Below are 55,469 nucleotides of genomic sequence, written 5' to 3' on the forward strand. Positions count from 1 at the left end.
ATGCCTGCCTGTCACGCAGGAGGTCGCGGGTTCGAGTCCCGTCCGGACCGCCACTAATATAGACTTATTATACACAGGATTTCGTGAAATCGTGTGTTTTTTATATGCTTGAAAAGTGCATTTCGATTTATATGTCATGTTATACTCCCTCTCTTTTCAACTTGAATTCTTTCTCAACTACTATTTCCTTTTTCAATTTCCAACTTTTTTTGCTATCATTGTTATAGTTAGTATAGAAACTGGTGAAAAGTGATGGATGAATTTTCTTTTATTAAATCAATTAAACAGCAATTTTATAGACAATCGACCTTAGTTAAAGGAATAGGTGATGATGCAGCAGTCTTTCGACAACCTTTTTCCGATATTGTCACTTCGGTTGATACATTTGTAGAGAATATACACTTTCGAAAAGATACAATGAAACCATTTCATGTTGGCTACCGAGCATTAACTGCTAATATAAGTGATATTGCTGCTATGGGGGCAACGCCAGCCTTTTATTTAGTATCAATTGTCATTCCAACAACATGGTGTGATGCAGAAATTGATGACGTTTTTAGAGGAATGCATACCCTAGCGTCTAACTACAAAATGGATCTTATTGGAGGAGACACTGTTTCAGGAAGTGAGTTAACAATCTCCATTACAGTTATTGGTTACGCGAGGAAGGGTTCTATTTGTTATCGGCACAATGCTAGGGATGGAGACATTGTGTTTGCTACTGGTACATTGGGTGACTCACAAGCAGGCTATTATATATTAACAAATCCTGGCGATTATATGGATGCTGATTATTATATTAGGAGCCATCAGATGCCTGAGCCTCAAGTGAATTTTGCTTCCTATTTCCATCATTTTAGCAGAGTTGCTATCAATGATATTAGTGATGGAATTGGTAATGAAGCTGCTGAAATTTGCGCTGAATCAAACGTTAGCATGATTTTGGAGGATGAACAAATTCCAATATCGGATAACTATCATCAATTCTTACCGGAATTGCAATATAAATGGAAGTATTTTGGTGGGGAAGATTTTCAACTGTTAGGCACGATTTCTGCGAACGATTGGCCAAAATTAAAAAAAGTAGCAGATTCTATACATATAAGACTGACAAGGATTGGCAGAGTCTTCACAGAAGACAACCAACATAATGTATATCTAAAAAAGAACGGCAGAAAATACCTTTTACCTAAGAAAGGATATACACATTTAAAGTAGTGGGTGACAACATGGATTCTTATAAAATGACAACAACAACTGAAGAGGAAACGATGCATCTAGCTCAAAAATTGGCGATTTTATTAAAACCAGGGGATGTGGTAACCCTTGAAGGGGATCTAGGTGCTGGTAAAACAACATTTACGAAGGGGATAGCTACTGGACTTGGTGTGAAACGCAACGTAACTAGTCCTACATTTACAATCATAAAAGAATATGAAGGTGAACTACCTTTATACCATATGGATGTATACCGTTTAGAGAATTCCGATGAAGATATAGGGTTTGATGAGTATTTTAATGGGGAAGGGATTTCGATTGTAGAATGGCCTCAGTTCATAATGGATTTTTTGCCAGAAGAAAGGCTCGATATCCATATTTCCTATGTTAATGATCAATCTCGACAAATTCAGCTGCAAGCTAGGGGTTCACACTTTGAATGGGTACTAGATGAATTACAAAGTAATTAAAATCAAGACGAGGAGCTATATAGATGAACATACTTGCCATCGATACATCGAATCAAGTATTGGGTGTTGCAATTCAACAACAAGGACATATTACTGGAGAGATAGTTACCAATGTGTCTAAAAATCATTCTGTCCGATTGATGCCAGCCATAGAAAAACTAATGAAGGAAGTATCTTTAAAACCGGAAGCCCTCGATCAAATCATTGTTGCAAAGGGACCTGGGTCTTATACAGGTGTTCGTATTGGACTGTCAACCGCTAAGTCAATGGCATGGGCGTTGAATATACCTATCATTGGTATATCTAGTTTAGAGGTCCTTGCATATCAAGGACGATTTTTTAATGGTCTTATTTGTCCTTTTTTTGATGCAAGGCGTGGATTGGTTTATTCTAGTTGTTTTAAGTGGGAAGATAATAACATGGTTATGATAGAGCCAGAGGCAAATATGTTAATGGATGAATTTCTCGACAAATTGAAATCATATCAGCATCCTGTTCTTTTCTTAAGTCCAGATATTTCTGTGCATCAAGAACGTATACAAGAAAAATTAGGTAACCTTGCAGTTATTCCCGATGCAACTTTTCAGCTCCCAAGAGCGTCTCATTTAATAATGGCGGCTAAAGAGAGAAGCGTAGATGAAACGCATACGTTAACACCAAATTACCTAAGACTTGCAGAAGCAGAGGCAAAGTGGTTAGAACATCAAAAAAGGGTCAATAACGAATGATTGAGCCAGTTATAAGAAGAATGGAGATAATGGATATCGATGCTGTAATCGAAGTAGAACGGACTTCATTTTCTACTTCTTGGACAAAGGATATCTTTTATCAAGAAATATCGGATAATCCTTATGCTCATTACTTTGTCATGGAGTTGGATAAGAAAATTATTGGCTATATTGGTACATGGATTGTGTTAGACGATGCTCAGATTACGAATTTAGCTATCCAACCTATTTATCGAGGTAAGAGTCTTGGTGAAAAGCTATTCCACTATACGATGCAATATGCCATAATAAGAGGGGTCAGCCGATTGTCATTGGAAGTACGAGAATCAAACACGATTGCACAGAATTTATATCAAAAGTTTGGCCTTGTCCCTGGCGGGCTACGAAAGAATTATTATACAGATAATCAAGAAGACGCAATTGTTATGTGGGTGAATCTATCATGAAAAAAGATACAATTATATTAGGAATAGAAACGAGTTGTGATGAAACAGCAGTAGCCGTTGTGAGAAATGGAAGAGAAATTCTCGCAAATGTCGTTTCATCTCAAATTGAAAGTCATAAACGGTTTGGCGGAGTCGTACCTGAGATAGCATCTCGCCATCATGTAGAGCAAATCACGTACGTATTAGAAGAAGCCTTCAATCAAAGTAATACAACCTGGGAAAAGATTGATGGAATAGCTGTAACGGAAGGACCGGGTCTTGTAGGTGCATTATTAGTTGGTGTAAATGCTGCAAAAGCATTAGCATTTGCAAAGCAAAAACCACTGGTCGGTGTACATCATATAGCAGGGCATATATATGCAAATCGCTTAGAGAAGGAATTTGAGTTTCCATTGCTAGCTTTAATTGTTTCCGGTGGCCATACGGAATTAGTTCTAATGCAGGAACATGGAGAATATGAATTAATTGGTGAAACGAGAGATGATGCAGCTGGAGAGGCTTATGATAAAGTTGCCCGCATGTTGAACCTGCCATATCCCGGTGGTCCACAAATCGATCGTTTAGCTGAATTGGGTCAAGAGACAATTACCTTTCCTCGCGCTTGGCTAGAGCAAGATAGCTATGACTTTAGCTTTAGTGGATTAAAGTCATCGGTGATTAATACCATTCACAATGCCAAGCAAAGAGGAGAGGAATTGAAAAAAGAAGATATCGCAGCAAGCTTTCAAGCGAGCGTTATTGATGTTCTAACGACGAAAACAGTACGTGCTGCAAAAGATTTTAATGTAAAACAGGTAATTGTAGCTGGCGGTGTGGCAGCTAATAAAGGGTTAAGGAATGCATTAGAAACAAGCTTTGCAGAATTAAATATTCCTTTACTTATTCCGCCATTCAAATTATGTACAGATAATGCGGCCATGATTGCTGCTGCAGGAACGATTGCGTTTGAACAAGGAAAACGCTCAGAGCTATCTTTAAATGCCCGAGCGTCGTTACCATTGAAATAATCGCAATAATCCACAGTTATTCACAGGTATGTGTATAAGTTTAATAAAAGCTGAAGTGGAAGGATCTTTATTGTGTATGGAAAATGTGCATAACTCAAAGAGTGTTTGTGGATATTGTGTATAACTTTGTGAAAAAGCGTGAATACACATAAAAATATATTTTCTAATGTGGATAAATTGTTGATATAGTAATTTAGAAATTTGGTGAAATGGAAATGTCTAAAAAGCAATCCTTTTATATACAGAACGATTTAATTATGCTATTTATTATGTTTGTTTGTGTGAGTTTGCTATCCATTTATAATGCGCAGCAGTTAGATCAATATGGCTCGAACTTTGTGCTTCAACAGATTTTATGGTTTACCATTGGGGTAGGAATTGTGGCCGCTATTCAATACTTAGATATTGATCAAATACAGCGGGCAAGTGTCCTTATTTACGGATTTGGTGTATTTGTCCTCGCCGTACTATTGATTAGTCCCGAGGCAATAGCCAAGCCTGTAAATGGAGCGAAAAGCTGGTTCCAGCTTTTTGGAGTATCCTTGCAACCTGCTGAATTTACAAAGATAACAACTATTATTTATATGGCAGCAGTTATCCACAGACATAAGCAAAAGTTTGAAAAGCCAACAGTGAAGTCAGATATTCTCATGTTATTAAAAATTCTCGCAGTAGTTGCTGTTCCCGTATTATTAATTATGCAGCAGCCTGACTTCGGTACAGCAATGGTCTATCTATTTATAACGGGTATGATTATTATTTTATCCGGAATTGATTGGAAAATTATTACGACCTTAATAGTCAGCATTACAGCGTTTATAGGTGCTGTATTGGGATTTATTGTTCAATTCCCTGAATTAGCTAAAACCGTTGTTGGGGAAGATCAAGCCTATCAAATTGATCGGATTATGACTTGGTTTGATCCTACACAATCAACAAGTGATGCCAATTGGCACTTTAATCAAGCTTATATGGCTTTGGGATCTGGACAACTATTTGGCAAGGGGATTGGGACACCACAAGTTAATTTCCCAGAAGCGCAAACCGATTTTATCTTTTCGATTATAGGCGAAAGTTTTGGATTTGTAGGGAGTGCCTTTGTAATTTTCCTATACTTTATGCTTTTGTATAAGTTAGTAATGATTGGTCTATCCATTTACAAACATTCTCCCTTTGCGGCGTATATTTGCTTTGGATACCTTAGTTTAATGCTTATTCATGTCTTTCAAAATATCGGCATGGCTCTAGGGATTATGCCTGTTACGGGTATTCCGTTGCTGTTGATAAGTTATGGGGGAAGTTCTGTGTTATCCACAATGCTAGGGTTTGGCGTCATATATCGGATAGCTGTGGAAAACTCCATTCAAAATGATTATTTATTCAAATAATTTCTGTGGATAACCAATAAATAAGCCACATGACATTCGATGATGTCATGTGGCTATTTTTTATTCTTCTTGTAATGCTGCCCATTCTTCCATTAAATCTTCCATATGCTGTTTTTGTTTAGTTGCTTCCTTTGTTAATTCTAGTGATTTTTGATGATCTTGATAAACAGTAGGATCTGTCATTTTTTCCTCAAGCTTTTGAATTTCTGCTTCTAATCGTTCGATATTGCTTTCTAACTCGGTAATCCGCCGTTCTTTTTTTCTCTGTTCACGCTGTAATTGTTTTTCCTGTTGATAATTTCTCTTTTTTTCTTTGGTAGTGGATGGAGCTGAAGGCTGTTCACCTTGCTTTAATCGCTTTAGCTCAGCTTCCTCCTCTTTTTTTTCTAAATAATAATCATAATCACCCAAATAAATGGTCGTATTAGCTCGCTGCATTTCTACTACTTGATCGGCAATCTTATTGATAAAATAACGATCGTGCGAAACAAATAGGATGGTGCCTGGAAAGTTCATTAAAGCAGCTTCAAGTACTTCCTTACTATCGATATCCAAATGGTTGGTCGGTTCATCTAAAATTAATAAATTCGCTTTCTGCATCATTAATTTTGATAAGGCTAATCGTGCTTTTTCGCCACCACTTAACGTATTGACGGCTTTTAAGACATCATCACCAGAAAATAAAAAGTTACCTAGAACCGTTCGAATATCTTTTTCATTAATCGTCGGATAATCATCCCATAATTCCATTAATACTGTTTTTGATGAGTTCAGATCAGCCTGTTCTTGATCATAATAGCCAATTTGAACATTTGTTCCAAGTTGAATACTTCCATTTGTAGCCTGCAGCTTTCCCAGTAAAATTTTTAAGAACGTCGTTTTCCCGACTCCATTTGGTCCAACTAAAGCAATGCTTTCTCCTCGGTTAATATGCAGATTAAGGTGCTGGAATAGGTTTTCATGGGTATCTTCATAATGAAAGGACAGATCATTTACTTTCAATACATCATTTCCACTTCGTTTCTGAATACCAAAAGAAAAAGCAGCTGATGCTTCATCACCAAGCGGTTGATCGAGCTTGTCCATCTTTTCTAATTGTTTTCTTCTGCTTTGGGCTCGTTTGGTTGTCGATGCACGAGCAATATTCTTCTGAATGAAGTCTTCCATTTTCTTAATTTCCGACTGCTGTTTTTCGTATTCTTTCCATTCTTTTTCATAATTGGCAGCTTTTTGCTCAAGGAATTTACTATACGTTCCATGATATTTTTTCGTATTATGCCGTGCTATTTCATAAACGACTGATACGGTTTTATCGAGAAAATAGCGATCATGTGACACAATGACTACTGCTCCTGGATAATTTAACAGATAATTTTCTAACCAGTTTAATGTACCAATATCCAAGTGGTTTGTTGGTTCATCTAAAATGAGTAATTGCGGTTTCTTTAGTAAAAGTTTTCCTAATGATAGTCGTGTCTTTTGACCGCCACTTAATGTTTGGATTGGTGTTTGGTAATCAAAGTCTTGAAAATCAAGTCCGGTTAGTACTGATTTTATTTCGGCTTCATAGGTGTAGCCGCCATTTTGTTGAAAGGCATGTTGTAGTTTATCGTAATTCGTAAGTAATTTTTGGTAATCCGCTTCGGAATGTTCATGGGCTTTTTCCATTTGCTTTTCGAGTAAACGAAGCTCTTCTTCTTGATTACGTAGATGAACAAAAACTTCCAGCATTTCCTCCCAAATGGTTTTAGTTGACTCCAGTACGGTATGCTGTGATAAATAACCAAGGGTTAAATCTTTTGGTTTAAACAATTCACCTTCATCATAAGTAAGTTCACCAGCCATTATTTTTAATAACGTTGATTTACCTGAACCATTTCTGCCAACAATTGCTATACGATCATTTTCTTTTACTTCTAATTTAATATTGGATAGAATTTCATCAGCACCAAACGCCTTTGAAAGTCCATTTATTTGCATTAGTATCATACGTTTCACCTCATCTATACTAGTGTATCTTAATTGCGGGAAGCCAAGCAATATAATTGTGAAATCGGTCACGACTTATTTCCATTTTTCTGCTAAAATAGAGGTGGAGCTCAATAACTGTCACAATTTCTACAAGAACTATTTGCTGCGATGTAACATGTAAGCGGTCAATAAAAGGGTGTCTACCATTAAGCGATGCATCTGGTAGAACAATGGGGATTATTATCGTAAGAAAGAAGGAATAGCAATGGATCATAATAAAATACCTCAAGCAACTGCGAAGCGGCTACCATTGTATTATCGATTTATTAATAACTTAAATCATCAAGGAAAAAAGCGAGTATCTTCAAAAGAATTGAGCGATGCTGTCAAAGTTGATTCAGCTACAATTCGAAGAGATTTTTCCTATTTTGGAGCACTAGGTAAAAAAGGATATGGCTATAATGTTGAATATTTACTTGGTTTTTTTCGTAAAACCCTAGATCAGGACGAAACAACAGATGTTGCTTTAATAGGGGTAGGTAATTTGGGTACAGCATTTTTACATTATAATTTCATGAAAAATAATAATATCCTTATTAAAATGGCATTTGATAGTGATCCGGAAAAAGTAGGTACGACGATCGGCGATGTTCCTGTTTATCATATTGCAGATTTAGAAAAAAAATTAGATGGTGTGAATGTTGCTATCTTGACGATACCTGCGAGTGAAGCGGACGGGATTACTGATAGACTTGTTGCAGAGGGAATTACTGGGATTCTCAATTTTACGCCTGCTCGAATTACTGTTCCCGAGTATATTCGTGTACATCATATTGATCTTGCTGTTGAATTACAAGCGTTGGTATATTTTTTAAAGCATTATCCGCTAGAAGAGACGAAGCAGCTGGATTAAAAAAGAAGCCGAATAGGGTTTCTTTTTTCAGTAAGTGGGGTATAGCATACAATAGAAGGTCTAGATAACTTGAACTGGCTAACTATGATGTACATAGATCGAAGCATCTCTTATGTTAAGGCATACTTACTTGATGGCATCGATAAAAGTTATAATGGAGGAATCACAGTGGTAAGAAAACGCAGTATTATTTTTTTACTTCTCATCGGTATGTTGATGATTACATTGGCTGTGGGTGGAAATGAAGAAATAAAAGGGCAAAAGGTCAATGCGCAGGAGGCAATGAGCTGGAATGAAATGGAAGATGGAAATCGGGAACAACTAAATATAATGAGTTATGATGTAACAGAATATATAAATACAATTGATAGCGAATCACCGGCATATGACACAACAAAAGATTTAATGGAACAGATGGAAGTTATTCATTTGGGTGATGATCCATCATCTGACCAAAAGAATAAAAAGAAGGAATAGCAGGCTAACTGCTATTCCTTCTTTTTGTGTTTTAAGCGAAAATGAAGAGATATTAAGCGAATGCTGACACCAATCTCGAGTGTAGCAAAAACAGCTAACACCATTGTTGTTACATTCCAAATCGTTTCATCTACACTTAAGATTGCAATATAGGTAAAAAATACTCCCATGATAAAATAAATGATTGCCATGGTTTTTGGTGAAATCTTCATTTGTAAAGCCCCCGTTAAATATCAAGCCCACCATAAGGCGGATCGGGGGAGATCCCCCGAAATTATAATGTTAAAATGGTTTGTAATTCCTTCAGTTGCCTTTCTAATTCAGCTGGATCAATATTATATTGCGCGATAACGACAATTGAATTCATGGCCATGTGCACGAAAATAGGGACGAGTATCCGTTTTGTTTTTACATATAAATAAGCGAAAACGAGCCCCATGGAACCATAAACCAATATATGCTGCGGTTCACCGTGGATAATCGCGAATATGAAAGCTGATAGTAATGCAGCAATCAGAAAGTTTGTCCGTGTATATAGTCTGCCAAATATAATCTTTCTGAAAATAATTTCTTCTAGTATTGGAGCAGCAAACATTGGAACAATCATGAATAATGGGGTAGCCCTGGTTATATCCATAATCATTTCCGTATTTTCCGAATTCTGTTGAATACCAAGAAATTCCGTCTGGATCATACCTGCAATTGCCTGGGCAAAGAAAGCCATAAAGACACCAAGTATGGACCAGAGTATAATCTCACTTGTCGGTGAAGCTTCTCGTTCATTCACACCCTGTTTCATATCTGGTCGCATTAACCACAGGACAACAAGGACACCTAGAATGAAACTAAGCACCATGGAATAAACAGTAGCTTCAGCTTCGTTAATAGGAAAGGCACTATACAGTAGTGGGGCAAATATTACTCCAAGAAACTGCATAATGATATACGTGATAATGACCCACCAGTATCGTTTTGGCAAAATACAACGACTCCTTTTTCTTAAGTTGAGAAAGTATACTATAGTTTATGTTTGAACTTACAAATCTATTAGCGATAAGATGGATATATACATTATTTATTTTATCATAAATAAGCTCTTGCTTATAATAGAATGATTTGTTGGAACAAATGAGAAGAAATTTGAAAAAATATGATTTTGATACTTGCATTTTTAACCGGAATTATTTATCATATTAATTGGAATTAGCACTCAATGATGTAGAGTGCTAATAACTAAAAATGATATAGAATTAAGGAGGCTTTCTTCATGATTAAACCACTAGGAGATCGCGTTGTTATCGAGCTTGTCGAGCAAGAAGAAAAAACTGCAAGCGGTATCGTACTTCCAGACTCTGCAAAAGAAAAACCACAAGAAGGAAATATTGTTGCAGTCGGTTCTGGCCGCGTAACGGAAAATGGAGAAAAAGTTGCCCTAGAAGTTTCTGAAGGTGACCGTATTATCTTTTCAAAGTTTGCAGGAACAGAAGTTAAATACGAAGGCAAAGAGTACTTAATTCTTCGTGAAAATGACATCTTAGCGGTTATTAGCTAATCTTAGATATACAGATACTTAACTTAAGAATTTAAGGAGGGCTTTATTCATGGCTAAAGAAATTAAATTCAGTGAAGACGCACGTCGCGCAATGCTTCGTGGTGTAGATACATTAGCAGATGCGGTAAAAGTTACATTAGGACCAAAAGGTCGTAACGTTGTATTAGATAAAAAATTCGGTTCCCCATTAATTACAAATGATGGTGTTACCATTGCAAAAGAAATTGAATTAGAAGATCACTTCGAAAATATGGGGGCACAGCTTGTATCTGAAGTTGCATCAAAAACAAATGATGTCGCAGGTGATGGTACAACAACTGCAACGGTACTCGCACAATCAATGATTCGCGAAGGACTTAAAAACGTAGCTTCTGGTGCTAACCCAGTAGGCGTACGTCGTGGGATTGAAAAAGCTGTTGAAGTAGCTGTTAATGAATTAAAATCAATCTCTAACCCAATTGAAAGCAAAGAATCCATTGCTCAAGTTGCTGCGGTATCCTCTGGAGATAAAGAAGTAGGTAACTTGATTTCTGAAGCGATGGAACGCGTTGGTAACGATGGTGTTATCACAATCGAAGAGTCTAAAGGCTTTAATACAGAGCTTGAAGTAGTAGAAGGTATGCAATTCGATCGCGGTTATGCTTCTCCATACATGGTTACAGATCAAGATAAAATGGAAGCTACACTTGAAGATCCTTATATCTTAATTACAGATAAAAAGATTGGTAATATCCAAGAAGTATTACCTGTACTAGAGCAAGTGGTACAACAAAGCAAACCACTTCTAATGATTGCTGAGGATGTTGAAGGCGAAGCACTTGCTACATTAGTAGTAAACAAACTTCGCGGAACATTCAATGCAGTAGCTGTTAAAGCACCTGGCTTCGGTGACCGTCGTAAAGCAATGCTAGAAGACATCGCTACACTAACTGGTGCAGAGGTTATCACAGAAGATCTTGGGCTAGATCTTAAGAGTGCTACCATCGATCAATTAGGTCGTGCTTCTAAAGTTGTTGTAACGAAAGAAAACACAACTATTGTGGAGGGCGCTGGAAACCCAGAAGCTATCTCTGCTCGTGTTTCTCAAATCCGTGCACAAGCAGAAGAAACTACTTCTGATTTCGATAAAGAAAAATTACAAGAACGCCTTGCTAAACTAGCAGGTGGTGTAGCAGTTATCAAAGTCGGTGCTGCAACAGAAACAGAACTAAAAGAACGTAAACTACGTATTGAGGATGCATTGAACTCTACACGTGCAGCAGTACAAGAAGGTATTGTAGCCGGTGGTGGTACAGCATTTGTCAATGTTTACAACAAAGTAAGTGAATTATCACTTGAAGGTGACGAAGCTACTGGTGCAAATATTGTCCGTCGTGCAATGGAAGAACCAGTTCGTCAAATCGCTCACAATGCTGGTCTAGAAGGGTCTATCATTGTAGAACGTCTAAAAGGCGAAAAAGTAGGCGTTGGCTTCAACGCTGCAACTGGCGATTGGGTAGATATGGTTGACGCAGGTATCGTTGACCCAACTAAAGTTACTCGTTCCGCACTACAAAACGCTGCCTCTGTAGCGGCTATGTTCCTAACTACTGAAGCAGTAGTTGCTGACAAGCCTGAAGAAGATGGCGGCGCTGCAGGTGGCGGCGGAATGCCAGACATGGGCGGCATGGGTGGCATGGGCGGCATGATGTAAATCATCGCCCAGAACCCTTGATTTAACGGGGTTTTAGAACGTAGATTTGCGGTAATTTCGTAAAAACCTCACAAAAACCTCACAATATTTTTTAAAACTATATTTTTTCGAGGATGTTTCCGTAAAGATTTGATATTTTTTCGGAAGCATCCTTTTTCATTTTATCTGTAACATGCGTATAAATTCTCATAGTTGTATCAATGTCCTCATGACCAACCTTTTTCATTACAGTTGCAATATCTACACCAGCTTCTGCTAGCATACTTATATGCGTATGCCTAAAAATGTGAGGAGTAGCATGTTTTTTAATTGATGTTTTACTAATAAGCCTGTCCATACGAATTAATATAGTTTTTGTTACAAAAGGATAACCATTGGGGCGAGAAAAAACAAAATCTTTGTCGTGAAAATCTTCAATAAGAGTTCGGAATTGCATTTTGTGTTTATCGTTGTTCACAACAACTTCTTTTAATATTTTCATAACCGGTTCCTCTACAGTTATTTGTCTAATGGATCCATCTGTTTTAGGAGGTGTTAATTCGTAGTCTTTCATGTTGTTTTTTTCATTGTATATAGTTTTGTTAATATCAATCGTGTTTTGTTCGAAATCTAAATCCGATTTTTGGAGAGCGCACAATTCACCCGAACGCATGCCTGAAAATGCAAGAGTGTAGAAACGTTCTTTATCGTATTTTAGTCCATGCTTTTCTACAGCCTCGAAAAACTCATTTAACTCATGATGCTCCAAGTACTTTTCTTCGATATTATTTTCTCGGATTTCTTCGATTGTTTTTCTCTTTTTCGGTATAACCACATCGGTAGCAGGGTTTTCAGTTATTAAGTGATTTCTTTTCGCATACTTAAATACCATGTTAGCGGTGGTATTAATATTTTGTACAGTTGTACGGGCTCTATTTGGCGTTATATTGTTAATCACTTCTTGATAAGTAGCGTGATTAATATTACTGATCGGCATTTTAGCTATATGTTTATTTAAAACAGAAACTTCTTGCCTTCTAATTCGCAATGTATTTTTCTTTTTTCCTGTTAATTCGTAGACCTCTAACCACTTATCCGCAACTTCATCAAAGGTCATTTTACGAGTATATTTTTTATTAACATGAGTGTCCTCGAGCGAACGTATTTCAGTTAGTACTTTATTTTTAGCCTCCTTTTGTGTTTTTCCACGTCTGGTAATCTGATTCCGTTTTCCTGTCGCCGGATGCCGTGGTCCATCGGCCACACACTCCCATCTAGTTTGACCTGATTTGAGAGTAATTTTTTCACATTTCATCATTTACCCCTCCTACTTTTGTTTATTAATTCCTTAGGCATATCAACATAGTCAATTACATTACCAGTTAATTCCCCATTTTCATCCTTCCATATATTCTTTAATACAGGTATATTCAGTATTTCCTCGGCTTTCTTTTGTCTACGTTTAGCTTCCAATGGTGTAATGTTCATGATAAACCCCCTGAAAATATAATTTATTTCGATACATTTCAAATCTATGGCATGCAAATTCATATTCGACATTAAAAGTATTTGCAATTACTATCGGCGATGCATTATCAATTTGCTGGAGCATAAAGGTAGGAACAGATAAGTGATAACTAAAATTATTCGCTTGCCATTCCTGTAATTGCAGAAATAAGATAGGAATAAATTCCTGCCGTCCTTCGTGCCAAAAGAAATGACATAACTCATGAGCGAATTCTTGCCATTGTTCCTGCATGGTTTCTTTTAGCTCTAATGACATTACGTATCTTCCCTTATAACAATCAAGTTCGCTTGAATAATTCCAATATTGCACTTTTATACCCAATTGCTTTGATATGTTTTCTATATTAAGCTGTCGAGGACTTTGAATATCTAAATATTTGAGTAGCTTATAAACAAATTCCTCTGCCCTGGTGTAAGTTAACATATGATCCCCCTTAAAACAGACAATCAAACAGAATATATGTTCTATTTATGGTTATAAGAGAAGGTGCACAAAACTTGTACACCTTATAATAATGTTATTATTGCAATTGATCAGATGGAATTTTCCATATTGCTTTTCCTGATTTGAATGGATTAGAAAAGTGTAGCTCATAAGAGTCTGACTTTGGAACATCGAAAGGAATTTCTCCTCTAAGTGTTCCGCCTGGTTCTATTGATCCATCAAATTGTGCTTTTACGCCTTCAGTTAAAATTGTAGTAGTATATGCATAACCATCAGCATCTTTTAACTCTACATTCATAATAGAGGACATTGTTTGTTCTTCTTCGGTATTGTTTTCTGCTGTTAAATTAACTACTACAAATTGTTCTTCTTGTGGTTCGTCAAAATCTCCACCTGGTTCGATCCTAGCTTCATTTAATGTGATTTTCATACCGTCAAATTCAACAGCATCACCAATAGCTAGTTCTTGTGTTTTAGGCTTTTCTTTCTCTTTTTCTTCTGCGGAATCATCTTTAGCGCTTTCTGTGTCTGTATCCGCGTCTGCCTCTTTAATTTCAGATTCACCACATGCAGCTAACATGAAAATTAGCATCATTGTAAAGGAAAAAAATAAAACCTTTTTCATATTAATTAACCCCTTTGCTTGCCTAAGCAGCTATTTTCTTTTCTTTGTCTTTCTTGAAAACGCCCATTAATCCAGCTATTCCGATCATAATTGCTGAAATCAAGTAGAACATAGAGATACTTATTAAACCACCGACAGCGGAAATCAATAATAATATACCTCCGACCTTAGCCTTTGATTTAACTACAACTGATCCAACAATAGCTAATGCAGAAAATAAGAAGCCTGCCCAGCCTAGACCAATTACATCGCTTGTGCCAGATTCACTAAACGCAGCATCTACTCCCCCAATGAATAGGGCTATAATAGACCCAATAAAACCGAAAATACCGCCGATTAGACCCAGTACAAATTCACTAGTACGCATGCATACGACCCCCTTTAAGAATTTAATTTATATGTAATCCATACAAATGCATGCTAAATAACATGCATTTGCACAGTGATTACCCTAGTCGTCAAATTCCTTAAATGCTTCCCAAACCTTTTTTAATCGCAGTAAATCCTCTTCGGAGGACTCTGGTAGTTTTTTATACCATCTTTTAAGTTCTTCACTATGACGAAATGCCTCGAATGCTTCGTCTTCAGTCATGTGTGGTTGGTCCGATCTACCTAACAGGTAGTCAGTTGTCACTTCGAAAAAGTCAGCTATCTTGTTCAATGTTTCATAATCTGGATTCCTGAAACCTCTTTCGTAATTGGAAATACTTTGATTTGGGATATTTAATTTTTTAGCTAATTGTAATTGTGATAGATTCTCTCTTTCTCTTAGATGTCGCATCCTTTTACCTAGCATGATTAGTCCTCCTAATATACTAATTGTATAATATTATTCGTTTCGAATAAATAATTTCTTCAAAAAGTATAAAATAGTATTGACTTCTTCGATTCGTTTATGTATTCTTGTTATAGAACTTCTTCGAAACGTGTAAATGTGGGGGTGATCAAATGAGTATTAATAAGAGAGTTCGTCAGATTCGAAAGTCAAAAGGAATTACAGGAACCTTTGTTGCAAAAAAGCTGGGAATTGCCGTTCAAACATACAACGGTTACGAACTAGGTCGTAGAAGTATAAAAGCTTCTACTTTGGAGGAAATAGCTAAGATTCTAAATGAACCAATAGAAAAATTTTTTGAAGATGATTTACACGAAACGGAGAAAATAGAACAAATTATCTAGAAAGTAATCAAATTAATTTCATCATCTTCACATCCAAGTATCAACATCTAAATGAGTGGAGCATGCCATGATCTATCAATTGTGATAGGGAGCAGCGCCAATAGTTAACGCCATGACGTTAGGTGCTGATACTTGGATGTGAAAATTCAAAGGTGATGATAACAAGGAGGTAATCATAATTAATCAATTAACAAAAATGTTTGAAGGTCAACAATTAAGGATCATCGAGCAAAATAACGAACCTTGGTTTGTAGCAAAAGATGTATGCGACATTTTAGAAATTAAAAACCCTACTGATGCATTAAAAAGACTAGACGAAGATGAACGGTCTAGATTCAATCTAGGTCGTCAAGGATACGCAAATGCAGTCAATGAGTTCGGGCTTTATACCTTGGTTTTGGGTAGTCGCAAAGAAGAAGCAAAACAATTTAAAAGATGGATTACACATGAAGTCATTCCTTCTATTAGAAAAACAGGTTCATACGGAATCGATACAACACAACTAAGCCCTGAATTACAAATGATGAATCAAATGTTTAAAGCAGTTGCTCAAAACGAACTTGAAACAAAAGAAGCAAAAAGACTAGCTACTGAAGCAACCCAATCAGTTAATAACATTTCAAACATCGTATCGATGGACAATGTCGGTTGGAGAGGTAAAACAGATGCTGTTCTTAAAAAGATATCCAGAAAGTGGTCTGGTGTTGAACCTTATAGAAGTGTTAGGAATCTGAGTTACGAGCGATTTGAAAAACGTGCAGGTTGTAAATTAGAGATTCGTCTTAACAATAGAAAGGAACGTGCTTCAGGACGAGGAATGACCAAATCCTACGTTAACAAGATTAATAAGTTGGATGTAATTGCAGAGGATAAACGACTTGTTGAGATTTACATCCAAGTAGTTAAAGAAATGGCTATCCAATTCAAAGTTGATATAAACGATTTCAAGGAGGTTATTTAAATGCCAGTCACAACATTCTCAGATGAAGAAGTTCAATCATTCGTAAGCGAAATCAAAAAACAGTTAGTACCTGTTTTGTTACAAGAGTTAGAACAAAAACAATTACCTCCTTTGCTCACTAGAAAACAATTCATGGAAATCGTAGATATTGGGCCTACTAAGTGCAATGAGTTGTTTAATAGAGAGGATTTCCCAGTCAATAGAGAGTTAGGTCACCCGAGGGTAGTGACGAAGTTATTCTTTGACTGGGTTAATGAAACTACTAATGCGGATGAGGTGGGACTTAAATATCCTTACAAGGTCATTTAGATAACACCGAGTGGGGATCGGTAATTACATTATAAAACATCAACCAATAGAATACTGTTCACCCTTGGAACATGTTCCACCATGGAACCGGGGGAGGTGAAACAAATGGAATTAGGAACTACATTACGCAGAATGAGAAGGAATGCTGGGTATAGTCAAGAGTTTTTCTCTGAAAAGATGCATATGTCCCGTAGCAATATTTCGAAGCTTGAAAGCAACAAATTAGATATACGGGGCAGGGACTTAATCAGATGGGCACAAGAAACAAATTCGCAAGATATTTTAATTGCTCTTGTATGCAATGTAGATGTAGCAAGCGCAGGTCAAATGATAGCCGATACATTGCAATCTGTAGGGACTATCTTGTTAGGAGGTCTTATATGAAAAAGGCAAATGATAATTATGCCGTTTTATTAGGAGCAATACTATTATTTTTCATCATTATTAATCACATTTAGGAGGGGTTATATGAAACTCGAAAATCATTTTTTACAAGCTGATATATCAAAAGCAAGTGAAGAATTTTACCGTTCTTTGGGATTGCTATCATCCATTATGAATCATGTGAATGAAGGAAATCTTTCAAAAGCGAAACACCTTTCTACGGATTTAACAATGTCACTTCACAAAATGGAGAAAATGAGCAGCGATAAGTACAACGCAGATCAGTTTCATTCAGTTATACAAGATTTAGTTAACAGTGGTGCAAGCTTTCAAATAGTAAGGGATAAACTCTATGGATGAAAAAGCACATGTAATTAAAATCTGGATCGCTTTTGTTGGAATGATTATATTTCTTGAATATGCACTAATTACAAGTTAGGAGGGATAAGGTGGAACATCCTTTAATCGCAAGAATTATGGATACTGGTTATCCAGTAATGAACCATTTAAGGAATGAAAACACTGTAGATGCTCTAGGGAATGATGTTTTCCCCGAAGATGAAATTTTAGTTCTAGAAGGTCAATTTTTCTTAGTTGATTCATTGAGTGAAGAATCGAAAGAAGTGTTGGAATTGTTGGGAGCAACTTATGAAGAAGCACAATAAAAAGAACCCATTGCAGTGGGTTCAAATAATTGATCGGTGAAATCAATTAAACTATGCCTTTATTATACTTCCCTAATGATGTAGGGGCAAGGGAGGAATTAAACAATGGCTAAAAGCACAATAGAAATGAGCCATCATGAATGGCTGCGAGAACGTACAAAGGGGATTGGTGGAAGTGATGCTTCCATTATCCTTGGATTAAACAAATACCTTACACCCTTTGAATTATGGCTAGAGAAAACAGGTCAATCAACTGTAGAAGATACAGCAGGGGAAGCTGCCTATTTTGGTAACTTACTAGAGGATATGGTGGCAAAGGAATTTGAGGTTCGGTCAGGCAAAAGAGTACGTAAAAACAACTTCATGTTACAGCATCCAGAACATCCTTTTATTATGGCTAACATCGACAGGAAGGTTGTTGGAGAAAATGCACTTCTAGAGTGTAAAACTGCCAGCATGTTTCTAGCTAAAGATTGGGATAGTGAGGAAATTCCAGAAGCCTACCTGGTACAAGTACAGCATTATCTAGGTGTAACTGGTTACGGAAAGGCATATATCGCTGTATTAATTGGCGGTCAAAAGTTTATCTGGAAAGAAATCGAACGTGATGAAGAATTGATTCAAATGATAATCGATGCTGAGGTTCATTTCTGGAATCACCATGTACTAGGGAATAATCCGCCAGCTTTAGATGGTTCGAGTGCTGCTGAGAAGTTTCTGAAAGAACGTTATGCCAAAACAGAAGAAGGAAAAACCATTGATCTTGGCTTTGATTATAAAGAAAAACTGGACAACCTATTGGAATTAAAAGCCAATATCAATCAATTACAAGAACTGCAAAAACAAACGGAAAATCAGATCAAAAAAGAGCTTGAAGATGCAGAAACAGGATTCGTTCAAAATTACCAAGTAGATTGGAAACCTGTGAAGCAAAACAGGGTCGATAGCAAGCTTTTAAAAAGTAAATACCCTGATATATATAACTCGGTATTAAAGACCACCACAAGTCGCAGATTTAATGTAAAGGAGATCGGATAATATGCCTAAATTCGTTGTAAGAGAAGTGAAAGAAATAATCAAGGAGTTTGAAATCACAGCTAACAACGCTGAACACGCAATTAAAATTTTTAATCGTCCTAGTTCTGAAGATAAGAATTATGAAGGTGACTTCGGTTCAATCGAAACTCATATTACTGCTAAAAGAAAGGTGTATGAATAATGGCTACAAATGACTCAGTTAAGAATCAGATCGCTAATAAAAATCAAGGGAGTAATCAGGTCAATCCTAATAATTTAGGACTGAAACAATTACTAAGTACACCAACAATGAGAAAGAAATTTGATGAAGTGCTTGATAAGAAAGCACCACAATTCATGTCATCATTATTAAACCTATATTCAAATGACTCTTATCTTCAAAAAGCTGAACCGATGTCAGTTGTAACAAGCGCATTGGTAGCAGCTACATTAGATTTACCTATCGATAAAAACTTAGGTTATGCCTGGATTGTTCCATACGGTGGAAAAGCGCAATTTCAGCTAGGTTATAAAGGTTATATACAGTTGGCTCTTAGAACGGGACAATATCGGAATATTAATGTGATCGAGGTTTATGAAGGGGAGCTAAAGTCTTTTAACCGTTTAACAGAAGAAATGGAGCTTGATTTTGAACAGAAACAATCGGACAAGGTAATTGGCTACACAGGATATTTTGAATTAATCAATGGATTTAGGAAGACGGTTTATTGGTCTAAAGAAGAAATAGAAAAACATAAGAAAAGGTTTAGCAAGTCAGATTTTGGCTGGAAGAAAGATTGGGATGCCATGGCAAAGAAAACGGTTATTAGGAACATGTTGAATAAATGGGGTATCCTCTCTATTGATATGCAGAAAGGCATTGTAGAGGACAATAAAGATCCTATCGAAAAAGCTAACGAATTTGATGAACAGGACATTATAGAGGCAGATTTTTCAGAGGTTAATGATGATCAAGAGATAGATTTTAGCGATGCACAATAAATCAAATGTGCGCCTGCCTGAATGGATATTCGAGCAGGCGCAAGATAAAGAAGAGATCAAACGTCTGGTATTAGATTATATGCGTAGATATCCAGATTATACCGTTTTGAAGGTATCAGGTAGGTTTGCGGTTTGTGAAATTAATAGATAAGTAATTTTAACAAGGAGAAGTGATCCAAAATGACTAAGGGGGCTTTCCAAGTCAGTAGGGAGATATTCGAAAATGAAATATGGTCAGATGTCGTGAAGTTCAGGATATTCTTTTACATTCTTGGGAAGGCAGTCTTCTCTCAAGACGGAATAGAACAAGCTGGAATTCATCTTGAGAGAGGGCAATATCTGCGGTCATTGAGGAACCTACAAGATGATTTATCCTACCGAGAAGGCAGAGGAAATGCTGTAAAAAAGTATCCTTTAACGACAATTCAAAGGAAGATTAAATCACTTGAAAAAGAAGAGAGAATAACAACGAAATCAACAGAATATGGAACACTCTTTACAGTCGTCAATTATGCACTGTATCAAGGTTTAGATAACTATAAAAAAGATTCAGTGGAACAGCGACGGAACAGTGATGGAACAGCAACGGAACAGCAACGGAACAATAATAAGAATGATAAAGAATGTAGTAAGAAAGAAAAGAAAGATAAAGAGAAACGTCACAAATATGAAATTTGCGACATGACTCTAGCAGAATTACTTCTCTCAAATATTAGAGAAAACAATCCTAACTATAAAAATCCTAACCTAGAAAAATGGGCAAGTGATATTCGTTTAATGCGTGAAAGAGACAATCGTACAGAAGACCAGATTGAATATTTAATCAAGTGGACGCAAAGTCATGATTTTTGGCAGGCAAATACACTGTCTCCTTCTAAATTAAGAGAGAAGTTTGACACGTTAATCATGCAAGTAAAACAAGAACGCAACAAAACAAAATCAAATGTCATTCAATTCAATAGAGAAGCTGAGGACGATGGCTATAATTACGGATTTTAGGAGGTAGCTATGGAACAGATTAGTTTAATGAAACCTAAAGAGCGCTTGATCATTACCTATGATTGTGAAGGATGCGGACGAACTGTCCAGAAGAAACAAATGCAGCTAACAGGCGGACCAGATAAAGGCGAATGGATAACGGTCAATGTCGGATGTAAATGTGAAGATATTCGATTAGCAGATCAAGAAAAGAAACGTGCCGAACGCTTGAAAACACAAAAGATGCTGAAATACTTCAATAACCATAGCCTGTTAAATCGACCATTACAAAAGGCTACATTTGAAAACTATGAACCTACTACTAACCAACTACAAGAAGCAAAACAAAAGGCAATAGATTATGTAGACAATTTTACAGGTAAAGAAAATCTATTATTTTCTGGAAGTTATGGAACTGGAAAAAGTCACTTGTCTGTATCGATAACCAAAGAATTGATGAAAAAAGGTTATACGTCTGTGTTTATATCAGTGCCAAAGCTACTAACTAAGATCAAGGATACTTACAACAATGATGGTCCGACAGAAGATGAATTATTAGGAATTATGAGCAGGGTAGATTTACTGGTTATTGATGATATTGGCGCTGAACACAAAACAGCGTGGTCAACACCAAAACTCTTTGAAATATTCGATGAACGATCTGGCAAAGCTACGATCTTCACAACTAACTTGAATAGCGAACAGTTAACGGAGTGGGTAGGAGAACGTAATTTCTCTCGCATGATGGAAGATACAAAGCCAATCAAAATGAACGGTAGAGATTACCGCAGGAAGGAGTTTTAATCTTGAATCACACAGAATGCGCCACATGTGGCAGAAAGCTAAAGGATAAAAAGAGCATTGAACGTGGTTATGGTCCTGTTTGTTATGAGAAACACTTAAATGCAATTGCCGATGAAGAATTTGAAAAGAATCAGGTAACGATTGATGAAGTGATGGGGGATGAAGCCTATGTTTGATACTGTAGAATGCCCATATTGCGACCATGATAACGACATGTCAGATGGATTAGTAGACTTGCCAAGTGATAACAAATTCGATCATGAATGTGTAAATTGTGGAGAAGAATTTGAGATAGAAGTCGAATTTGAGCCATCATATTCATCTTCCAAAATAGAGTATGTCAATTGTCAAAAGTGCAGAAGGGAAACTAGAGATCCTGCAAAAAAAGGAAGAACGTTTCCATGGCCAAAACAAATTGAGGAAACGGAATTATGTATATCCTGTTTTTTAATTGAGTTAGAAAAACAATATTCGAAGGAGGAAGAATCCCATGTGTAAAACCTGCAACAACACAGGCGGTCTAAGTATAGATAACGGCTACTATTTGGAATTTAGACCATGCCCAGACAGCCATTGTGACTTTGTTCGGGATGATAGCGACTTAGAACGGTTAAAAGCTAGATTGGAGCAATCAATGAGGGAATCGGCATGAATACAGCAAGCTTATCAAATGTACCTATTCTTCCAGAAAAAGGGCGGTTATGAATTTGTGCTGGAAGATTTAGAACTTGCTTTTCCTAAGCATCAACTCAAAGAAATTACTAAGCAATGGAACAATGGCAAGGACTTAGAGCAGATAGCTTTCAAGATTCGAAGGCATCCAGACGAAGTATTTCTGGCTCTATTCCATCAATCACGAAAAGGAAAAATTAGACGTCCGTTTGCTTATCGGATGAAGGGGGTTTAGTGATGATACCAGCAATAGCATTTAAGAACAAAAATAAAATAGATCGTTACTTGTCAAATGGACTAGATGCAGGTGACTGGTCAGACGAAGATTTAGAAGTAGCACATGAATCATTAGAGGATGCATTCTTGATTATTAGAGAAGATCATTCAGTGCCTACTGATGAAGATGTAGAAGCCCTTATAGAAGAATCTAAAGCATACAAAAAATTCATGATAGACAAATTTGGCGATAATCTAATAAGTTTCGATGTAGAAAAATGGTTGGAACATTATGAACCAGTATTAGTGGAGCTTACGGAAGAACAATACACAGCTTCGAAAGAATGGGATTAGGAGGTTCTATGATGGATAACAGAAAGATAGATCAATTAGTAGCTGAAAAGGTTATGGGGTGGGAAGTCATTGAGTATAAGAACATTAATACTACTGTAATTGATGATGGAGAGTTTCCTGTGGAAATAGAAGAATTCAAACCATCTGAACGAATAGAACATACTTGGGATGTTGTTGAGAAACTAAGCGAAAAGTGTGGTGTGGAAGTTTATCAGGAGTTAGGAGCTCCGCCGTATTGCAAAATAATTAGCGGTGCCGGCAAATGGATTGAATATGAAGCGCAAAACGATTCTGATACTGTTCCTGTAGTTATTTGCAAAGCAGCACTAAAAACAGTAGGTGTGGAGGTGTAGGGATGGAGCGATTGAAAGAAATCGAAGAAGACAAAGAATTGAAAGAGGTAGATGGATGATCGTAAAACCAAAGACATAAAAAAAGACTCCTAACCGAGTCTCTAACAAAAATAGAACAAACGTTCCCTTCTTGAATATAATAACACACCGAGAGGGGAAAAGAAATGACACTAGAATTGAACACACTTTATAACAGTGATTGCATCGAAGGAATGGAGAAACTAGAGGACAAATCTATTGATATGATCTTATGTGATCTTCCGTATGGAACAACGAATTGCAAATGGGACGAGATCATTCCCTTTGACCAGTTGTGGGAGCAATATAAACGAATTATTAAAGATAATGGAGCTATTGTATTAACAGCTAGTCAGCCTTTTACTACTAAGCTAATTTCGAGTAATATGAGCTGGTTTAGATATGAGTGGATCTGGAAGAAAGGGAGACACACAACGGGTTTTCAGAATGCTAAGCGTATGCCATTGAAAAATCATGAAAACATCTGCGTATTTTATAAAAAGCTACCAACGTATAATCCGCAGGGGATTATCCCTTTAGTGAAGGTAAGGAAATCTAGTAGAAGGAAAGGTGGCGATTTATTAGGAAAGGGTTTAACGAAGGAATATACCACTACTCATACAAATTATCCAAGATCCATTCTAGATTATTCTCGAGATAAAAAGACATTCCATCCAACGCAAAAGCCTCTAACTTTATTCGAGTATTTGATTAAGACTTATACGAACCGAGGAGATCTTGTTTTAGATAACTGCATGGGTTCTTGTACAACCGCGCTTGCTGCAGATAATACAAAACGGAAATGGATCGGATTTGAACTAGAACAAGAGTACTGCAACAAAGGAATAGAGCGGATTAATACTAATAGAGAACAATTAGGATTGTCGCAAGCCTCGGTGCGAACAATAAATGACTTATTAGAAGGGGGTTATGAAAATGATTCAACTAACCATACCAGGTAAGCCAGTTCCAGCTGTGAGAATGACTCAAAAGAGCATGTACAAAAATAAATACGCACAGCGCTATCTGCTCTATAAAAGGAAGGTTGGGTGGATTGCTAAGCAGCATATGAAAGGAAAGCCTATTGAGGGGCATGTGGGCGTTAAATTAACACATTATATACATGGAAATAGGGCTGACATAGACAACCTATTTAAAGGCGTAACAGATGCTCTAAATAAAATCGTATATAAAGATGATCGGCAGGTTAAACACATGGAATCACGAATCACTCCTTGCAAAAAAGAAGAACAACGGACCGAGATTGAAATCTATGAATTGGATTCATATGGAAATATAGCAAATTAAAACATATCTGCCGATTCTGGGCGTTTCATTACTAGATTTGTAGATTTATTCGTTTTAATAATAGAAACGCTCAGATTGGCTTTAAATTAAAATATCGAGTGGGGGGCGAAACATATGAGATTAAAAAACATTCCATTTAAAGAAGGAAAGCTCAATGTCGATATAGAAAATGAGGATATGCCTTTTGTTGTCGTATATTGTCAAGGAGAGGCGAAATTAACGTATTTACCTAACCATGGTGAGACGAAGGTTATCACGCATCAAGGGAGGGTGAAGCGTGTAAAGTTTGATGAGGGGGAAGAGTTTTGAGTTACGTAGAAATAACCGCTGGAATATCAGTAATCATTTCACTTGTACTAGCTGGATCTACTGTCGTTAAGAATCATCGAGACAATAAAAGGGCCTTAGAAACACAATTACCAATCTTTAAAATTGAAAAAGCTGAGACATTTGTATTAGGTAGGTATGATTTATTAATTAGAAATGTTAAAGATAATTTCTTTGTAATAAAAAATGTTTCTGCAGATGATAATAGAGTTACCTGTGAGTATGCAGGAGTCTTTGAAATACAATATAATCAGGTCGGCCAAGGATCGTCTCCTAGTCAATTGTATAAGGGTCATAACATCGTGATTGACATAAATTCTATTGAAGATTTTGAGGTTAGTTTTAATATTGAAGGTGTAACAATTTCAGGTAGAAAATTTACTGTTCAAACCCCAAAAATAAAGTTTAAGAATAAAAAAATACAGAATGTTTCATTGCAAGATAGATATCTCGAAGTGATAAAAAAATAAGTTCTACCAGCTAACTGGAGGACACTGAATGACAGCAATAAGCTGCCGTTTGGTGTCCTTTTTATTTTGAGGGAGGAATCGAGATGGTATTAGCATTTCAAATCATTGGATTAATCATTATTTTATTTTCGTGGATCATCGCTTGTTATGAAACGGATAAGAAAAGACAAGAGAATATGGCATTTATTACCGCAATTGCTATGGCTCTAATTTTCTCAAGTTTGGTGTGGCTGTAATGTTTCAATGGGAAATCAGCAAGTACAGAAAAGATAAACGAGTGGGCGCTTTATTCTCCTGTGAAACGGAGCGAATATGTTAAATATCTTTTTAATGTGGGGGTTGGGTTTAATGAACAAAAAAGAGATTGGAAATACATTAAGAGATTATAAATGGATGATAAATGAGATTAAAAGACAGCGCGAGTTCTTGAAGGATGCAGGAACTAACTTAGTAGCTCAATCAGGTATTGAATCAGCTATGCCAAAAGCTCAAGGTGGTACCAGTGATCCTGTTGCTCGTGAAGTTGTTCGTAGAGATAAAAAATACACATGGATTAATCGTTTAGAAAGAAAAGTAACATACATTCAAGAACGTATACCAGCTATATCAAATGAACGGGAACTAGTTGTATTAGAGTGTTTATTAGATGGCATGAGTATGAGAGCAATTAGTAATCACATGGGTTTATCTGAAAGGCACATATTTAGGATAAGGGATGCAATCGTGTCACAGATGGCAGACATGTCATACTTGTCGCACATAATGACAGAAGAAAAACGCTGTGTGTAAAATGGATGGCAGGACGGGCAGGAAAAATCTTCCGTCCAAAACACTATTTATAGTCCGTTCAGGCATAGGTCATTATCGCATGACATGAAATAACAATCCTGTTGGATTTGTTGCCTTGTCGATAACCTAGGGTCGATGGGGAATTATTTACGATATATTGTACTAGGTATGTAAATAATGCACCTGAGTTCAATTGGCTTGGGTGCTATTATCTATTTGTAGGGGCCTATAATTAATATAAAAATTTTAATACACTGATCGAGTAAAAGAAAAAATTACAATAAATACAAAAATTATACAAAAAAAGAAGGATTTAGTAAAAAAAGATAGAATTATATATATGATAGCTATCAAGAATACAAAAAAGGAGATGTTATTATGTTTAAAAAGGTTGCGTCCGTAATCTTGTCATTGGTTATGGTCATTTCGTTTGTAACGCCGAGTTTACATGCGTCTGCAAATGAAAGCCAAGAATTAGGTGTAACTAAGAAAGAGGTAGAAAATACGGGGATTTTGGTTGATTCTATTAACGAGTTAGATCAAAAATTGGATATGGAAAATCTATCATCGAATTCTCAAGGAGAAATAAATAAACTAAGTAAAGAAGCAAGGGAACTGTATAATGCTATTGTGAGTTATGAAGATCAAAAATCTACTCCTTTAACAGGAGATGACACTTTAACAGTGTTAAGTAGTCATATGAATAAATTGAATAGTGGAATTAACAAAATTGAAGAACCTACTATAAAGCCAATGGGTGTTATAAATTATAAAGAATATAAAATTAGTAATTCCAAAATACAGAAACTAGTTAAAGCAGCAGGATTAAATGGTGGATTTTGGGCTACTGCTACAGCTATAGCTAAGGTTTTTGGTAAAAGCCCAACTGCTTTAACATTAATGCTAGGAGCAGTACCAATGTTAGGTGTATCAGGACTAAATATGTGTAATTCTAAAAACAAAGGTGTTATCATTACAAAAATAGGGTCAGGGGCTACAAATTCTTACTCTTGTAGATCTCAATAATAAAAACAGTGTGAGCTAGTCAAAAAGCTCACACTGTTTTTATTTATTTCTTACTTGTTTTGATATGAATTCACTAGCAAAAAAAACTATTAAACCCGTTATTAACAACAAAAAGGAATTTATTTCTATACTCTTGTTGAATAAATCAAGAATACTATTTATTAATAAAAATCCTGACCAATAAATAAATGAACAATAAAAAGCAATATTTATACTTGTTTTATCTGCATTTTTGCTTGATTTAAAAAACAACAAAACTTCCCCTTTCAGTGATGTATTTTTAATGTTGTATACAGCGTAGCATTAATTATAACATTTTTAAAACTTGTTTTTTGAGTGTACAGGCATTAATCCAAAAAATTTACGAAAGGTTAAAAACCATACATGCAACAGGCTTATTCAATTACATTATATTACTACAAGGGGGTAGGGTGATGACATAAATGGGTAAATTAACTACAAAACAAGAGTTATTCTGTCAGGAATACATTGTTGATCTAAACGCTACTCAGGCAGCTATTAGAGCAGGTTATAGTGAAAAAACAGCTAGGCAGACAGCTGCAAGATTGTTAACAAAAGCTAACATTTCCGCGCGTGTAAAAGAATTAAAAGATAAGCGTGCTGAGAAATTAGAACTTGATGCCTATTGGGTATTGAAGCGACTAAAAGATATTTCAGATCGTTCTATGCAGGCTGAACCAGTAGAAGAATGGGATCAGAGTATAGGGGAAATGGTTTCAACTGGTGAATATCAATTCGATAGTAACGGAGCTAATAAAGCCACAGAATTGATTGGTAAGCATATTGGTATGTTTGATCCTAAATTAAAATTACAGCTTGAAGCACTTCAAATAAAGAATGAGAAAATCAAGAAAGAAACAGAATTCATTGAAGAGCGCACCAAGCTTATTAAAGGACAATCCAAGGATACTAGCTTGTTAGATGTACTTATCGATACGGTGAAGAATGATGAATAAAAATATAACAAATATTTTGAAGTATCTCCGACGATGCGGCAAAATGGCATTAGAGGTGTACTTATGGAGAAGTGGGTGAATTTAAAATACGAAGGTTACGAACGGTATCAAATAAGCAATTTTGGCAGTGTTATAGGCATGAAGGGGAGAATGAAGAGCAGAGCAAATGCTAGAGGATATTTCATCATTGGATTAAGGAAACCAAATGACAGAAAGCAAAGAATGTTCTCCATCCATAGATTGGTCGCAGAACACTTAATTGATAATCCATATGGAAAGAATTATGTTAATCACATCGATGGAGACAAGAGCAATAATACAGTCGATAATCTTGAATGGGTTACACAATCAGAAAACCAAATACATGCCTATACAACTAATTTACTAGTTAAAACTCCTGAACAAGTTGAAAGAATGAAATATTACGCTAAAAAGAAGCGCAGACCCATAAGGGTAGTCAATAAAAAACTTGGTATTGATAAGACTTTTGAAAGCATTAAAGATGCAAGTGAGCATATAGAGTGTAACGAAAAAACATTAAGAAACACTCTCAAAGGTAGAAATAAATCACGATTGGGTTATGAAGTGTTTTACTTAGATGAATCCTAGGGGGGTGGTTTTTGGGTGTCTAGAAAAATAAAACTATCTGATAAACAAAGGGCGCTTGTTAAAGCGCCTTTTAATGTTGGTCTTGAGGTTCAAGAGGGGACACCTCGATAACCGTTCTGGAAAGACAACAGGCGTGCACTTTCGTTTAGCTTATCTTTACACAATTTCAAGAGACTCCAACCATTTAGTGAGTGCTTACAACCAAGAACAGGCTTTCCGATTATTCATCGATGGTGATGGAACAGGGTTAATGCACATCTTTGGTGATCTTGCTCAAATTAAGCATGATGAGCATGGAGATCATTTAGAGATCCACACACCTAAAGGAATTAAAAAGATTTATTACAAAGGTGGAGCAAAAGCAAATAGTGTTGGAGCTATCACTGGTATGTCATTAGGAAGTGTAGCATTTGGTGAGATTAATTTGCTGCATATGTCGTTTATACAAGAATGCTTTAGGAGAACCATGGCAGCACAAGACCGATACCATATTGCAGACCTGAACCCACCTGCACCTAATCATCCAGTCATAACAGATGTATTTGAGGTACAAAATACACGATGGACTCATTGGACCATACAAGATAATCCGATTATTAGCGAAGAACGAAAAAAGGAAATCTATGAAACGCTTATAAAGAATCCATATTTGCTTGATCGTGATTGGTATGGAAAACGAGTAATGCCAGAGGGCGTTATTTATTCCATGTTCAATACAGAAGCGAATCAGATTCCAGCTTTATTAGGGAAGCCATATGAAATGTACTTTGTTGCTGATGGCGGTCAATCTGATGCTACTTCATGTAGCTGTAATATCGTTACATTTTATGATGGTAAATTCAGACTGAATCGAGTAGCTAACTATTACCATAGTGGTGCTGAGACAGGTCAAATAAAGGCTATGAGTACATACGCCAAAGAGATTAAAGAATTTATTAATTGGTGTGTTGAAAAGTTTGAAATGAGATTCACAGATGTATTTGTGGATCCTGCCTGTAAATCATTAAGAGAGGAACTTCATAAGATTCAAATTGATACAACTAGAGCAGATAACAATGCTTCAGATGCGAAGAAACAAGGTGGCGGTATTGAGGTTGGTATCGAACGTTTTCAAAACTCTATAACTAACGAGCAATTCTTTTTAGTCGAAAATGATACGTATGATCATTATGACTTTATCAAAGAAATTGGAATGTATGTACGTGATGACAATGGCAATCCAATAGATGACTGGAACCATGCGATGGATGAAGCTAGATATGCTAACAATCACTTTTATAAAAATTATGTACTGTAGGTGGTGAGGCGATGTTCAGACGTTTAATAAATGCTGTGAAAGGAGGGCTTTATCGATTGGGGATAATTAAAGGGATTGAGAAAATAAGCAGTCATAAAAAGATATCTATTAACCAAGAATTGTACAACAATATAGATATTTGGAAGGCGCTGTATAAAGGGTATTATTCGGAATGGCATGATATTGAATATCAAACCATTAGCGGTAAGAAAAGCAGGAAAATGGATACCTTAATGATGGCAAAAACGGCAGCCGCAGAAATGGCCAGCCTAGTATTTAATGAAAAGTGCGCTATTAGTATTGGAGACGGTAAAAATAAGACTTCTGAATTTATTGAAGAAGTATTTAAAAAGAACAAGTTTTATAAAAAGTTTCAAGATCATTTAGAGTATGATTTTGCCCTTGGCGGTATGGTCATTAAGCCATATGTTAAGGAAGGCAAGATCATGCTCTCTTTTGTTAGTGCGGATTGTTTCGTTCCTATATCTTGGCATAACGATACTATAACCGAAGGCGTTTTTGTTAGTGAATACAAGAAAGACAACAAAAAATATACACATCTAGAATGGCATACTTGGGAAGGCAATACGTACTACATTACCAATGAATTATATGAATCAAATGGTAATGAATTAGGCGTGAAAGTCTCTTTGTCTATCCTATTCCCAGACTTACAAGAAATAGTAGCTATAAATAATTTAAAGAAATCCTTGTTCACATACTTTAAGCCGAACACTGCAAACAACATTGATATTCAATCACCATTAGGAATCTCTATTTATGCTAACGCCTTAGATACCATGAAGGCTATTGATACCGCATTTGATAGCTTCCATCGAGAATTTAGGCTTGGTAAAAAAAGAATTATTGTTCCTTCTAACATGGTAAAGACAGTAATAGATCCACAAACACAGGAAGTGCATCGCTATTTTGATGATACAGATGAAACATATGAAGCTATGAAATTTCCTGATGAGGGTGAACCTAAGGATATTAACGTTGAATTACGTGTAGATGAACATATATCAGGCATCAATGCCTTATTAAATCTATTCGCTATGCAAACCGGGTTTTCTGCTGGCACATTCTCTTTTGATGGCCAAAGTGTTAAGACAGCTACCGAGGTGATCAGTGAGAACAGCAAGACATTCAAGTCTAAAAAATCTCATGAAACGATTATCGAAGAAGGTTTACAAGAGTTAATTCAATCTATTGTCGATGTAGCTAAACTTTACGGATTATTTAAAGGGGATAAGGAACAAGAAGTAACTGTAACCTTTGATGATTCTATTGTAGAAGATAATGCAGCAGAACAGACAAGACAAATACAACTGGTTAATAACAAATTACAATCAAAAAAGCGTGCCATCATGGAGATACATGGCATGACAGATAAAGAAGCTCTTGAACTGATAAATGAGATTAACGAGGAAAATAAAACGGCCAACGCTGAAGATATTGATTTCTTTGGTACTGGTGGAAGTAAGTAATGGATAAACGTAAGCTACAGAAACTATCTAAGCCAGTCACAGACGTTTATTTATCTATTGAGGAACAAATACTCTTGAACATAGCGAAACGACTTAAAAAGCATGATTCTTTGCTTGATAAGGATATCGAATCATGGCAATTGAAAGCACTAAATGAAATAGAATCCTTAAATAAGCAAAACATAGAGCTTTTAACGAAGCATTCAGGAAAAACTAGTGAAGAGATCATCAAAGCATTAGAAAAAGCTGGTTACGGTTCTTTGTTGGAAATGGAATCTATGCTAGAAGATGGAGCGAAAAAAGGGAAACTCAATCATGCACCACCTATGAAATCAAGCGAATCTTTGCTTCAAATATTAGAACAATATGAAAGGCAAGCGAAGAATAGTTTTAATCTAGTTAATTCAACGATGATAGATCAATCAAGAATAATATATTTAGATATTATTAATCAAACTACAGGCGAAGTTTTGGCAGGTGTAACTACAGCTCAACAGGCATTAAGAAAAACAGCTAGTAAATGGGCTGAACAAGGTGTTCCAGCGTTAATTGATAAAAAGGGGCGGCAATGGTCTACAGAAGCTTATACAAGTATGGTCATGCGCTCTACAAGCAATGATGTAGCCAATGGAATGCAAGATACTAGATTCGATGAATATGGTGTTGATTTGGTTGAGGTTAGTTCTCATGCAGGAGCTAGACCATTATGCGCACCATATCAAGGACGTATTTTTAGTAGAAGTGGAAAAAGTGAAAAATATCCACCTTTATCAGATACTAGCATGGGTGAACCTGCTGGGTTATTTGGTGTTAATTGTGGTCATGTTAAGTATCCTTATTTTGAAGGGATGAAAAAGACGTATCATCCTTATGATCAGGAAACTAACGATAAGCAATATGAAAACAGTCAAAAGCAACGATATCTAGAAAGGCGAATTCGCGCTGCTAAACGTGAGGAAAACATGATGAAAGAATTAGGAGATACAGAAGGCGCTGAAATAGCGCATAGAAAGGTACTAGATAGACAAGCCAATCAAAGGCAGTTTATTAAAGATACAGGACGTACCAGAAGGTATGACAGAGAGCAGGTGAGATAATGGGTAAGAAGAAAGAAAAAGAACTGGAAGAAAAAGTAGCGCAGCTAGAAAATATGGTTCTCAAATTAGCTAAGAAAGTGTATGACTTAGAGAACAAAGATAAAGAATCTCAGTATTTTGGATAAACACGACCTAAGCATGTCGTTATAAAAGGCTTTTTTATTATGCCCATTTTAAAGGCTTGGGGTAGAACTAAGCGTATTCCTTTGCGTGGAGGGTTACACGTCAAAAAAACTAATAAGGAGCGATATAGATGGATTTACAAGAATTATTAGGTGAAGAGCTTTACAACCAAGTCGTTGAAAAAGCAGGTGATAACAAAATAGCTGTTGTATCTGATGGAAGCTATATTCCAAAAGAGAAGTTTAATGCAGTTAACACAGAGAAGAATGATTACAAGCAACAAATTGCGGATCGTGATGAACAACTAAATGAACTAAGCAAAAAAGCAAAAGGTAATGAAGAATTGCAGCAAGAGATTGATCAACTTAAAGAGCAAAATGAAACAACCAAGAACGACTATGAAACTAAACTTCAACAAAAGGAATTTGACCACAAGCTAGAGAGTACTTTATCTGGTGCTAAGGCAAAAAATACGAAAGCACTAAAGGCTTTGTTAGATATGGATACAATCAAGCTAGATGGAGATACGTTGAAAGGTCTAGACACTCAACTTGAAGGTTTGAAAGAAAGTGATCCATACCTTTTCGAAGAAGATCAACCAGAAGGTGGAGGCAAGCCTTCTTTTACAACTGGGCAACATCAACAACAAGGCAATTTAGATGCCTTTGCACAAACATTATTAGGAAAATAGGAGATGATTATAAATGGCAAATGCTATCAACTTTGCAGAAAAGTATCAAACGGAATTAGACCAAGTCATTAAGCAAGCTACACTTACAAACGACCTTGAAACGCCAAATGTAAACTGGATGGGGGCAAGAACCTTTCATGTGCCTTCTCTAGCTGTTTCTGGTTATAAACAACACAGCCGTAATGGTGGGTATAATCGTGGTTCTGTAGATGTAACTCACGAACCATATACCCTGCAATTTGATCGGGATGTTGAGTTCTTTGTCGATAAAATGGACGTAGATGAATCTAATCAGTCAGCAAGCGCAGCAAACGTTACTAGAGTATTTCTAAATGAAAATGCTGGTCCTGAAATTGATGCCTACCGTTTTTCTAAATTAGCAGCAAAAGCGCAAGAAGTTGGACAGGCTACACCAGAAAACGTAACCGATGGCACACCACAGGATGTAGTAGATCGTTTGCGTGCAGATATTAAAAAAGTGCGTAAATATGGAACTGCTAACCTTAAAGTCTATGTATCTACAGATGTCATGGATGCAGTAGAAGCTTATAAAGAGAATAAAGGTACATTCTCATTACAGAATGAAAATACAATCATTGAAACAAGAGTAACTACTCTTAATGGCGCAAGGCTTATAGAGGTATTCGATGTAGATCGTTTCCAAACAGCATTTAATTTTACAGACGGTTTTGTTCCAGCTACAGATGCACAGCAATTAAACTGGATAATTGTTTATCGTGGTGCTGTTGTTGCAAAAGCAAAACTAAATTCTGTTTACCTATTCCAACCAGGGCAACATACAGAGGGGGATGGATACCTATACCAAAACCGTTTGTATCATGATTTGTTCGTAATGAAAAACCAAGCAAAAGGTTTGGTTGTATCTAATAAAGCACCAGCATCTGGGGCATAATGAGGGAGGAAATAAAATGATTTTACGTAAAGAAAATGTTGTTTTAAAAGAGACAGATAACGGAAAAATTAAAGAACTCAAAGCAATGGGCTATGAAGAAGCTGACGAAAAAGGAAAGGTTATTGAAGATAACAAGGGAAAAACTGTTGCTGAATCCACTCATAAAAAAGTATTAAAAGAAAATAAAGAATTAAAAGAAGAAGTAAAAGCACTTAATGAAGATAATGCAGCATTGAAAAAAGAGCTAGAAGAAGCACAAAAGGCATCCTCTGATAAATAAGGGGGTGCTTTTATGTATATCGATAGAGAGTACTATCTAAACGAATATGAAGGTGTTCCCATGGAAGATGAACAAGAGCTTAATCGATGTATTAAGCGTGCTAGTGAAGAAATGGATAGACTCAGTAATTTTTCAATTGTTCAAAGTAAGTTAATCGATTTCCAACAGAACATGCTGAAACAGGCAACGGCTATCATGACAGAGCATTTTGTGATGAATGGAGGCTATCAAGCTACGAAACAATTAGATCAAACACAAAGCGTTAATATAGGCTCATTTAGTTACAGTTCCAATTCGTCTGCTGCTAACGAAATACCGAACAATGTTGTTCAATATCTAGCACATGCAGGATTGCTTTATAGTGGGATAGGTGCTTTTCATGGTTATTAAGCCTATTCCTAAAAATCTTTTAGTGCATTCAATTAAATATCAGCCTTTAATTGGCAATGATGGTTGGAACAATGAATACGGTGAGGAAATAATCATTAACCATGTACGTGTTGTTCCTATAACCTCTATGAATAGAAGCTCTAATAGTGAAGGGGAACAAGCAAATCATACGGTTATTATAGATCGTGTGAATTCGTCCTATTTTCCTGATGATGCTAAAGCTGGGGATAGAATTTCATTTCGGGGAACTGGTAGAGAAGCAACACTGGTAAAGTATCCAAGTGCTTTAGATGCAGAGCCTCATCATCTAGAAGTAGAGGTGATCTAGATGTTTAATGTCAAAGTTGATTTCAGTAAAGCTAGTGTTACAAAAAAAGTAGTGGGAGCTATTGGCTTTGGACAATATATTCTAGATGATTTAGTTTTGAAAGGGAGTAATTACTACATCCCTAAAGATCAAAGTTATTTAGAAGAAAGCGGACTTGCTCATTCTAAAATAGGTGAAGGGGAAGTCGCTTGGTCAACACCATATGCAAGAAAGTTGTATTACAATCCACAATATAACTTTAGTAAAGACCAAAATCCTCATGCAAGCGGACTATGGTTTGAAGAAGCAAAAGCACAACATTTACAACAGTGGCTAGATGATGCAGAAAAAGCAACAAAATCAAAAATATAGGAGGTGTAAGCAATGGATTTTTTACATGCATTAAAATCATTTACTGAGACATTGTCATTTACGCCTCCTACTATCGGTATTGGTATGTACAACCAAGACGGTAACAGCATAGCTATACGACCATCGCCAGCTAATATAAACGAAAGATACATGGAAGAGGGTTTAATTTACCCTTTTAGCTTTCAGTTATTAGTACATCATCAAGATAACTTAGAAGGTTATGACATGATTAATCGGTTAATGAGCGAATATGAAAACCTATCGAATGGAGCTATCACAAGTCGTGATGGCTCTTTTCATTTGGTTTCATTTCAATGTACAACAACACCTAATTTTGTACAGAAAACAAGTTACGGTGTTCTTTGGACTGCCTTATTTGAGGCAGAATTATATGTTTAAGGAGGATGTATATGTCTAAAGGATTTTTATTAAATTCAAAATACATGATGGAAATAAATGTAACGCCTAATGAAGAAACGGAAACATGGGAAAGATTAGCAAAAGGCATTACTAGTATGGAGCCAGATCCAAACGAAGAGACTTCCCAGGATAATTATTATGATGGGGATGGTTACGGAGAAACGGATGTTATTGGTGCCCAACTCATTAGTTCATTTTCAGGTCATCGCTATTATGGTGATCCAGCGCAAGACTATATCTATTCGAAGGTGCTTGAACTAGGACCATCAAGACGTACCGATTACCGTTTAACGTTACCAGATGGATCCACTTTCGAAGGACCATGCACCATAGCAAATATTGTTGGACCTGGTGGGGATGCCATGGCAAAAGGTGAGATTTCATTCGAGATACATTTTGCTGGTAAACCACAATACACAGCGCCTACTCCCTAAGGCGCCCACTAGCCTTGTCGCTTCCAATGAAACAGATACAAGTGTTGATCTGAATTGGAATGTCGCTGAGGGTGCTAGTGGGTATAACGTATATCAAGATGGCGCAAAAATTGACACTGTAACCACAAATAGCTATTCGGTATCTGGGCTAACAACAGCTACCAACTATGAATTTTATGTAACAGCAATAAATGATAAATATGGTACTGAATCTGATCCATCAGATATTGTAAATGTAACTACATTATAAGAGTAGCCAAATGGCTGCTCTTTTTCTATGGGAGGAATTTAGATGAAGGAAATAGGTATTCAAAGAGCGATAGAAGAAGTTTCAATTGATGGAACAGTGTATGAAATAGATACCTCAGATGATAAACGAAAGAAGTATGCGGAATTAGCTTCCAGATTAAATGAATTAGGCGATGAAATAGAAGCACAAGCAAAGCAAAATGATGAAAAAGTGCTGGTAAAAGCATTAGAAAAGGCAAAAGAAGAAACAAAACTAATTACAAACGAGGTTATTGGAGAAGGTGCTTTTGAAGAAATATATCCAAAAACCAATAATTCCACAGAGCATACGATTGGTGTAGTCTCTGATGTTCTGCATTATATCAAGGAAAGGCAAGACGAACGACAAAAACAGCATTTTGAGAAAAAGCGCTCTAAATACATCAAAAAGAAGAAGTAAGAACCTATGTTTTTAACGGGGAAATTAAAAGATACATGTACTTATCAAGGTATACAACTGGAATTAGATTTAACTTTCGATAACATTCTTTTTTTCTTAGAAATGCTGAAAGATAAAGAGCTACACATTATAGAAAAGATTCTAATAGGACTAGAGATGCTTATTGAAAACTTTGAAGATATAGAGAACCTAGCTTTAGAGGAAAAAATTGATTTATATATATTTATTTTAGAAAATGAGCTTGGTTTTGTAAGGAAAGATCAAAATGATCAAGAAAATCAGGGCTTGAAGGATGATACGCAAGAACAAGAGGAACAAGAAGATAAAGACTATGATTTTAATGTTGACGGGGAGCGTATTTACGCTTCTTTTTTAATGGATTATGGCATTGATCTACTAGAACAACAAGGAAAGATGCATTGGAAAAAATTTATGTCTTTATTTAGTGGATTAAGTGAGAAAACGCCATTCATGCAAGTTGTTCAAATAAGAACAATGGAAGTTCCTTCTCCTAATAAAAATAACCAGAAAGAGCGTAATAAAATTTTAAGTCTTAAGCGAAAATATGCTCTTGATGAAAATGGCGGGAAGACAGCAGATGAAGCGTTTGAGGATATAATTACAGCCTTCGGAGGAAAGGCAGGTGGTAAATAAATGGCAGACGGTTCTATTACAATAGATACGAAAATAGACCAAAAGGGCGCTGAACAAGGGGTTGGCACGCTACAAAAAAACCTGAATGGTACTGCAAAGAAGATGAAAAAAGTTGGCGGACAAATGTCGAAGTACGTTACTGCGCCAATGGCAGCATTAGGAACAGCTTCTATTGTAGCAGCTGACACAGTAGACAAAGCGTATAACAATATTATCGTTGGTACAGGTGCGACAGGTGACAAATTAGATAGTCTTAAATCTAGTTTTGATAATGTCTTTAAAAATGTGCCTAATAGTGCGGATGAGGTTTCTAATGCTATCTCTAACTTAAATACATTAACAGGTGCAACAGGTCCAGTATTGGAGGATTTAACCAAAAATGTATTAGATGCTTCAAGAACGCTAGGTGAAGACGGGGTCGCTAACTCGGAAGCCTTTGGTCAAGCAATGGGGCAATGGCAAATACCTGCTGACCAAGGTGTAACAAAGCTAGATGAGTTATATCAAATGACTAAAGACTATGGAGTTGGTCTAGATCAGATAACTGGTCACTTAAATACTTATGGATCTGTATTACAGAATGCAGGCTTCAACATGACGGAATCAGCAGATTTAATGGCAAGATTAGAAGCTAAAGGTATTTCTGTTTCTAGAGTTATGCCAGGTTTAAATAAGGCTTTTAGAAACTGGGCAGATGAAGGTAAAAACTCTAGGGAGGAATTTGAAAAAGTAGCAAATAAAATGAGAGATGCTGAAACAGAAACAGAAGCATTAAAAATAGCTACAGAAGCATTTGGTGCTGAAGGTGCGCAAAGAATGACCACAGCTATTCGAAATGGAGCGATACCTGCATTAGATGAATTAGGAGAAGGTTTTGATGATACGAAAGGTGGTATACAGGAAACTTCTGACCAGACTAAGACTATCGGAGAGCGATTTCAAGAATTAAAAAACAGAATCACTTCCGATATGGCACCATTAGGACAAATATTTTTAGATTTAGCAGAGCGTTGGTTACCTCCTATCATCGATGGAGTAACGAAACTCGCATCCTGGTTTAATAACTTATCACCAACAACTCAAAAACTAGTAGTAGTATTAGGAGCAGTGGCTGCGGCTATTGGTCCTCTTTTATTAGTGCTTGGTAGTTTAATGTCTGCCCTTCCAGCAATTATTCCAATGATTAAAGGAGTAGGTGCAGCATTTCGTTTTATGACAGGTCCAGTAGGATTAATTATAAATCTAGTAGCATTATTAGCTATATTTGTGGTTACCCATTGGGAACAAATAAAAGCAGTAACGATTACAGTTTTCACAGCCATATGGGGCTTCTTACAATCTACATGGAACGTCATTGTCGAGGTAGTAAAGATAGCCGTTCAAGGCATATGGGGTACGATACAAGCCATTTGGACCATGATCAAAACAATTACTGTTACTATATTTACAGGTATCTGGACATTCCTGCAAGCAACTTGGAATGTAATTTGGACAGTAATTAAAACTGTAGCACAGGGAATCTGGGGAACGATTAAAGCAGTTTGGAATATGATCAAGACTACTACACAAGCTGTATGGAATGCTATAAAAACAGTCATTTCAACGGTGTGGAATATAATCAAATCAATTGTTCAAGGTGCAATAAACGTTGTGAAAACAGTTATAACAACCGTATGGAATACTATTAAGGCAGTCACAACAACCGTATGGAACACGATTAAAAAAATAATATCTACGGTCTGGAATACCATTAAAACCATCGTATCACGAGCGATTAATGGCGTTAAAAGCACGATATCATCGGTTTGGAATATTATTAAAAGCATTACTTCTTCTGTATGGAATGGAATTAAAGATACAGTGGGAGGATTTATCGATACTATCTGGGGCACAGTTAAAAGAGTATTTGGTAAAATTAAAGACTTTATTGGTGATGCTTGGGATGGAGTTAAAAGTGGTACTGATGACGTTTGGGATGGAATAACTGGATCCGTAAAAGGTGCGATTAATGGTGTAATAGGAGCCATTAACGGAATGATTGACGCATTGAACGGATTAAGTATTAAGCTTCCGAAAATACCAGATTGGGTACCAGGATTAGGAGGAAAAGGTGGAGGTTCTATCAGCTTCCCTAATATACCTAATATCCCTTCTCTTGATGTAGGTACTAACTTTGTTGCCAAAGATGGACTTGCTATGATTCATAAAGGTGAAGCTGTTGTACCAAAAGAATATAATCCAGCCCTTGGAAATGGTAAAGGTAATGAAAATAAACAGCCAGTAATTATTAATCTACGTTTAGGAGCAAGTAACTTCAGTTCATTTGTTGATGATATCACTAGAAATCAGGATAGAAAGAGATCGACTCTAAAAAGGTTCAGGGGGTGACATCTTGTTATTTAATGATATAGACCTTTCTCCATATCTAAGAATAAAGAAAATAACTGGTAGAGGAATGACAAATAGAGAATTATCATTATTAGAGGTTCCAGGCATGTCGGGCGCTCATTTAGAAAGAATAAACTTACCGCCAAGACCGTTAGGGATTGAAGCTAATATCAAGGCAATGAATCGCCAAGAATTAAGAAATAAAATAGATGAGTTAAACGGAATACTGTCTGTCAGTGAACCAGTTTCTATAATTTTCCCTGATGAACCTAATGTTGTTTATTATGGTATTCCCGAACAGGCAGGTGAAGATGATGAATTTCCTTTCATGCATCAAGGGCAGCTTACTATTATTTGCCCAGATCCATATAAATATGAGAAAGAAAAAACAATGGAATTTGGCTCAGATGCAGGAATAGTCACAAATGAAGGTACAACCGAAGTAGAGCCGATTTTTGAATTGGAAGTAACTAAAAAGGTCCCATTTGCCTTGATTCAGAACCAACACGAAGAATATATGTTGATTGGTACACCTGTGGATGTAACAAGCGAGGTTGTAGATGCAAGAACGTTGCTTTTAGAGGAACGGGGACAGACGTTAGATACATGGGATTCCTCACCAATTTCTCTTGATAATGGATATGTAGACGGAACCTTTGGAACGGATAACGATGGAATTACTGTTCCTAGTTATGGCCCAGATACTACGGATCCTGATTGGCATGGTCCTGCATTAATAAAAGAAGTACCTGTGGCGCAAGATTTTGAAGTAGAAGCAATGGTGCAAGGTCGTACTACAGAAACATCACAGACATTTAGAATTGAGTTTTCTTTATTCGATGAAAATATGAATCAACTGGGAAAGTTGGCTATCAAAGATGACAGTTTAGGAATTCATAGAAAGAAAGGCGAAGGGCGTATAGGTCCTTATGTTGGAGCAAATGAAAATTATATGATTAGTTCCCAAAATTATAGTTATGATCAAGATTACTTTTACGGAATGTTGCGTTTGAAAAGAGTTGGGAAGGAATTCACCTTTTATATTACAAGAGTTAACAACAGTAACAAACACGTACAAACGCTCTCCCGTAGATTCATAAATAATCTAGGTGACTATCTAGGGAAATTAAAATACATTCAAATTCACATCGGAAAATTTGCAGATACAGACCGCGCTTATGCGCCTAAAATTGATCATATTAAAGTATTTCAATTGGCACAAGTAACCGTAGATCAAACGCCATATATAGCTAATGTCGGTGATCGAATAATATTTGATCATGTAAACGAAGAAATATTAATCAATGGCGAAGATAGAAAGGACCTAAAAGATTTTGGAGGTCTTTTTTTTACGTTAAAAAAAGGCGAGAATCAATTAATCACCCATCCAGCAAATAGCTTTCAAACAACAGTAAAATACAGACCGAAAAAAAGGTAGAAGGTGAAATCATGATCCATATCACAGACGGACAATCTGATAATATATTAGACTTTATATCCATTAAAAACATCATAGACAATAATCATAGACAGTCATTAAAAGATAATTTGGAGACATTCGAATTTGTCACCTTTGCAGATAAATCCTTTTCTGAGTACTTAGGTAAAAACAATAGAGTAATTGTTCCTGCTGAAGATAAAGGCTATCAGGAATTTGTGATAGAGGAATCTGGGAAGACACACGAAGATAGTTTAGAAGCCCAAGTATTTGCATCTGCAAGTTATCTTTTGCTTAAAAAAGCTAAAGTCATAGATCCGCAAACATTTGCTGAACAGACAGCAACTACATTAGTAAGCCATGCCACAAACGGCACAGAATGGCGCCCAGGCATTATTGAAGGCAGCGGCATACGGACCATGCATATCGAAAAGCATACCAATCCTTATGCCTTCTTAAAACGGATTGCTACAGAATTCGGCTTAGAATTACGCTTCCGAGTAGAAACAAATGGAAACAAAGTCACTGGTAGATATGTAGATTTGGTTGAACAAATTGGACAGTGGCGAGGTCGGGAAGTTAAGTTAGGTAAGGATTTACTTAGCCTCAAACGTGTGGAAAAAACAGATAACATCTTCACAGCATTAAAGGGTCTGGGTCCTGATAGGGATGATGGTACTAGATTAGAAGTCATTGTCGAGGATAAGGAAGCCTTGCAGCGGTGGGGCAGACCTGATCCGATAACAGGTGAATTACAGCATTTATGGGATACGTACGAACCGCAAACAAACGATCAGGAAATGACAGAATCTCGATTGCGTGAGCTTACCGAAAATGAACTAGAAAAACGTGTTAATGAAGTGGTTGAATATGAGGGAGAGATTGCGGATTTAGAAAATGTGCCAGGAATGGAAAATAAAAAAATCCGGTTCGGTGATACGGTCAAAATCAAGGATACAAAATTTAATCCACCTCTCTATTTAGAAGCTAGAGTACACACACAAGAGCGAAGCATTACGGATAAATCCAAGAAGAAAGTTACGCTTGGCGATTACATTGAATATACCGAGGAAGAAGTACAGTCGATATGGGAATCCATACAAGAGGATATCAAACGAAGATTAGCACGAATGTTAATTACTACCGTAGAATCCAGTGCTGGGAATACATTTAAAAATGGTGAAGGAAGTACAGAACTTACCGCAACCGTATTTCTATCTGGAACAGAGGTAGATAAAGACGGCACGAATTATACGTATATTTGGAATAAGTATGATAAACGTGGCATCCCTGTATCTAGTTGGAATAAAAACGGTAAAACAATAACTGTTACCGCAGATGAAATAGATGAAAAGGCATCTTTTTCTGTTGATATCATTCAAGATTCATTGAATGAAGTTATGTCAATCGGGCGTATAACTATTACCAATGTGTTCGATGGATCCCCAGGAGAAAATGGACAAACCACCTATACATGGGTGAAATATGCCGATGATGAAGGTGGAAAAGGAATGGCTGATAGCTCAGAGGGTAAACGTTATTTAGGGCTTGCTTACAATAAATCTACTGCAACCGAAAGCAACGATCCAGCGGATTATAACTGGTCGCCTTTGTATGATAATGTAAATGTCGGTGGAAGGAATTTATATATAGGGTCAACTCAAGCAGATAGGACAATTACAATATCCAAATTTGGGAATTCAAATTTAGTCGGAGAGATAAAGTTTTCTGATATAGAATTAAAAAATGGTGATGTTGTTACTGTTAGCGCCCATTTCTCTAATATCCCACAAGGAGAAGCTGTGAAATTAAGATTCGATTGGTTGAGGGATGACGGCACTTATTTAATAGACGCAGATTCTAGTTATTTTTCAGAAGCAGGAAGGCATTCATATACATCTAAAGTTCCCGAAAGTAACGAATTCACAGGTCTACAAGTGAGGGTTTTCCCTCAAATCTATACGAGTGATTACACTATAGAAGTTCGTAATGAAAAGCTTGAAAAGGGAAATGTTGCTACCGATTGGACACCAGCACCAGAAGACGTTGAACAGGATGCAACAGACAAGGCAAATCAAGCTGAGGAAAACGCTAAAGGACATGCGAATGCTGTTGGTGCAGCGGCTTATCAAGACGCTTTAAACGATGCACAGGATTATATGAACGCTAACGGTATTATGCAAGGAGAGAACTACAACGGTGTTAACATTACAAATGAAGATGGTTTTGTAACTGCTAGAGGTGATGGGCTGGTTCGTACTGTTATGAATAGTTCATTAGGGTATGTTATTCAGCGTAGAGCAAGCACATCTTCTCCATGGGAAGATATGCTATTTTTCGATACAAATGGTAATGCCAAATACGCTGGGGAACTTCAAGGAGCAACAGGTACGTTCAGTGGACGACTTGAAGCACAAGAAGGGTTTTTTGGGGATAATTTAAGGCTGCGAGATGGCAAGCTAGAAATTGTTCGTGAAGACGGTGCAATAAGTATGAGTAACGGAATGGTACGTAATGGGCTTACCGTTGTTGGTAATGATCCGCACTTTATGACATCGGGAAACGCAGAAACGGGAGCTTTTCAATCATTCGTTCCAGGGGGAACAACCGAATCAACATCTTTTCATATTTATGGAGCAACAAAGGGTTCTCTGGACGGAAGAGGTTTAAGCGGTATTAACATGGAATATTACGATGTTCGTGATGCTTTGGGTGCGTTAGCTTTTCAAAAGTATCATTTTATCCATTCGGCTAGGTATTTAGTGTTTCGGTTTAGAAAATATTCTGGATCAAAAATCAGTGTTCACGTCATGGAAGGTTCCAGCGATGATACAAATGACCGTCTGTATTTTGAGATTCTCGAAAATGGTACAAGCGGAGTAGAAGAGTTTCAAGTCGATTTAGGTGTTCCAGATTTTAAGTTAAGAACAGTAACTTTCAAAATTGGGTGGACACATGGCTGGGGTGACCGAATGGAATTTGTTCGATTTATCATGGAACGTGTGTTTTTAACAGATTTTCTATAAGAGGTGATTGGTATTGGAATATATTCAAACGTATAATACGAATGTTAATGGCGATAAAATGAAGGTGTTTTTTGTCCTTGATGAAAACGGTGGTGCTAAATCCGTTAAAGTAGGTAATCAAGTGGTTCCTTCAGAAGAAGGAATTCAATTTTATGTAGACAAGCATGTGGCATTGCAGATAGATAAATGTGATTTAATCATCGAATCAAGACCATATTTAAAAGTGAAAGACGGGGAAACAATAGAAATTCCTGATGAAGTGCAACAAAGGGAAGAAAGAATTAAGGAATTAGAAAAAGAATTAGAAGAGTTGAGAGGTAACCAATAAAACGCCAAATAAGGCGTTATTTTTTATGGGGGAAATCGAGGGCTAGGGATATTAGCCCTCTTCCACCTATTGAGGGTCTAATAGGTGGTTATTAGTGTTATACGAGATAAATATTACAAAGTAGGGGGTCATTAACTAATGGAGGAGATGAATAAATGGGCGGTGTTCAATTGGAACATCTAGAAGCTGCAAGAATGTATTTATTTGGAGATGTGAAGTTCTTACACTTACTATTATTATTAATGGCATTAGACATATTAACGGGGGTATTCAAAGCATGGAAAAACGGTAACCTATGGAGCAGAAAAAGCCTCTTTGGGTATGCTCGAAAGGTGCTTATTTTAGTAGTGATTATATTGGCAAATGTAGTAGATCAAATACTTGGATTAAATGGAGCGGTCACTTATGCGACGGTTCTTTTTTATTTGGCTAATGAAGGACTATCCATATTAGAAAATTTGGCGGCAGTTGGTGTAATTGTACCACCTGGACTAGCTGACAAGTTAAGGGCTATTGATGAAAGTGAAAAGACATTACCTGATGAAGTAAGAGAAGAATTTTCAACGAAGGAAAAATAAATTCATTTTAAGGAGGTGAGAACATGGACAGAGGAACTTTAGTACGCACACTTGTATTGTTTTTAGCATTAGCTAACCAGTTTCTAGTTACCTTTGGTTTAAATCCAATCCCTGGTACTGAAGAAGCTTGGGGAGAAATCATTACAATGATTATCACTGCTGCGGCTAGTGCATGGGCATGGTTCAAGAATAACTATGTAACTGCAAAAGGCGGACTTCAAAAGAAAGCATTACAAGCACAAGGGTTAATCAAGAAATAAGGCGCTCATTATTAATGGGTGCCTTTTTATTATTTAAAAAGGAGAGGTTTAATTATGACTTTCAAACTATATAATGATCCAGGACATGGTGGTTCAGATCCAGGTGCAGCTGATAATGGCATTAAGGAAAAGGACATTGTATTAAAAATAAGCAAGAAAATCACAGATATTCTATTAAATGAATATCAGGATGTTCAAGTTAAAATGTCTCGTACTAGCGACACGTATCCAACGTTAACAGAGCGAACAAATGAAGCTAATGCATGGGGGGCTGACTTATTTTTAAGTGTTCATAACAATGCTGGTGGGGGGATAGGATATGAAGACTATATCCATGAATCATTGTCCAGTGGATCCAGAACAGCTAAAATTCAAGACGACATTCATGGTGAAATAATGAAGGTGAATGGCATGAGAGATCGAGGTCAAAAGAAAGCAAATTTCCATGTCCTACGTGAAAGCGATATGCCTGCTGTATTAACAGAAAATGGCTTCATTGATAATAAAGGGGATTCTGATAAAATGAAATCCCAAGCATGGATTAATGACGTTGCTCGTGGTCATGTGAATGGTATCGTGAAAGCTTTCGGACTAAAGGCAAAAAGTAATGGTGGAGGTTCTAAACCTAGCAAAGATACGTATACCGTTAAATCTGGTGATACGCTTTGGGATATTGCAAATGATCATGATATGACAGTTAAACAACTTAAAGATTTAAACAACCTTTCAAGCGATACTATTCATCCTGGACAAGTGTTGAAAGTTAGCGGTAGTGGATCAGGTAGCAAAACGAAATATGTTGAGGTATTGGCATCTAGCTTATGGGTATACAATAAGCCTGATTGGAATGCAAAAGACCGTACTGTTAAAAAAGGGAATGTGTTTACGATTAAACGCACACTAACGGTTAGCGGATCCAAGATGCATCAATTGAAATCGGGGTTATATATTACAGATAACCCTAAATATGTACGTGTGTATGAGAAATAAATAAAATTAAGCCCCGTATCTTTAGGGATACTAGGGGCTTAATAATGCGTTGGCTCGGCAGGAGCCTATAAACAGTATTGACATGGATAAATAATTATATACAAAAAAATAACCCTCACTAAACTTAGTGGGGGTTTGAATATGTAATATAAGTTCATTATTATAAATTTTTAATATCTTTAATAAAAATACATAATTCGTTTTCTGCTCGAAATTGATCAATCTCTCTAAAACCATTATTTAAGTAGAAATCTTTTATTTTACCGAAATCTTCACATTCTAAGTATACAATTCTTCCTCCTACTAATTTATGAGCTTCCTTAATCTTTTGATAAGCGAGTTGTAAAAGATCGTTTCCATTTATACATTTGGCTTTTCTAGAAACTTCGCTATAATTTTTTCCAAGTTGTCCAATCAAAAAAGAAGGTATTTGATAATTATCTTGATCTGTTCTATGTCCAACGCCCATTAACCTTTTCTTTAGACTGCCAGAAAGTTTTCCAAAGTTTTTCTTGTTTATTACTAATGGTTTTTGAGATATGGAAAAGTAGCCAGCAAGAAAACTTTGATCTTTATATGTAGACATTATTAATGTCGTCCTCGCTAGTCCAATTTTTTCGAATTCTATTGCTTTGTTATGTAAGAAATACTGAACATCATCAGAACCTGGCGAATATTTTAATGAGATGGTTTCAAAAGAAAAGAGGAGTTTTTTTATATCCTCCTCTTCATACCCTGATTTGTTTAGTAAATCATCTAATGTTATTACATCTAATGCCATTTATTTTCCAAAAAAAGAATTCATGATACTATCGATATTCTTCTTTTCATTTACATTACTCACTTTTTGGTTAATAGTATGAGTTACTTTCTTACTGTTTTCGATAGCGTTCATTAATCCATTTGCGTTTTTTTGAGTAAATTTAAACTCACTTGTAAAACTTTTTGTAGCCATTATAACCATCACCTTCCTAGGCAATTTCCATCTCATTAATCCCAACCACTACATTTTTATTATAGGACTAAAGAACAAAAATTAAAAGAAGCAAATGCTAATTCATAAAAAATGTCACATATTGTTCGATTTTAAAATACGAACACCCCTTTCTTATTATATTGCCCAATATAATATAATTTATGCTTCAGTTGGAACTCTGTGTCAGTAATACACCTTATTATGTATATATTATTATTTCTGCATAAAAATGTTTTTACCTGCTAAAAATATAAAAAAATTTACTATATCATAAAAGGGGTTTCCACACTTCAATAATCTTTAACCTCGAAATCGGTTCCCTTCATATAACGTTTCATAGCTTGATTAGTCATTTCTTTTAATTCCTCAGAAGAATATTCAATCACACCACTATTACCCTTGCTATTCCAACGATAAGTAGTGTTCCCAATTCGTTTTATGTCCAGATGATACTTAGTATATAATTTCTGTTTTGTTGCTGACATGTCTTTTTTTATTCGTTCTAATACAGCATCAATCATGCTTTGATAAACAATACTTTGTTTAGACTTCTTGAAAAGTATTTTGTCTTGTTCGAATACCTTTACAGCAAAAGGAAGAATGATGAAATCTTGCGCTAACTGTTTTAGTTCCTCATTCATGGAATCACCTCAAAGAACATTTGTTCTTATTATATGCAGTGATTAAGTTTTTATCAACTCCTTGTTCAACAATCGCGCCCTATTCTGGCACAATATTGTATAACAATACTTACGTTTTATTAGCATTTGAATCACCGTATATCTTATAAACAATGCTGCCAAACGTAAGCTTAACAGGGTATAACGAGATAATAATAGCAATTATCTGGCTGACTGTTTTGATTACTCCTGTAAGATGTAATTTTTCGTTAATGACGTAATTTGCTAATTGAATTAGACCAAATACAATACCCACCGATACCGCTAACGCAAACAAGATTAAAGTAGCTTGTGATATAGACAGTTTCCCTAATTTTTTTATGCTACCATCACTGATTGAAAAACTGATATAAGATAATGGGAGTAACAACAGATACCAGCTCGAATAACCAAATACAATCCAGGATACTCCCATTACTAAAAGTAAAATCCATCCTATTATGTTAAAAGTCTGTTTGTTCAATTTACCTTCCCCCTTTTCCAACAAAAGGCTCCGATTCTTCAACATTGGGCGCTAATCCTTGTTAGAGAATTGCGCGCTATAAAGGAATAAACACAATAAACACTATAGTTTGAATTTCTTTAGTTAAGGGTGAGAATAAACTCTTCAACATCCTTACCACGCGCGTTTGCATACCCGCTATCTTCACCCGAAATCATGAACCCACATCTTTTTAAAACCTTTATGGATCCAGTATTGTCTTTTGCAGCGCGAGCATAAAGTGGACGAATTGAAACCTGTTTTAGAAATTCTTGTAAAGCGTTGGTTGCGATTCCCTTACCCCAGTATTCCTTTCCAATCCAATAGGTTACTTCTGGTTCTCCGAACTGCTCGAAGTGTACAATATGGCCAACTACGGTGTTCTCAACAATGATAGTTTGCTTAATAATATTCTTATTCGTAAGTATTTTGTTCCAGTGTTCAGCGAAGCTATTCCAATCATTAGGGTCCTTACTTGTAAAGGCGGCCATTTGGTTTGCCTCACTGTCCCGTTGATGCTTAAAAAAAATAGGAAGGTCATCCTCATTCACATTCCGAAGCACTAAATTGCTCATTAAACTCACCCTCTGTCGTTTACTTTATTCTAGCAAACGTACGTTCCCTAAGCAATATATTTTATCGTGTAAAACCACCTTGATATGCTTAGTACCAATTCATTTCCTTGTTCAACAAAATGGCCCTATTCTTGAATAGGAGGAAGGGTTACAAGTTTATATGTTATTACTTCTCCAGATTTTTCAGCGCATATTACATCCCATTCTTTTGCAGATAGCTCTTCCTTGATTACAATTTCCGACATTCCTGCATCCGTAAATTTATCATCATAATAACCCCTCCTTATAACTACTATCGAAACAAGTTAGAAGAAGGTGGCAAATATCTAGGATATTTTAACATTAGAAAGTATTATTTTGGTTTATAGATCCCTTGTTTTTGCAAATATATTAGACTCCATTAAACCTTCTAGCCCCCCTGCTGTTCTGTTTAATAAATATTTATCCTTGAATAAATCGATAAAATTGTTTTCTTGTGACCTATGATCTTCGGTAACATAAACAAATATTCTTGTGGTATCATATGCCCGAAAACTATCTATAGATAAGATAGAGTTCTCTTTTTTACCCCAGATTAGACGATCGAATTCTTTCTGTTTGGTCCAATGTTGTTGAATTCTTTTCTTGATATCTTTGCTGGAACCTATATAAGCTTGAGCATAATCATCGAGCACCATTACATAATAACCTGGTACATTTTCAAATGAACTCAAATTATCTATTTCCTCAAATACTTTGGCTTTTTTGATGAATTTTTTGATTCCTTTGTTAAATTTACGTTTAGATAATGAATTAAAATATTCGATATTTAAATCATAATTATATAATGCATTTTGTCTTTGTTTATTTATGTATTCATCGCTATAGACTTTTCCTTTTCTTAATGAACTTTTATTACTTACCTTTATGTAATTATCTCTTGTTAGCTTTAACCCATCATGTTTATTGCGAATGTTAACCCCGAAGTGTTGTATCATGTTCTCCCCCCAAAAAAAATAGAAAAATTATAGTTACTTTGCTTTTTAATGAAATCGTATGATAATCTCTTCATAAGTTCCCGTATCCTTACGAAGTGCCATAAAACAGTTACGATGAATAACTGTATTGTATTCATTATTCATCCAGAATGACTTTATGGTCATTCTGGATATCACTTTCCCGCAGCGCATTTTTTCAGATCCCTTCACGATCACTTAAACATCTTTCGTATTGTTTTGCCTGCCGCTTTACCAGTCACACGCCTACCAATTCTTTTACCTACTTTTCCTTTCCTTACAGCATCAACGTCATTCCAGATGCGAAGTATTTTATATATAGTAGATTTAAGACTCACTACTCTCGACCTCCCGTTCTCTAATTAAGGCTTTTAATTCTTCCAGATCCTCTAGTGTTGCCTGTTTTTTAACGAAATTTCTAGCAGTTGAACGATTCCTTAAATATCTACTTCTATCCCTGTTTTTTTCCTGCCACTTCTTATTCGCTTCTGTTTGATTGCTCATTAATTAATCGTTCCTTTTCTTTTATTAATTTCCTTTTGGTGTTTAATAAAATCAATTTCCATATTCCTAAGATGGCTGCGATCACTAAAAAAGTTATCAGTAATATTTTCATTATATTTATGGTATACTTAGTGATGAGAGAGGGGATTAACCTCCCCTTCTCATCTTTTTGAGTTCTTGCCTCAGTTTTTCGTTTTCTAACCTTGACTTTTGGACGGACAACCAAAGTTTGTAGGTGGATAGAAACGATATGACTGAGGCTGTTATTTTTGCTAAGTATTCCACTTGTTCACCTCCTGTCTATATTTATATTATACTATCGATAGTATAATAATTGCAAGAACTTTTTACCATTTATTCTACTTTTTTCTACAAAAATTGACCTTGAATCAGAACTAATGTTCCTATGCATTATGTGAGGTAAATTTAAAACCTCACAGAAATCTCACGAGGAAAAATAATAATATGAAAATAAACGAACATTTGTTCTGTTTAAGTGAGGATAATTTTAAATTGGATAATATGAAAGAAGGGGATGCGAAACTACCGGAAATCGTCTGAATTATGGGCGGCATGATGTAATAACCGCCCGAAATCCCTGATATTATAGGGTTGAAGGGATGGTTATTAGCAAAATGCTAACCTATTGCTAACTTCCATATTTTTTGATACGCCATATAATAACTTTTAGAGAAGACCTTTCGTTAGTTCACTGAACTTTTGAGAGGTCTTTTCTTCTATATTTTTGGTCATATGTGCATATATGTTCATCGTTGTATTAATGTCAGAATGCCCCAAACGTTCCTGGATCTCTTTTATACCTGCTCCAGCTTCAATAAGGAGGGATGTATGGGTATGTCTGAATCCATGAGGGGTAATATGCTTATCGATATTCATAAGCTTCATGAGACGTTGTAAACGGATAGCAACCATCTTCATAACTCTCGGATTCCCCGTATTTTCTGTAAAGATGAAGTTTTGATCTTTAAAAAACATTTGTTGTTTCATTTTTAATTTGTTTTGTTTTTTGCGATGCTCCTTAAATAACTCGACCAACTCTTTATCAATCATGATTGTACGTATGGATTTCTCTGTTTTGGGCGTTAATAATTTAAAGTCATCCTTGTTGTTGTTAGGATTATAATAAGTTTTGGAGATACGCAGTGTACAATCAGTAAAATTAATATCTGACCATTTTAGTGCTATCAACTCGCCAAGGCGTATACCTGTGTATGCCAATGTAGTAAATATTAAGTAATCCATACTTAGCCCATTTTTTCTTGCTATGGACAGAAACTCTTTAAGTTCATTTAACTCAAGAAACTTTTCTTGTATATTTTCTTGTTCAATATCCTCCACAGTAACTTGTTTTTTGGGCATGACAAAGGAAGCAGAAGGACTACTTTGCAACAAATCTTTTCTAATTGCATATTTAAAAATCATATTTGCGGTAGTGTGGATACTGTCAATAAAGTTTCTGCTGAATTTCTTATTTAATTTATCGAGTTCTGTTTGGTACATATGTTTTGTAATCTTCTTTATAGAAACAGAATCCCATACATCCAGCAAATGTTTGATAGCGTATCTTCTGGCTCTAACACTGCTGATTTTAACTTGTGTTACGTAGTGTTCAAACCATTGTTCGGTTAGTTCTTTAAACGTGATATTTGATTCAAATAAATGCGTACCATTAGCGAGTGCGTTTTCTACTTTATTGGCAGCGAGTTGAGCTTCTTTTTTTGTTTTAAAACCAGACTTGGTAACCTGCTTGCGTTTGCCTTCAGAATCCTTGGCAATATTCACGATATAAGCCCATTTTTTCCCTCGTTTATGAATGTAAGCCACTAATTTCACCTCCTTTCAAAATGAATGATAGTTTATTCAAATAGGATTTCCATCACCCGTAAAATTTTTTGTTTATCTTTGGAAGTAAGAACACGACCATAATAAGTTAAAAGTCTATCATCGGATAGTATGTGTTCAAGTTTGCTAAAGTTTTGTCTTAATTGATCCTCATTATAACTTTGGAAAAAGACTTTTCCATCACTATCATATTTTTTTACTACTGAAGGAACCGTCACTGTAATTTCTTTCATGACATCTTCAGGAGTGTAATCATCAACGAAATTTTGATTTGGTGTTTCTGTAAAAACAAATAATAGCCAGTCCTTAAACTCTTCGACACCGAAAATCTCACCCAAACGTGTACTGTATTGTTCAAGTTCTAAAGAAGAATATGTCATCTTTGATTCCATTTTAATATATTGTTCTTCCTTTATCCCTAATTTCTCCGCCATTTCCTTATTAGAAAGCTTTTTGTTTAATCGCATTAGTCTTAAATAGTCGTGTGCTTCGGCATTTATAAAAAAAGTATTGGGAAAACGAATAGACACTTCAGGATTGGGAAGTTTATCGTTTAACTTTCTCCTGTTTTCTATTAATTTTCTAATATGAGGGTCATGTTTTTTCATAAAATCTATTTTAAATTCTTCTGGTGCCTCATCAATTAATTTATTTAAGAAACTTAGCGTTTTATATGCTTCATTATTGTATCCGGCAACACTTAATAAATAATAATAATCTGTATTTAAACCTACTGATATCTTCTTAATTACTTCTGGACTTGGAATGCTTCTTTTATTGTTTTCAATTTGTGATAAGTAAGAATGAGAAAGCCCCATTCGTTTTGCTGCTTCACGGATAGTTAGTTTGTTATACATTCGTGCAGTTTTAATTTCCTCACCAAAATTTTTAGAAATCATACATCATCCCCCCTTTTCAAATACATTATACATCATTTGGTTGCAACCATCATAAAAAAAGGTTGCAAATCTAATATAAATATATTATATTATGGTTGCAACCATATCAGCAAACAAGCAACCAAAAATAAGAGGAGGAGATTATTTGATACACCTTGAAATTGATGAAGAACATTTGAAGGATTTATATCTGGAAAAAGTGAAAGAGAAGTTGGAAGAATTGGAATCTGAAGTTTTCTTTATGAATTCAAAACAATTGTCAGCTTATCTGAACATGTCATGGAATACGATTGTCGAGAATTTGTTGTATGAGGATAATTTTCCTAGTATTCGGTTGGGTTCAAAATGGCTATTTAATCGAAAAGAAGTAGAAGCTTATATGGAAAAGTACTACAACGCTGTTAGAAATAATGGTGGAGACATTCTCCGATATAAAAGAAAGGCTTGAACTAATAGAGTGATTTAAATAACGATACAGAAATGGAGTGTTCGCAAGAGAGGAGAGAAAAGGTGGCTAAAAAATATTATTGGTTAAAGCTCAAAAAAACTTTTTTTAACCAAAAGGAAATTAAACGATTAAGAAAGTTGGCAGGAGGAGATACATTTACAATTATTTATTTGAAATTATTACTACTTAGCTTAGAAAATGAGGGGAAAATTTATTTTGATGGTATAGGAGATGATTTCGTCGATGAATTGGCGTTAGATATTGATGAAGATGATGATAATGTGAAAATGACACTCTCTTACTTATTTTCAAAAGGATTAATAGAAACTGTTGATGATAAGGAATATTTCCTTAGCGATATTCCAGGCATGATTGGTAGTGAGAGTGACTCTGCAAACAGAGTTAGAAGACATCGTCAAAGACAAAATCAAAAAGCGTTACATTGTAACAATGATGTAACGGCAAGTAATAGTCAAGTAACTAAAAGTAACACAGAGATAGATATAGATAAAGAAACAGAGAAAGAACAACAGCAAGAACAACAGCAAGAACAAGAGTCTACGTCAGAAGTTATCCAATTTTGGAATCAAAATGGATTCGGTCTCGATAATATCAGTGCAAAAAATCAGTTGTTGTTGTGGTTGGAGGATTCTTCCTTCAATCAACCAAAGCAAATAATACTTAAAGCGATGAAGATAGCATGCGCTAATAATAATAGAAGACTGAATTACATTGAAGGCATTCTTCGTAATTGGAAAAATAATTCTTTATTAACTGTTAGAGAAATAGAAATTCATGATAGTAAACAAACTGTTCAAACAGAAAATGATGATAACTACAATTATGGCTTTTAGGAGGTACCTCTGATGGAAGGAGTTAAAAAAAATGTTATACAACCAGAGCAAACGTTATTAGAAACTTATATTTGCAAAGGTTGCAATCAGCAGGTAAAACAAAAAGAACTTATTATACCTATCGGTCCCCATAGAGGAGACAAGATTATTGCTAATTATGGTTGTATTTGCGA

Annotated in this window: 79 protein-coding genes and 1 pseudogene (1 of these 80 running past the window's edge); 61 read left to right on the forward strand and 19 right to left on the reverse strand. The window is 35.9% G+C overall.

What is annotated here, in order from left to right; genetic code table 11:
- Window positions 1-252: 252 nt before the first annotated feature.
- The 6 genes from thiL to BN990_RS18205 all read left to right on the forward strand — a co-directional run bounded on the left by thiL (window position 253) and on the right by BN990_RS18205 (window position 5,257).
- Window positions 253-1,218, forward strand: coding sequence for a thiamine-phosphate kinase (thiL, locus tag BN990_RS18180; protein ID WP_021292640.1), 966 nt, complete (start codon window positions 253-255; stop codon window positions 1,216-1,218).
- 11 nt (window positions 1,219-1,229) lie between these two features.
- Window positions 1,230-1,688 (forward strand): tRNA (adenosine(37)-N6)-threonylcarbamoyltransferase complex ATPase subunit type 1 TsaE, encoded by a 459-nt coding sequence (tsaE, locus tag BN990_RS18185; RefSeq protein WP_038246197.1) that lies wholly within the window; start codon window positions 1,230-1,232, stop codon window positions 1,686-1,688.
- Between the two features lie 23 nt (window positions 1,689-1,711).
- Complete coding sequence (gene tsaB, locus BN990_RS18190; protein WP_038246199.1) at window positions 1,712-2,416, forward strand: tRNA (adenosine(37)-N6)-threonylcarbamoyltransferase complex dimerization subunit type 1 TsaB; 705 nt, start codon at window positions 1,712-1,714, stop codon at window positions 2,414-2,416.
- Entirely contained in the window at window positions 2,413-2,862 is a 450-nt protein-coding gene (rimI, locus tag BN990_RS18195; protein WP_038246201.1) for a ribosomal protein S18-alanine N-acetyltransferase, read from the forward strand. Before tsaB ends, rimI begins: the two co-directional genes overlap by 4 nt.
- The gene (gene tsaD / locus BN990_RS18200; RefSeq protein WP_038246203.1) at window positions 2,859-3,869 is read left to right on the forward strand and encodes a tRNA (adenosine(37)-N6)-threonylcarbamoyltransferase complex transferase subunit TsaD; all 1,011 of its coding nucleotides are present in this window, start codon (window positions 2,859-2,861) and stop codon (window positions 3,867-3,869) included. Before rimI ends, tsaD begins: the two co-directional genes overlap by 4 nt.
- Window positions 3,870-4,084: 215 nt before the next feature.
- Window positions 4,085-5,257, forward strand: a complete 1,173-nt coding sequence (locus BN990_RS18205; protein ID WP_021292635.1) for an FtsW/RodA/SpoVE family cell cycle protein — start codon at window positions 4,085-4,087, stop codon at window positions 5,255-5,257.
- A 60-nt stretch (window positions 5,258-5,317) separates the two neighbouring features.
- Here BN990_RS18205 and BN990_RS18210 read toward each other — a convergent pair whose 3' ends face one another.
- Complete coding sequence (locus BN990_RS18210; RefSeq protein WP_038246205.1) at window positions 5,318-7,246, reverse strand: ABC-F family ATP-binding cassette domain-containing protein; 1,929 nt, start codon at window positions 7,244-7,246, stop codon at window positions 5,318-5,320.
- Between the two features lie 247 nt (window positions 7,247-7,493).
- Between BN990_RS18210 and BN990_RS18220 the strand changes: the two genes are divergently transcribed.
- Together BN990_RS18220 and BN990_RS18225 are read left to right on the forward strand one after the other, a co-directional pair.
- Entirely contained in the window at window positions 7,494-8,141 is a 648-nt protein-coding gene (locus BN990_RS18220) for a redox-sensing transcriptional repressor Rex (protein ID WP_021292633.1), read from the forward strand.
- A 69-nt stretch (window positions 8,142-8,210) separates the two neighbouring features.
- A complete protein-coding gene (locus BN990_RS18225) occupies window positions 8,211-8,618 on the forward strand; it encodes a hypothetical protein (RefSeq protein ID WP_021292632.1) in 408 nt (135 codons plus the stop codon).
- An 11-nt stretch (window positions 8,619-8,629) separates the two neighbouring features.
- Here BN990_RS18225 and BN990_RS18230 read toward each other — a convergent pair whose 3' ends face one another.
- Both BN990_RS18230 and BN990_RS18235 read right to left on the reverse strand, forming a co-directional pair.
- Window positions 8,630-8,830, reverse strand: coding sequence for a YdiK family protein (locus tag BN990_RS18230; RefSeq protein WP_021292631.1), 201 nt, complete (start codon window positions 8,828-8,830; stop codon window positions 8,630-8,632).
- A 62-nt stretch (window positions 8,831-8,892) separates the two neighbouring features.
- Window positions 8,893-9,597, reverse strand: a complete 705-nt coding sequence (locus BN990_RS18235; RefSeq protein WP_021292630.1) for a CPBP family intramembrane glutamic endopeptidase — start codon at window positions 9,595-9,597, stop codon at window positions 8,893-8,895.
- Window positions 9,598-9,885: 288 nt separating this feature from the next.
- Here BN990_RS18235 and groES point away from each other — a divergent pair, with 288 nt between their 5' ends.
- Complete coding sequence (gene groES / locus BN990_RS18240) at window positions 9,886-10,170, forward strand: co-chaperone GroES (RefSeq protein WP_021292629.1); 285 nt, start codon at window positions 9,886-9,888, stop codon at window positions 10,168-10,170.
- Between the two features lie 49 nt (window positions 10,171-10,219).
- Window positions 10,220-11,863 carry a chaperonin GroEL gene (gene groL, locus BN990_RS18245; protein WP_021292628.1) on the forward strand — a complete coding sequence of 548 codons (1,644 nt, stop codon included), beginning with the start codon at window positions 10,220-10,222 and terminating at the stop codon, window positions 11,861-11,863.
- 97 nt (window positions 11,864-11,960) lie between these two features.
- Here the strand turns inward: groL and BN990_RS18250 are convergent, their stop codons facing one another.
- From BN990_RS18250 to BN990_RS18270, 6 genes are all read right to left on the reverse strand, one after another.
- On the reverse strand, window positions 11,961-13,157 hold the full coding sequence (locus BN990_RS18250) for a tyrosine-type recombinase/integrase (RefSeq protein WP_081856175.1): 1,197 nt from the start codon (window positions 13,155-13,157) through the stop codon (window positions 11,961-11,963).
- Window positions 13,157-13,330, reverse strand: a complete 174-nt coding sequence (locus tag BN990_RS22695; RefSeq protein WP_158295252.1) for a hypothetical protein — start codon at window positions 13,328-13,330, stop codon at window positions 13,157-13,159. The genes BN990_RS18250 and BN990_RS22695 overlap by 1 nt, the downstream gene beginning before the upstream one ends.
- Complete coding sequence (locus tag BN990_RS18255) at window positions 13,305-13,793, reverse strand: ImmA/IrrE family metallo-endopeptidase (protein ID WP_021292625.1); 489 nt, start codon at window positions 13,791-13,793, stop codon at window positions 13,305-13,307. Before BN990_RS18255 ends, BN990_RS22695 begins: the two co-directional genes overlap by 26 nt.
- A 97-nt stretch (window positions 13,794-13,890) precedes the next feature.
- Window positions 13,891-14,439 carry a DUF4352 domain-containing protein gene (locus BN990_RS18260; RefSeq protein ID WP_021292624.1) on the reverse strand — a complete coding sequence of 183 codons (549 nt, stop codon included), beginning with the start codon at window positions 14,437-14,439 and terminating at the stop codon, window positions 13,891-13,893.
- A 22-nt stretch (window positions 14,440-14,461) separates the two neighbouring features.
- Window positions 14,462-14,806 carry a DUF4064 domain-containing protein gene (locus BN990_RS18265; protein WP_021292623.1) on the reverse strand — a complete coding sequence of 115 codons (345 nt, stop codon included), beginning with the start codon at window positions 14,804-14,806 and terminating at the stop codon, window positions 14,462-14,464.
- Window positions 14,807-14,890: 84 nt separating this feature from the next.
- Window positions 14,891-15,235, reverse strand: coding sequence for a helix-turn-helix domain-containing protein (locus BN990_RS18270; RefSeq protein ID WP_021292622.1), 345 nt, complete (start codon window positions 15,233-15,235; stop codon window positions 14,891-14,893).
- A 152-nt stretch (window positions 15,236-15,387) separates the two neighbouring features.
- Between BN990_RS18270 and BN990_RS18275 the strand changes: the two genes are divergently transcribed.
- From BN990_RS18275 to BN990_RS18505, 48 genes and pseudogenes are all read left to right on the forward strand, one after another.
- On the forward strand, window positions 15,388-15,618 hold the full coding sequence (locus BN990_RS18275) for a helix-turn-helix domain-containing protein (protein ID WP_051739277.1): 231 nt from the start codon (window positions 15,388-15,390) through the stop codon (window positions 15,616-15,618).
- A 196-nt stretch (window positions 15,619-15,814) separates the two neighbouring features.
- Complete coding sequence (locus tag BN990_RS23230) at window positions 15,815-16,579, forward strand: BRO-N domain-containing protein (RefSeq protein WP_370459222.1); 765 nt, start codon at window positions 15,815-15,817, stop codon at window positions 16,577-16,579.
- Complete coding sequence (locus BN990_RS18290) at window positions 16,580-16,888, forward strand: hypothetical protein (protein ID WP_038246211.1); 309 nt, start codon at window positions 16,580-16,582, stop codon at window positions 16,886-16,888. It abuts the gene before it with no gap.
- 105 nt (window positions 16,889-16,993) lie between these two features.
- Window positions 16,994-17,272 carry a helix-turn-helix domain-containing protein gene (locus BN990_RS18295; protein ID WP_021292618.1) on the forward strand — a complete coding sequence of 93 codons (279 nt, stop codon included), beginning with the start codon at window positions 16,994-16,996 and terminating at the stop codon, window positions 17,270-17,272.
- An 84-nt stretch (window positions 17,273-17,356) separates the two neighbouring features.
- Window positions 17,357-17,632: a hypothetical protein gene (locus BN990_RS18300; protein WP_038246213.1), complete on the forward strand. Its 276-nt coding sequence runs from the start codon at window positions 17,357-17,359 to the stop codon at window positions 17,630-17,632.
- 89 nt (window positions 17,633-17,721) lie between these two features.
- Entirely contained in the window at window positions 17,722-17,937 is a 216-nt protein-coding gene (locus BN990_RS18305; protein ID WP_021292616.1) for a hypothetical protein, read from the forward strand.
- Between the two features lie 105 nt (window positions 17,938-18,042).
- Window positions 18,043-18,975, forward strand: a complete 933-nt coding sequence (locus BN990_RS18310) for a YqaJ viral recombinase family nuclease (protein WP_038246215.1) — start codon at window positions 18,043-18,045, stop codon at window positions 18,973-18,975.
- A 1-nt stretch (window position 18,976) separates the two neighbouring features.
- Window positions 18,977-19,156 (forward strand): hypothetical protein, encoded by a 180-nt coding sequence (locus tag BN990_RS18315; protein ID WP_038246217.1) that lies wholly within the window; start codon window positions 18,977-18,979, stop codon window positions 19,154-19,156.
- Entirely contained in the window at window positions 19,156-19,956 is an 801-nt protein-coding gene (locus BN990_RS18320) for a recombinase RecT (RefSeq protein ID WP_038246219.1), read from the forward strand. The genes BN990_RS18315 and BN990_RS18320 overlap by 1 nt, the downstream gene beginning before the upstream one ends.
- A gap of 180 nt (window positions 19,957-20,136) precedes the next feature.
- Window positions 20,137-20,955: a hypothetical protein gene (locus BN990_RS18330; protein ID WP_051739280.1), complete on the forward strand. Its 819-nt coding sequence runs from the start codon at window positions 20,137-20,139 to the stop codon at window positions 20,953-20,955.
- Window positions 20,956-20,964: 9 nt separating this feature from the next.
- On the forward strand, window positions 20,965-21,738 hold the full coding sequence (locus BN990_RS18335) for an ATP-binding protein (RefSeq protein WP_051739281.1): 774 nt from the start codon (window positions 20,965-20,967) through the stop codon (window positions 21,736-21,738).
- Window positions 21,739-21,740: 2 nt separating this feature from the next.
- Window positions 21,741-21,914 (forward strand): DUF6011 domain-containing protein, encoded by a 174-nt coding sequence (locus tag BN990_RS22970; RefSeq protein ID WP_187370479.1) that lies wholly within the window; start codon window positions 21,741-21,743, stop codon window positions 21,912-21,914.
- Window positions 21,907-22,236: a hypothetical protein gene (locus BN990_RS18340; protein ID WP_051739283.1), complete on the forward strand. Its 330-nt coding sequence runs from the start codon at window positions 21,907-21,909 to the stop codon at window positions 22,234-22,236. The genes BN990_RS22970 and BN990_RS18340 overlap by 8 nt, the downstream gene beginning before the upstream one ends.
- Window positions 22,229-22,390: a hypothetical protein gene (locus tag BN990_RS22700; RefSeq protein WP_158295254.1), complete on the forward strand. Its 162-nt coding sequence runs from the start codon at window positions 22,229-22,231 to the stop codon at window positions 22,388-22,390. The genes BN990_RS18340 and BN990_RS22700 overlap by 8 nt, the downstream gene beginning before the upstream one ends.
- Before the next feature lie 57 nt (window positions 22,391-22,447).
- The gene (locus BN990_RS18345) at window positions 22,448-22,645 is read left to right on the forward strand and encodes a hypothetical protein (RefSeq protein WP_148530728.1); all 198 of its coding nucleotides are present in this window, start codon (window positions 22,448-22,450) and stop codon (window positions 22,643-22,645) included.
- A gap of 2 nt (window positions 22,646-22,647) precedes the next feature.
- Window positions 22,648-22,980 carry a hypothetical protein gene (locus BN990_RS18350; protein ID WP_038246225.1) on the forward strand — a complete coding sequence of 111 codons (333 nt, stop codon included), beginning with the start codon at window positions 22,648-22,650 and terminating at the stop codon, window positions 22,978-22,980.
- Window positions 22,981-22,991: 11 nt separating this feature from the next.
- Window positions 22,992-23,333 carry a BC1872 family protein gene (locus BN990_RS18355; protein ID WP_051739284.1) on the forward strand — a complete coding sequence of 114 codons (342 nt, stop codon included), beginning with the start codon at window positions 22,992-22,994 and terminating at the stop codon, window positions 23,331-23,333.
- A 164-nt stretch (window positions 23,334-23,497) separates the two neighbouring features.
- Entirely contained in the window at window positions 23,498-24,313 is an 816-nt protein-coding gene (locus tag BN990_RS18360) for a DNA-methyltransferase (RefSeq protein ID WP_051739286.1), read from the forward strand.
- On the forward strand, window positions 24,288-24,659 hold the full coding sequence (locus tag BN990_RS18365; RefSeq protein WP_051739289.1) for a RusA family crossover junction endodeoxyribonuclease: 372 nt from the start codon (window positions 24,288-24,290) through the stop codon (window positions 24,657-24,659). Before BN990_RS18360 ends, BN990_RS18365 begins: the two co-directional genes overlap by 26 nt.
- A 114-nt stretch (window positions 24,660-24,773) precedes the next feature.
- Entirely contained in the window at window positions 24,774-24,968 is a 195-nt protein-coding gene (locus BN990_RS18370) for an XtrA/YqaO family protein (protein ID WP_038246229.1), read from the forward strand.
- Window positions 24,965-25,456 (forward strand): hypothetical protein, encoded by a 492-nt coding sequence (locus tag BN990_RS18375; RefSeq protein WP_038246232.1) that lies wholly within the window; start codon window positions 24,965-24,967, stop codon window positions 25,454-25,456. Before BN990_RS18370 ends, BN990_RS18375 begins: the two co-directional genes overlap by 4 nt.
- 83 nt (window positions 25,457-25,539) lie before the next feature.
- A complete protein-coding gene (locus tag BN990_RS22975; RefSeq protein WP_187370480.1) occupies window positions 25,540-25,692 on the forward strand; it encodes a hypothetical protein in 153 nt (50 codons plus the stop codon).
- Between the two features lie 112 nt (window positions 25,693-25,804).
- Window positions 25,805-26,245 carry a helix-turn-helix domain-containing protein gene (locus BN990_RS18380; protein ID WP_038246235.1) on the forward strand — a complete coding sequence of 147 codons (441 nt, stop codon included), beginning with the start codon at window positions 25,805-25,807 and terminating at the stop codon, window positions 26,243-26,245.
- Between the two features lie 378 nt (window positions 26,246-26,623).
- Complete coding sequence (locus BN990_RS18385) at window positions 26,624-27,271, forward strand: hypothetical protein (RefSeq protein ID WP_038246238.1); 648 nt, start codon at window positions 26,624-26,626, stop codon at window positions 27,269-27,271.
- 443 nt (window positions 27,272-27,714) lie between these two features.
- Window positions 27,715-28,248: a terminase small subunit gene (locus tag BN990_RS18395; protein ID WP_038246239.1), complete on the forward strand. Its 534-nt coding sequence runs from the start codon at window positions 27,715-27,717 to the stop codon at window positions 28,246-28,248.
- Between the two features lie 63 nt (window positions 28,249-28,311).
- Window positions 28,312-28,857, forward strand: coding sequence for an HNH endonuclease (locus BN990_RS21615; RefSeq protein ID WP_051739292.1), 546 nt, complete (start codon window positions 28,312-28,314; stop codon window positions 28,855-28,857).
- A 15-nt stretch (window positions 28,858-28,872) separates the two neighbouring features.
- Window positions 28,873-30,154, forward strand: a pseudogene (locus tag BN990_RS18405) (PBSX family phage terminase large subunit).
- An 11-nt stretch (window positions 30,155-30,165) separates the two neighbouring features.
- The gene (locus BN990_RS18410; RefSeq protein ID WP_038246241.1) at window positions 30,166-31,644 is read left to right on the forward strand and encodes a phage portal protein; all 1,479 of its coding nucleotides are present in this window, start codon (window positions 30,166-30,168) and stop codon (window positions 31,642-31,644) included.
- On the forward strand, window positions 31,644-32,741 hold the full coding sequence (locus tag BN990_RS18415; protein ID WP_038246243.1) for a phage minor capsid protein: 1,098 nt from the start codon (window positions 31,644-31,646) through the stop codon (window positions 32,739-32,741). The genes BN990_RS18410 and BN990_RS18415 overlap by 1 nt, the downstream gene beginning before the upstream one ends.
- Complete coding sequence (locus BN990_RS23410; RefSeq protein WP_021292598.1) at window positions 32,741-32,866, forward strand: hypothetical protein; 126 nt, start codon at window positions 32,741-32,743, stop codon at window positions 32,864-32,866. Before BN990_RS18415 ends, BN990_RS23410 begins: the two co-directional genes overlap by 1 nt.
- A 128-nt stretch (window positions 32,867-32,994) precedes the next feature.
- Window positions 32,995-33,555, forward strand: a complete 561-nt coding sequence (locus tag BN990_RS18420) for a phage scaffolding protein (protein WP_038246245.1) — start codon at window positions 32,995-32,997, stop codon at window positions 33,553-33,555.
- A gap of 13 nt (window positions 33,556-33,568) precedes the next feature.
- Window positions 33,569-34,468: a hypothetical protein gene (locus BN990_RS18425; protein WP_038246247.1), complete on the forward strand. Its 900-nt coding sequence runs from the start codon at window positions 33,569-33,571 to the stop codon at window positions 34,466-34,468.
- Window positions 34,469-34,484: 16 nt separating this feature from the next.
- Window positions 34,485-34,748, forward strand: coding sequence for a hypothetical protein (locus tag BN990_RS18430; RefSeq protein WP_038246249.1), 264 nt, complete (start codon window positions 34,485-34,487; stop codon window positions 34,746-34,748).
- A 12-nt stretch (window positions 34,749-34,760) separates the two neighbouring features.
- Entirely contained in the window at window positions 34,761-35,138 is a 378-nt protein-coding gene (locus BN990_RS18435; RefSeq protein WP_021292594.1) for a head-tail connector protein, read from the forward strand.
- A complete protein-coding gene (locus BN990_RS18440) occupies window positions 35,128-35,466 on the forward strand; it encodes a putative minor capsid protein (RefSeq protein WP_038246251.1) in 339 nt (112 codons plus the stop codon). Before BN990_RS18435 ends, BN990_RS18440 begins: the two co-directional genes overlap by 11 nt.
- On the forward strand, window positions 35,467-35,817 hold the full coding sequence (locus BN990_RS18445; RefSeq protein ID WP_038246254.1) for a minor capsid protein: 351 nt from the start codon (window positions 35,467-35,469) through the stop codon (window positions 35,815-35,817). It begins immediately after the preceding gene.
- 12 nt (window positions 35,818-35,829) lie between these two features.
- Complete coding sequence (locus BN990_RS18450; protein ID WP_038246257.1) at window positions 35,830-36,216, forward strand: hypothetical protein; 387 nt, start codon at window positions 35,830-35,832, stop codon at window positions 36,214-36,216.
- Window positions 36,217-36,227: 11 nt separating this feature from the next.
- Window positions 36,228-36,671: a phage tail tube protein gene (locus BN990_RS18455; protein ID WP_038246260.1), complete on the forward strand. Its 444-nt coding sequence runs from the start codon at window positions 36,228-36,230 to the stop codon at window positions 36,669-36,671.
- On the forward strand, window positions 36,634-36,921 hold the full coding sequence (locus tag BN990_RS18460) for a fibronectin type III domain-containing protein (protein WP_038246262.1): 288 nt from the start codon (window positions 36,634-36,636) through the stop codon (window positions 36,919-36,921). Before BN990_RS18455 ends, BN990_RS18460 begins: the two co-directional genes overlap by 38 nt.
- Before the next feature lie 42 nt (window positions 36,922-36,963).
- Complete coding sequence (locus tag BN990_RS18465) at window positions 36,964-37,359, forward strand: cell division protein ZapA (RefSeq protein WP_038246264.1); 396 nt, start codon at window positions 36,964-36,966, stop codon at window positions 37,357-37,359.
- A gap of 6 nt (window positions 37,360-37,365) precedes the next feature.
- Entirely contained in the window at window positions 37,366-38,013 is a 648-nt protein-coding gene (locus BN990_RS18470; protein WP_051739294.1) for a Gp15 family bacteriophage protein, read from the forward strand.
- Window positions 38,014-40,401, forward strand: a complete 2,388-nt coding sequence (locus BN990_RS21620) for a phage tail tape measure protein (RefSeq protein WP_051739296.1) — start codon at window positions 38,014-38,016, stop codon at window positions 40,399-40,401.
- A gap of 4 nt (window positions 40,402-40,405) precedes the next feature.
- Complete coding sequence (locus BN990_RS18480) at window positions 40,406-41,839, forward strand: distal tail protein Dit (protein WP_038246267.1); 1,434 nt, start codon at window positions 40,406-40,408, stop codon at window positions 41,837-41,839.
- 11 nt (window positions 41,840-41,850) lie between these two features.
- The gene (locus BN990_RS18485; protein WP_038246268.1) at window positions 41,851-44,865 is read left to right on the forward strand and encodes a phage tail spike protein; all 3,015 of its coding nucleotides are present in this window, start codon (window positions 41,851-41,853) and stop codon (window positions 44,863-44,865) included.
- Between the two features lie 13 nt (window positions 44,866-44,878).
- Window positions 44,879-45,193 carry a hypothetical protein gene (locus tag BN990_RS18490; RefSeq protein WP_021292584.1) on the forward strand — a complete coding sequence of 105 codons (315 nt, stop codon included), beginning with the start codon at window positions 44,879-44,881 and terminating at the stop codon, window positions 45,191-45,193.
- A 155-nt stretch (window positions 45,194-45,348) separates the two neighbouring features.
- Window positions 45,349-45,771: a phage holin family protein gene (locus BN990_RS18495; RefSeq protein WP_038246269.1), complete on the forward strand. Its 423-nt coding sequence runs from the start codon at window positions 45,349-45,351 to the stop codon at window positions 45,769-45,771.
- Window positions 45,772-45,794: 23 nt separating this feature from the next.
- Complete coding sequence (locus tag BN990_RS18500; protein ID WP_038246270.1) at window positions 45,795-46,031, forward strand: phage holin; 237 nt, start codon at window positions 45,795-45,797, stop codon at window positions 46,029-46,031.
- 54 nt (window positions 46,032-46,085) lie between these two features.
- Window positions 46,086-47,021: an N-acetylmuramoyl-L-alanine amidase family protein gene (locus BN990_RS18505; RefSeq protein WP_074436706.1), complete on the forward strand. Its 936-nt coding sequence runs from the start codon at window positions 46,086-46,088 to the stop codon at window positions 47,019-47,021.
- A 160-nt stretch (window positions 47,022-47,181) separates the two neighbouring features.
- On the opposite strand, the gene BN990_RS18510 is transcribed toward BN990_RS18505, so the two are convergent.
- From BN990_RS18510 to BN990_RS21625, 10 genes are all read right to left on the reverse strand, one after another.
- On the reverse strand, window positions 47,182-47,802 hold the full coding sequence (locus BN990_RS18510) for a hypothetical protein (RefSeq protein WP_038246272.1): 621 nt from the start codon (window positions 47,800-47,802) through the stop codon (window positions 47,182-47,184).
- Window positions 47,803-47,976, reverse strand: a complete 174-nt coding sequence (locus tag BN990_RS22980; protein ID WP_187370481.1) for a hypothetical protein — start codon at window positions 47,974-47,976, stop codon at window positions 47,803-47,805. It lies immediately after the preceding gene.
- Window positions 47,977-48,287: 311 nt separating this feature from the next.
- Complete coding sequence (locus tag BN990_RS18515; RefSeq protein WP_038246274.1) at window positions 48,288-48,638, reverse strand: hypothetical protein; 351 nt, start codon at window positions 48,636-48,638, stop codon at window positions 48,288-48,290.
- Between the two features lie 109 nt (window positions 48,639-48,747).
- The gene (locus BN990_RS18520) at window positions 48,748-49,140 is read right to left on the reverse strand and encodes a hypothetical protein (protein ID WP_021292578.1); all 393 of its coding nucleotides are present in this window, start codon (window positions 49,138-49,140) and stop codon (window positions 48,748-48,750) included.
- Between the two features lie 119 nt (window positions 49,141-49,259).
- Complete coding sequence (locus tag BN990_RS18525; protein WP_038246276.1) at window positions 49,260-49,733, reverse strand: GNAT family N-acetyltransferase; 474 nt, start codon at window positions 49,731-49,733, stop codon at window positions 49,260-49,262.
- Between the two features lie 362 nt (window positions 49,734-50,095).
- On the reverse strand, window positions 50,096-50,710 hold the full coding sequence (locus tag BN990_RS18530) for a GIY-YIG nuclease family protein (protein WP_021292575.1): 615 nt from the start codon (window positions 50,708-50,710) through the stop codon (window positions 50,096-50,098).
- A 212-nt stretch (window positions 50,711-50,922) separates the two neighbouring features.
- Window positions 50,923-51,066 (reverse strand): hypothetical protein, encoded by a 144-nt coding sequence (locus BN990_RS22985; protein WP_021292574.1) that lies wholly within the window; start codon window positions 51,064-51,066, stop codon window positions 50,923-50,925.
- On the reverse strand, window positions 51,056-51,232 hold the full coding sequence (locus BN990_RS22990) for a hypothetical protein (RefSeq protein ID WP_021292573.1): 177 nt from the start codon (window positions 51,230-51,232) through the stop codon (window positions 51,056-51,058). Before BN990_RS22990 ends, BN990_RS22985 begins: the two co-directional genes overlap by 11 nt.
- 687 nt (window positions 51,233-51,919) lie before the next feature.
- On the reverse strand, window positions 51,920-53,077 hold the full coding sequence (locus BN990_RS18535) for a site-specific integrase (RefSeq protein WP_038246277.1): 1,158 nt from the start codon (window positions 53,075-53,077) through the stop codon (window positions 51,920-51,922).
- Between the two features lie 32 nt (window positions 53,078-53,109).
- Complete coding sequence (locus BN990_RS21625) at window positions 53,110-53,994, reverse strand: helix-turn-helix transcriptional regulator (protein ID WP_051739298.1); 885 nt, start codon at window positions 53,992-53,994, stop codon at window positions 53,110-53,112.
- Between the two features lie 145 nt (window positions 53,995-54,139).
- On the opposite strand from BN990_RS21625, the gene BN990_RS18545 reads away from it, so the two are divergent.
- The 3 genes from BN990_RS18545 to BN990_RS18555 form a co-directional block, all read left to right on the forward strand.
- The gene (locus tag BN990_RS18545) at window positions 54,140-54,442 is read left to right on the forward strand and encodes a helix-turn-helix domain-containing protein (protein WP_051739300.1); all 303 of its coding nucleotides are present in this window, start codon (window positions 54,140-54,142) and stop codon (window positions 54,440-54,442) included.
- Between the two features lie 62 nt (window positions 54,443-54,504).
- Window positions 54,505-55,296, forward strand: coding sequence for a phage replisome organizer N-terminal domain-containing protein (locus BN990_RS23235; protein WP_051739302.1), 792 nt, complete (start codon window positions 54,505-54,507; stop codon window positions 55,294-55,296).
- Window positions 55,297-55,308: 12 nt separating this feature from the next.
- Window positions 55,309-55,469, forward strand: the start of a protein-coding gene (locus tag BN990_RS18555; protein WP_038246278.1) for an ATP-binding protein. Its footprint extends 619 nt past the window's final position; the window shows 161 of its 780 coding nt (coding positions 1-161); its start codon is at window positions 55,309-55,311; the stop codon falls past the right edge of the window.

It is taken from the genome of Virgibacillus salexigens (assembly GCF_000723585.1).
GTDB classification, from domain to species: Bacteria; Bacillota; Bacilli; order Bacillales; family Amphibacillaceae; genus Virgibacillus; species Virgibacillus salexigens.

Coding starts and splice junctions, on each gene's coding strand:
- BN990_RS18420 (WP_038246245.1), top strand. CDS start 32,995: ATGGATTTACAAGAATTATTAGGTGAAGAGCTTTACAACCAAGTCGTT.
- BN990_RS18230 (WP_021292631.1), bottom strand. CDS start 8,830: ATGAAGATTTCACCAAAAACCATGGCAATCATTTATTTTATCATGGGA.
- BN990_RS23230 (WP_370459222.1), top strand. CDS start 15,815: ATGTTTGAAGGTCAACAATTAAGGATCATCGAGCAAAATAACGAACCT.
- BN990_RS18360 (WP_051739286.1), top strand. CDS start 23,498: ATGACACTAGAATTGAACACACTTTATAACAGTGATTGCATCGAAGGA.
- BN990_RS18510 (WP_038246272.1), bottom strand. CDS start 47,802: ATGGCATTAGATGTAATAACATTAGATGATTTACTAAACAAATCAGGG.
- BN990_RS22700 (WP_158295254.1), top strand. CDS start 22,229: ATGTGTAAAACCTGCAACAACACAGGCGGTCTAAGTATAGATAACGGC.
- BN990_RS18205 (WP_021292635.1), top strand. CDS start 4,085: ATGTCTAAAAAGCAATCCTTTTATATACAGAACGATTTAATTATGCTA.
- BN990_RS18300 (WP_038246213.1), top strand. CDS start 17,357: ATGAAACTCGAAAATCATTTTTTACAAGCTGATATATCAAAAGCAAGT.
- BN990_RS18320 (WP_038246219.1), top strand. CDS start 19,156: ATGGCTACAAATGACTCAGTTAAGAATCAGATCGCTAATAAAAATCAA.
- BN990_RS18380 (WP_038246235.1), top strand. CDS start 25,805: ATGAACAAAAAAGAGATTGGAAATACATTAAGAGATTATAAATGGATG.
- BN990_RS18525 (WP_038246276.1), bottom strand. CDS start 49,733: ATGAGCAATTTAGTGCTTCGGAATGTGAATGAGGATGACCTTCCTATT.
- tsaD (WP_038246203.1), top strand. CDS start 2,859: ATGAAAAAAGATACAATTATATTAGGAATAGAAACGAGTTGTGATGAA.
- BN990_RS18340 (WP_051739283.1), top strand. CDS start 21,907: ATGTTTGATACTGTAGAATGCCCATATTGCGACCATGATAACGACATG.
- BN990_RS18465 (WP_038246264.1), top strand. CDS start 36,964: ATGAAGGAAATAGGTATTCAAAGAGCGATAGAAGAAGTTTCAATTGAT.
- BN990_RS23410 (WP_021292598.1), top strand. CDS start 32,741: ATGGGTAAGAAGAAAGAAAAAGAACTGGAAGAAAAAGTAGCGCAGCTA.
- BN990_RS18435 (WP_021292594.1), top strand. CDS start 34,761: ATGTATATCGATAGAGAGTACTATCTAAACGAATATGAAGGTGTTCCC.
- BN990_RS18450 (WP_038246257.1), top strand. CDS start 35,830: ATGGATTTTTTACATGCATTAAAATCATTTACTGAGACATTGTCATTT.
- BN990_RS18370 (WP_038246229.1), top strand. CDS start 24,774: ATGAGATTAAAAAACATTCCATTTAAAGAAGGAAAGCTCAATGTCGAT.
- BN990_RS18470 (WP_051739294.1), top strand. CDS start 37,366: ATGTTTTTAACGGGGAAATTAAAAGATACATGTACTTATCAAGGTATA.
- BN990_RS18310 (WP_038246215.1), top strand. CDS start 18,043: ATGGCTAAAAGCACAATAGAAATGAGCCATCATGAATGGCTGCGAGAA.
- BN990_RS18270 (WP_021292622.1), bottom strand. CDS start 15,235: ATGCTAGGTAAAAGGATGCGACATCTAAGAGAAAGAGAGAATCTATCA.
- BN990_RS18275 (WP_051739277.1), top strand. CDS start 15,388: ATGAGTATTAATAAGAGAGTTCGTCAGATTCGAAAGTCAAAAGGAATT.
- BN990_RS22975 (WP_187370480.1), top strand. CDS start 25,540: ATGGTATTAGCATTTCAAATCATTGGATTAATCATTATTTTATTTTCG.
- tsaE (WP_038246197.1), top strand. CDS start 1,230: ATGGATTCTTATAAAATGACAACAACAACTGAAGAGGAAACGATGCAT.
- BN990_RS18255 (WP_021292625.1), bottom strand. CDS start 13,793: ATGTTAACTTACACCAGGGCAGAGGAATTTGTTTATAAGCTACTCAAA.
- BN990_RS18260 (WP_021292624.1), bottom strand. CDS start 14,439: ATGAAAAAGGTTTTATTTTTTTCCTTTACAATGATGCTAATTTTCATG.
- BN990_RS21625 (WP_051739298.1), bottom strand. CDS start 53,994: ATGATTTCTAAAAATTTTGGTGAGGAAATTAAAACTGCACGAATGTAT.
- BN990_RS18265 (WP_021292623.1), bottom strand. CDS start 14,806: ATGCGTACTAGTGAATTTGTACTGGGTCTAATCGGCGGTATTTTCGGT.
- BN990_RS18315 (WP_038246217.1), top strand. CDS start 18,977: ATGCCTAAATTCGTTGTAAGAGAAGTGAAAGAAATAATCAAGGAGTTT.
- BN990_RS18515 (WP_038246274.1), bottom strand. CDS start 48,638: ATGAATGAGGAACTAAAACAGTTAGCGCAAGATTTCATCATTCTTCCT.
- groES (WP_021292629.1), top strand. CDS start 9,886: ATGATTAAACCACTAGGAGATCGCGTTGTTATCGAGCTTGTCGAGCAA.
- BN990_RS22980 (WP_187370481.1), bottom strand. CDS start 47,976: ATGGCTACAAAAAGTTTTACAAGTGAGTTTAAATTTACTCAAAAAAAC.
- BN990_RS18500 (WP_038246270.1), top strand. CDS start 45,795: ATGGACAGAGGAACTTTAGTACGCACACTTGTATTGTTTTTAGCATTA.
- groL (WP_021292628.1), top strand. CDS start 10,220: ATGGCTAAAGAAATTAAATTCAGTGAAGACGCACGTCGCGCAATGCTT.
- BN990_RS18220 (WP_021292633.1), top strand. CDS start 7,494: ATGGATCATAATAAAATACCTCAAGCAACTGCGAAGCGGCTACCATTG.
- BN990_RS18495 (WP_038246269.1), top strand. CDS start 45,349: ATGGGCGGTGTTCAATTGGAACATCTAGAAGCTGCAAGAATGTATTTA.
- thiL (WP_021292640.1), top strand. CDS start 253: ATGGATGAATTTTCTTTTATTAAATCAATTAAACAGCAATTTTATAGA.
- BN990_RS18395 (WP_038246239.1), top strand. CDS start 27,715: ATGGGTAAATTAACTACAAAACAAGAGTTATTCTGTCAGGAATACATT.
- BN990_RS21620 (WP_051739296.1), top strand. CDS start 38,014: ATGGCAGACGGTTCTATTACAATAGATACGAAAATAGACCAAAAGGGC.
- BN990_RS18295 (WP_021292618.1), top strand. CDS start 16,994: ATGGAATTAGGAACTACATTACGCAGAATGAGAAGGAATGCTGGGTAT.
- BN990_RS18350 (WP_038246225.1), top strand. CDS start 22,648: ATGATACCAGCAATAGCATTTAAGAACAAAAATAAAATAGATCGTTAC.
- BN990_RS18530 (WP_021292575.1), bottom strand. CDS start 50,710: ATGATACAACACTTCGGGGTTAACATTCGCAATAAACATGATGGGTTA.
- BN990_RS18365 (WP_051739289.1), top strand. CDS start 24,288: ATGATTCAACTAACCATACCAGGTAAGCCAGTTCCAGCTGTGAGAATG.
- BN990_RS18505 (WP_074436706.1), top strand. CDS start 46,086: ATGACTTTCAAACTATATAATGATCCAGGACATGGTGGTTCAGATCCA.
- BN990_RS21615 (WP_051739292.1), top strand. CDS start 28,312: ATGGAGAAGTGGGTGAATTTAAAATACGAAGGTTACGAACGGTATCAA.
- BN990_RS22990 (WP_021292573.1), bottom strand. CDS start 51,232: ATGAGCAATCAAACAGAAGCGAATAAGAAGTGGCAGGAAAAAAACAGG.
- BN990_RS18425 (WP_038246247.1), top strand. CDS start 33,569: ATGGCAAATGCTATCAACTTTGCAGAAAAGTATCAAACGGAATTAGAC.
- BN990_RS18440 (WP_038246251.1), top strand. CDS start 35,128: ATGGTTATTAAGCCTATTCCTAAAAATCTTTTAGTGCATTCAATTAAA.
- BN990_RS18290 (WP_038246211.1), top strand. CDS start 16,580: ATGCCAGTCACAACATTCTCAGATGAAGAAGTTCAATCATTCGTAAGC.
- BN990_RS18355 (WP_051739284.1), top strand. CDS start 22,992: ATGGATAACAGAAAGATAGATCAATTAGTAGCTGAAAAGGTTATGGGG.
- BN990_RS18385 (WP_038246238.1), top strand. CDS start 26,624: ATGTTTAAAAAGGTTGCGTCCGTAATCTTGTCATTGGTTATGGTCATT.
- rimI (WP_038246201.1), top strand. CDS start 2,413: ATGATTGAGCCAGTTATAAGAAGAATGGAGATAATGGATATCGATGCT.
- BN990_RS18485 (WP_038246268.1), top strand. CDS start 41,851: ATGATCCATATCACAGACGGACAATCTGATAATATATTAGACTTTATA.
- BN990_RS18330 (WP_051739280.1), top strand. CDS start 20,137: ATGACTAAGGGGGCTTTCCAAGTCAGTAGGGAGATATTCGAAAATGAA.
- BN990_RS18455 (WP_038246260.1), top strand. CDS start 36,228: ATGTCTAAAGGATTTTTATTAAATTCAAAATACATGATGGAAATAAAT.
- BN990_RS18335 (WP_051739281.1), top strand. CDS start 20,965: ATGGAACAGATTAGTTTAATGAAACCTAAAGAGCGCTTGATCATTACC.
- BN990_RS18250 (WP_081856175.1), bottom strand. CDS start 13,157: ATGAAATGTGAAAAAATTACTCTCAAATCAGGTCAAACTAGATGGGAG.
- BN990_RS18415 (WP_038246243.1), top strand. CDS start 31,644: ATGGATAAACGTAAGCTACAGAAACTATCTAAGCCAGTCACAGACGTT.
- BN990_RS18410 (WP_038246241.1), top strand. CDS start 30,166: ATGTTCAGACGTTTAATAAATGCTGTGAAAGGAGGGCTTTATCGATTG.
- BN990_RS18210 (WP_038246205.1), bottom strand. CDS start 7,246: ATGATACTAATGCAAATAAATGGACTTTCAAAGGCGTTTGGTGCTGAT.
- tsaB (WP_038246199.1), top strand. CDS start 1,712: ATGAACATACTTGCCATCGATACATCGAATCAAGTATTGGGTGTTGCA.
- BN990_RS18445 (WP_038246254.1), top strand. CDS start 35,467: ATGTTTAATGTCAAAGTTGATTTCAGTAAAGCTAGTGTTACAAAAAAA.
- BN990_RS18430 (WP_038246249.1), top strand. CDS start 34,485: ATGATTTTACGTAAAGAAAATGTTGTTTTAAAAGAGACAGATAACGGA.
- BN990_RS22695 (WP_158295252.1), bottom strand. CDS start 13,330: ATGAACATTACACCATTGGAAGCTAAACGTAGACAAAAGAAAGCCGAG.